52 protein-coding genes and 2 pseudogenes (1 of these 54 running past the window's edge) are annotated in these 55,978 nt (G+C 66.7%); 16 read left to right on the forward strand and 38 right to left on the reverse strand.

From position 1 onward, the window contains the following. Positions 1–236: 236 nt before the first annotated feature. From ACIP1U_RS26065 to ACIP1U_RS26075, 3 genes are read right to left on the reverse strand one after another with little or no spacing between them, the layout of a single operon-like run. On the reverse strand, positions 237–635 hold the full coding sequence (locus tag ACIP1U_RS26065; RefSeq protein WP_400321303.1) for a Zn-ribbon domain-containing OB-fold protein: 399 nt from the start codon (positions 633–635) through the stop codon (positions 237–239). Positions 636–659: 24 nt separating this feature from the next. Then, a complete protein-coding gene (locus tag ACIP1U_RS26070; protein WP_400321305.1) occupies positions 660–1,826 on the reverse strand; it encodes a thiolase domain-containing protein in 1,167 nt (388 codons plus the stop codon). Between the two features lie 38 nt (positions 1,827–1,864). Next, the gene (locus tag ACIP1U_RS26075) at positions 1,865–2,323 is read right to left on the reverse strand and encodes a MaoC family dehydratase (protein ID WP_400321308.1); all 459 of its coding nucleotides are present in this window, start codon (positions 2,321–2,323) and stop codon (positions 1,865–1,867) included. A 262-nt stretch (positions 2,324–2,585) separates the two neighbouring features. On the opposite strand from ACIP1U_RS26075, the gene ACIP1U_RS26080 reads away from it, so the two are divergent. Next, positions 2,586–3,509: a LysR family transcriptional regulator gene (locus ACIP1U_RS26080; RefSeq protein WP_400321310.1), complete on the forward strand. Its 924-nt coding sequence runs from the start codon at positions 2,586–2,588 to the stop codon at positions 3,507–3,509. Positions 3,510–3,520: 11 nt separating this feature from the next. Here the strand turns inward: ACIP1U_RS26080 and ACIP1U_RS26085 are convergent, their stop codons facing one another. Then, complete coding sequence (locus tag ACIP1U_RS26085; protein WP_116318818.1) at positions 3,521–4,039, reverse strand: Lrp/AsnC family transcriptional regulator; 519 nt, start codon at positions 4,037–4,039, stop codon at positions 3,521–3,523. A 172-nt stretch (positions 4,040–4,211) separates the two neighbouring features. On the opposite strand from ACIP1U_RS26085, the gene mdeB reads away from it, so the two are divergent. Further along, positions 4,212–6,914, forward strand: a complete 2,703-nt coding sequence (mdeB, locus tag ACIP1U_RS26090) for an alpha-ketoglutarate dehydrogenase (protein ID WP_400321312.1) — start codon at positions 4,212–4,214, stop codon at positions 6,912–6,914. A gap of 137 nt (positions 6,915–7,051) precedes the next feature. Here the strand turns inward: mdeB and ACIP1U_RS26095 are convergent, their stop codons facing one another. After that, on the reverse strand, positions 7,052–7,489 hold the full coding sequence (locus ACIP1U_RS26095) for a MerR family transcriptional regulator (protein ID WP_400321315.1): 438 nt from the start codon (positions 7,487–7,489) through the stop codon (positions 7,052–7,054). Between the two features lie 125 nt (positions 7,490–7,614). Between ACIP1U_RS26095 and ACIP1U_RS26100 the strand changes: the two genes are divergently transcribed. Then, entirely contained in the window at positions 7,615–7,821 is a 207-nt protein-coding gene (locus ACIP1U_RS26100; RefSeq protein WP_400321317.1) for a DUF2188 domain-containing protein, read from the forward strand. 111 nt (positions 7,822–7,932) lie between these two features. Here the strand turns inward: ACIP1U_RS26100 and ACIP1U_RS26105 are convergent, their stop codons facing one another. Both ACIP1U_RS26105 and ACIP1U_RS26110 read right to left on the reverse strand, forming a co-directional pair. After that, positions 7,933–9,189: an oligosaccharide flippase family protein gene (locus tag ACIP1U_RS26105; RefSeq protein WP_400321319.1), complete on the reverse strand. Its 1,257-nt coding sequence runs from the start codon at positions 9,187–9,189 to the stop codon at positions 7,933–7,935. 217 nt (positions 9,190–9,406) lie between these two features. Further along, complete coding sequence (locus tag ACIP1U_RS26110; protein ID WP_400321322.1) at positions 9,407–9,760, reverse strand: hypothetical protein; 354 nt, start codon at positions 9,758–9,760, stop codon at positions 9,407–9,409. A 363-nt stretch (positions 9,761–10,123) separates the two neighbouring features. On the opposite strand from ACIP1U_RS26110, the gene ACIP1U_RS26115 reads away from it, so the two are divergent. From ACIP1U_RS26115 to ACIP1U_RS26130, 4 genes are all read left to right on the forward strand, one after another. Then, positions 10,124–10,969, forward strand: coding sequence for a TauD/TfdA dioxygenase family protein (locus tag ACIP1U_RS26115; protein ID WP_400321325.1), 846 nt, complete (start codon positions 10,124–10,126; stop codon positions 10,967–10,969). A 32-nt stretch (positions 10,970–11,001) separates the two neighbouring features. Beyond that, the gene (locus ACIP1U_RS26120; protein ID WP_400321326.1) at positions 11,002–12,060 is read left to right on the forward strand and encodes a 3-keto-5-aminohexanoate cleavage protein; all 1,059 of its coding nucleotides are present in this window, start codon (positions 11,002–11,004) and stop codon (positions 12,058–12,060) included. A 65-nt stretch (positions 12,061–12,125) separates the two neighbouring features. Beyond that, positions 12,126–13,127, forward strand: coding sequence for a tripartite tricarboxylate transporter substrate binding protein (locus tag ACIP1U_RS26125; protein ID WP_400321329.1), 1,002 nt, complete (start codon positions 12,126–12,128; stop codon positions 13,125–13,127). Between the two features lie 13 nt (positions 13,128–13,140). Next, entirely contained in the window at positions 13,141–14,112 is a 972-nt protein-coding gene (locus ACIP1U_RS26130; RefSeq protein WP_400321332.1) for a zinc-binding alcohol dehydrogenase family protein, read from the forward strand. Here ACIP1U_RS26130 and ACIP1U_RS26135 read toward each other — a convergent pair. The 5 genes and pseudogenes from ACIP1U_RS26135 to ACIP1U_RS26155 all read right to left on the reverse strand — a co-directional run. Next, the gene (locus ACIP1U_RS26135) at positions 14,099–15,172 is read right to left on the reverse strand and encodes an AraC family transcriptional regulator (protein ID WP_400321335.1); all 1,074 of its coding nucleotides are present in this window, start codon (positions 15,170–15,172) and stop codon (positions 14,099–14,101) included. The two genes, ACIP1U_RS26130 and ACIP1U_RS26135, sit on opposite strands and share 14 nt — an antisense overlap. Positions 15,173–15,400: 228 nt before the next feature. Then, the gene (locus tag ACIP1U_RS26140; RefSeq protein WP_400321337.1) at positions 15,401–16,057 is read right to left on the reverse strand and encodes a DUF799 domain-containing protein; all 657 of its coding nucleotides are present in this window, start codon (positions 16,055–16,057) and stop codon (positions 15,401–15,403) included. Continuing rightward, positions 16,054–16,473 (reverse strand): DUF4810 domain-containing protein, encoded by a 420-nt coding sequence (locus ACIP1U_RS26145; RefSeq protein ID WP_400321448.1) that lies wholly within the window; start codon positions 16,471–16,473, stop codon positions 16,054–16,056. The genes ACIP1U_RS26140 and ACIP1U_RS26145 overlap by 4 nt, the downstream gene beginning before the upstream one ends. Positions 16,474–16,502: 29 nt before the next feature. Then, positions 16,503–17,180: a CsgG/HfaB family protein gene (locus ACIP1U_RS26150; RefSeq protein WP_400321451.1), complete on the reverse strand. Its 678-nt coding sequence runs from the start codon at positions 17,178–17,180 to the stop codon at positions 16,503–16,505. A gap of 150 nt (positions 17,181–17,330) precedes the next feature. Continuing rightward, a pseudogene (locus tag ACIP1U_RS26155) lies at positions 17,331–17,564 on the reverse strand (aldehyde dehydrogenase family protein); the annotation flags it as partial. Positions 17,565–17,964: 400 nt separating this feature from the next. On the opposite strand from ACIP1U_RS26155, the gene ACIP1U_RS26160 reads away from it, so the two are divergent. From ACIP1U_RS26160 to ACIP1U_RS26185, 6 genes and pseudogenes are all read left to right on the forward strand, one after another. After that, complete coding sequence (locus ACIP1U_RS26160; protein WP_400321340.1) at positions 17,965–18,957, forward strand: PstS family phosphate ABC transporter substrate-binding protein; 993 nt, start codon at positions 17,965–17,967, stop codon at positions 18,955–18,957. Positions 18,958–19,016: 59 nt separating this feature from the next. Beyond that, the gene (gene pstC, locus ACIP1U_RS26165; protein ID WP_400321343.1) at positions 19,017–19,970 is read left to right on the forward strand and encodes a phosphate ABC transporter permease subunit PstC; all 954 of its coding nucleotides are present in this window, start codon (positions 19,017–19,019) and stop codon (positions 19,968–19,970) included. A 10-nt stretch (positions 19,971–19,980) separates the two neighbouring features. Then, the gene (gene pstA, locus ACIP1U_RS26170) at positions 19,981–20,904 is read left to right on the forward strand and encodes a phosphate ABC transporter permease PstA (RefSeq protein ID WP_400321346.1); all 924 of its coding nucleotides are present in this window, start codon (positions 19,981–19,983) and stop codon (positions 20,902–20,904) included. 68 nt (positions 20,905–20,972) lie between these two features. Further along, complete coding sequence (pstB, locus tag ACIP1U_RS26175) at positions 20,973–21,758, forward strand: phosphate ABC transporter ATP-binding protein PstB (protein ID WP_400321454.1); 786 nt, start codon at positions 20,973–20,975, stop codon at positions 21,756–21,758. Between the two features lie 12 nt (positions 21,759–21,770). Further along, positions 21,771–22,463 (forward strand): phosphate signaling complex protein PhoU, encoded by a 693-nt coding sequence (phoU, locus tag ACIP1U_RS26180; protein WP_400321348.1) that lies wholly within the window; start codon positions 21,771–21,773, stop codon positions 22,461–22,463. A gap of 99 nt (positions 22,464–22,562) precedes the next feature. Further along, positions 22,563–22,884 (forward strand): annotated as a pseudogene (locus tag ACIP1U_RS26185) (NnrU family protein); the annotation flags it as partial. A gap of 169 nt (positions 22,885–23,053) precedes the next feature. On the opposite strand, the gene flgL reads toward ACIP1U_RS26185, so the two are convergent. The 11 genes from flgL to flgB all read right to left on the reverse strand — a co-directional run bounded on the left by flgL (position 23,054) and on the right by flgB (position 34,036). After that, entirely contained in the window at positions 23,054–24,280 is a 1,227-nt protein-coding gene (gene flgL / locus ACIP1U_RS26190) for a flagellar hook-associated protein FlgL (RefSeq protein WP_400321351.1), read from the reverse strand. 41 nt (positions 24,281–24,321) lie between these two features. Further along, the gene (gene flgK / locus ACIP1U_RS26195; protein WP_400321354.1) at positions 24,322–26,244 is read right to left on the reverse strand and encodes a flagellar hook-associated protein FlgK; all 1,923 of its coding nucleotides are present in this window, start codon (positions 26,242–26,244) and stop codon (positions 24,322–24,324) included. A 348-nt stretch (positions 26,245–26,592) separates the two neighbouring features. Next, complete coding sequence (gene flgJ, locus ACIP1U_RS26200) at positions 26,593–27,630, reverse strand: flagellar assembly peptidoglycan hydrolase FlgJ (RefSeq protein WP_400321356.1); 1,038 nt, start codon at positions 27,628–27,630, stop codon at positions 26,593–26,595. 2 nt (positions 27,631–27,632) lie between these two features. After that, positions 27,633–28,802 (reverse strand): flagellar basal body P-ring protein FlgI, encoded by a 1,170-nt coding sequence (locus tag ACIP1U_RS26205; RefSeq protein ID WP_400321358.1) that lies wholly within the window; start codon positions 28,800–28,802, stop codon positions 27,633–27,635. Beyond that, positions 28,786–29,484, reverse strand: coding sequence for a flagellar basal body L-ring protein FlgH (gene flgH, locus ACIP1U_RS26210; RefSeq protein WP_400321361.1), 699 nt, complete (start codon positions 29,482–29,484; stop codon positions 28,786–28,788). Before flgH ends, ACIP1U_RS26205 begins: the two co-directional genes overlap by 17 nt. Positions 29,485–29,495: 11 nt before the next feature. Next, a complete protein-coding gene (gene flgG, locus ACIP1U_RS26215) occupies positions 29,496–30,281 on the reverse strand; it encodes a flagellar basal-body rod protein FlgG (protein ID WP_400321363.1) in 786 nt (261 codons plus the stop codon). Between the two features lie 91 nt (positions 30,282–30,372). Next, positions 30,373–31,116 (reverse strand): flagellar basal-body rod protein FlgF, encoded by a 744-nt coding sequence (gene flgF / locus ACIP1U_RS26220; protein WP_400321365.1) that lies wholly within the window; start codon positions 31,114–31,116, stop codon positions 30,373–30,375. A gap of 26 nt (positions 31,117–31,142) precedes the next feature. Beyond that, on the reverse strand, positions 31,143–32,390 hold the full coding sequence (gene flgE / locus ACIP1U_RS26225; protein WP_400321368.1) for a flagellar hook protein FlgE: 1,248 nt from the start codon (positions 32,388–32,390) through the stop codon (positions 31,143–31,145). A 72-nt stretch (positions 32,391–32,462) separates the two neighbouring features. Then, positions 32,463–33,128 (reverse strand): flagellar hook assembly protein FlgD, encoded by a 666-nt coding sequence (gene flgD / locus ACIP1U_RS26230; protein ID WP_400321370.1) that lies wholly within the window; start codon positions 33,126–33,128, stop codon positions 32,463–32,465. Positions 33,129–33,186: 58 nt separating this feature from the next. Next, the gene (flgC, locus tag ACIP1U_RS26235; protein WP_029048751.1) at positions 33,187–33,594 is read right to left on the reverse strand and encodes a flagellar basal body rod protein FlgC; all 408 of its coding nucleotides are present in this window, start codon (positions 33,592–33,594) and stop codon (positions 33,187–33,189) included. A gap of 34 nt (positions 33,595–33,628) precedes the next feature. Next, positions 33,629–34,036 carry a flagellar basal body rod protein FlgB gene (gene flgB, locus ACIP1U_RS26240; RefSeq protein ID WP_400321373.1) on the reverse strand — a complete coding sequence of 136 codons (408 nt, stop codon included), beginning with the start codon at positions 34,034–34,036 and terminating at the stop codon, positions 33,629–33,631. A 229-nt stretch (positions 34,037–34,265) separates the two neighbouring features. Between flgB and flgA the strand changes: the two genes are divergently transcribed. The 3 genes from flgA (at position 34,266) to ACIP1U_RS26255 (ending at position 36,023) form a co-directional block, all read left to right on the forward strand. Then, positions 34,266–35,072 (forward strand): flagellar basal body P-ring formation chaperone FlgA, encoded by an 807-nt coding sequence (flgA, locus tag ACIP1U_RS26245; protein ID WP_400321375.1) that lies wholly within the window; start codon positions 34,266–34,268, stop codon positions 35,070–35,072. Positions 35,073–35,245: 173 nt separating this feature from the next. After that, a complete protein-coding gene (flgM, locus tag ACIP1U_RS26250) occupies positions 35,246–35,554 on the forward strand; it encodes a flagellar biosynthesis anti-sigma factor FlgM (protein ID WP_400321378.1) in 309 nt (102 codons plus the stop codon). Positions 35,555–35,561: 7 nt separating this feature from the next. After that, positions 35,562–36,023, forward strand: coding sequence for a flagellar protein FlgN (locus tag ACIP1U_RS26255; protein WP_400321381.1), 462 nt, complete (start codon positions 35,562–35,564; stop codon positions 36,021–36,023). Positions 36,024–36,171: 148 nt separating this feature from the next. Here ACIP1U_RS26255 and ACIP1U_RS26260 read toward each other — a convergent pair whose 3' ends face one another. From ACIP1U_RS26260 to tssH, 15 genes are all read right to left on the reverse strand, one after another. Further along, complete coding sequence (locus ACIP1U_RS26260; protein WP_400321384.1) at positions 36,172–37,335, reverse strand: hypothetical protein; 1,164 nt, start codon at positions 37,333–37,335, stop codon at positions 36,172–36,174. Between the two features lie 64 nt (positions 37,336–37,399). Then, entirely contained in the window at positions 37,400–38,479 is a 1,080-nt protein-coding gene (tssA, locus tag ACIP1U_RS26265) for a type VI secretion system protein TssA (protein ID WP_400321387.1), read from the reverse strand. An 8-nt stretch (positions 38,480–38,487) separates the two neighbouring features. Beyond that, positions 38,488–42,651 (reverse strand): type VI secretion protein IcmF/TssM N-terminal domain-containing protein, encoded by a 4,164-nt coding sequence (locus ACIP1U_RS26270; protein WP_400321390.1) that lies wholly within the window; start codon positions 42,649–42,651, stop codon positions 38,488–38,490. A gap of 37 nt (positions 42,652–42,688) precedes the next feature. Then, positions 42,689–43,453, reverse strand: coding sequence for a DotU family type IV/VI secretion system protein (locus ACIP1U_RS26275; protein WP_400321392.1), 765 nt, complete (start codon positions 43,451–43,453; stop codon positions 42,689–42,691). Between the two features lie 32 nt (positions 43,454–43,485). After that, positions 43,486–44,814: a type VI secretion system baseplate subunit TssK gene (tssK, locus tag ACIP1U_RS26280; protein WP_400321395.1), complete on the reverse strand. Its 1,329-nt coding sequence runs from the start codon at positions 44,812–44,814 to the stop codon at positions 43,486–43,488. 45 nt (positions 44,815–44,859) lie between these two features. Continuing rightward, entirely contained in the window at positions 44,860–45,351 is a 492-nt protein-coding gene (locus ACIP1U_RS26285; RefSeq protein WP_400321398.1) for a hypothetical protein, read from the reverse strand. 32 nt (positions 45,352–45,383) lie between these two features. After that, positions 45,384–46,853 carry a dicarboxylate/amino acid:cation symporter gene (locus ACIP1U_RS26290; RefSeq protein WP_400321400.1) on the reverse strand — a complete coding sequence of 490 codons (1,470 nt, stop codon included), beginning with the start codon at positions 46,851–46,853 and terminating at the stop codon, positions 45,384–45,386. After that, on the reverse strand, positions 46,850–47,551 hold the full coding sequence (locus ACIP1U_RS26295; RefSeq protein WP_400321457.1) for an aspartate/glutamate racemase family protein: 702 nt from the start codon (positions 47,549–47,551) through the stop codon (positions 46,850–46,852). The genes ACIP1U_RS26290 and ACIP1U_RS26295 overlap by 4 nt, the downstream gene beginning before the upstream one ends. A 30-nt stretch (positions 47,552–47,581) precedes the next feature. Further along, positions 47,582–48,862, reverse strand: a complete 1,281-nt coding sequence (locus ACIP1U_RS26300; RefSeq protein WP_400321460.1) for a dicarboxylate/amino acid:cation symporter — start codon at positions 48,860–48,862, stop codon at positions 47,582–47,584. Between the two features lie 50 nt (positions 48,863–48,912). After that, positions 48,913–49,875, reverse strand: coding sequence for a substrate-binding periplasmic protein (locus ACIP1U_RS26305; RefSeq protein WP_400321403.1), 963 nt, complete (start codon positions 49,873–49,875; stop codon positions 48,913–48,915). A gap of 20 nt (positions 49,876–49,895) precedes the next feature. Further along, positions 49,896–50,186 carry a hypothetical protein gene (locus ACIP1U_RS26310; protein ID WP_400321406.1) on the reverse strand — a complete coding sequence of 97 codons (291 nt, stop codon included), beginning with the start codon at positions 50,184–50,186 and terminating at the stop codon, positions 49,896–49,898. Positions 50,187–50,244: 58 nt separating this feature from the next. Next, the gene (locus tag ACIP1U_RS26315) at positions 50,245–50,631 is read right to left on the reverse strand and encodes a DUF4280 domain-containing protein (protein ID WP_400321408.1); all 387 of its coding nucleotides are present in this window, start codon (positions 50,629–50,631) and stop codon (positions 50,245–50,247) included. Between the two features lie 43 nt (positions 50,632–50,674). Continuing rightward, complete coding sequence (locus ACIP1U_RS26320; RefSeq protein WP_400321411.1) at positions 50,675–51,337, reverse strand: toxin-antitoxin system YwqK family antitoxin; 663 nt, start codon at positions 51,335–51,337, stop codon at positions 50,675–50,677. A gap of 58 nt (positions 51,338–51,395) precedes the next feature. Further along, positions 51,396–53,291: a type VI secretion system tip protein TssI/VgrG gene (tssI, locus tag ACIP1U_RS26325; protein ID WP_400321414.1), complete on the reverse strand. Its 1,896-nt coding sequence runs from the start codon at positions 53,289–53,291 to the stop codon at positions 51,396–51,398. Between the two features lie 3 nt (positions 53,292–53,294). Then, positions 53,295–55,978 carry the 3' portion of a type VI secretion system ATPase TssH gene (tssH, locus tag ACIP1U_RS26330; protein ID WP_400321416.1) on the reverse strand. It continues 79 nt past the right edge of the window, so 2,684 of the gene's 2,763 nt are visible here — the last part of the coding sequence; its start codon lies off the right edge, out of view — the gene reads right to left on this strand; the stop codon is at positions 53,295–53,297.

A 55,978-nucleotide genomic window follows, 5' to 3' on the forward strand; every position in this document is an offset into this window, starting at 1 on the left:
CGCTTGCGGGAGAGGGGAGCAAGCCGGCGCAGGCGAAGGCGTACGAGCTTGCCACTATCCCCCGCATACGCTCCCCTCGCCCGCTTGCGGGAGAGGGGAGCAAGCCGGCGCAGGCGAAGGCGTACGAGCTTGCCACTATCCCCCGCATACGCTCCCCTCGCCCGCTTGCGGGAGAGGGGTGGGGGAGAGGGCGGGAGCTTCCACGAAGTGAAGCGCGACCGCCCGTCCTGAACCGCTCAGGCCGGCGCGAACACCGGCACCGGCGCCCCGTCCACGCTGGGCGCGAACCTGACCTTCACCTTCTGCCCGATGCGAACCTCGTCGAGATCGCAATCGACGATATGCGTCATCATGGTCACGCCCTCGTCCAGCTTCACATAGGCAATGCAGTACGCCTGCGGGCCAGCCTTGCGCGTGACGCTGTAGGAGTAGATGGTGCCGCGGCCGCTGGCGGTCTTCCAGACCGTATCGCCCATGCAGAACGGGCACAGCGTGCGCGGATACCAGTGCGTCTTGCCGCACGACTGGCAGTGCTTGACCAGCAAGCGGCCTTCGCGCGCGGCCTGCCAGAATTCGATGTTGTCGGGCTGTTCGTCCGGGGCCTTGTAGGCCATGGGAGTGTGTGGGGTCGTCATGTCAGTTGCTCCGGCGATCGTTCATTATTCACGCTCGAGGATCAGGGTGGCGCTGCCGTGGCGCGAGCCCAGGTAGCCGCCGGTGCCTTGCGCCAGCGCCAGGTCGCAGTTCTTCACCTGCACCGCCGGATGCGCTTCGCCGCGCAGCTGGCGCACGGCTTCGATCACCTTGGTGATGCCGCCGCGGTTGGCCGGGTGGTTGTTGCACAGGCCGCCGCCATCGGTATTGAACGGCAGCTTGCCGACACCCGAGATCAGGTTGCCGTCGGCCACGAACTTGCCGCCTTCGCCCTTCTTGCAGAAGCCCAGGTCTTCCAGCTGCATCAGCACGGTGATGGTGAAGCTGTCGTAGATCGAGGCGTACTTGATGTCGGCCGGGGTCACGCCCGCTTCCGCGAACGCGGCCGCGCCGGAAAATTTCGCGCCCGACCAGCTCAGGTCGACCTCGCCGCCCAGCTGGCCCTTGACGTATTCGCCGGCGCCGACGATCTTCACCTTCGGACGCTTGAGCGTGGCCGCGATCTCGGGCCGCGCCACGATCAGCGCGCCGCCGCCGTCGGACACCACGCAGCAATCGAGCTTGTGCAGCGGGTCGGCGATCAACGGCGAGTTCAGCACCTCTTCCACCGTGACCACGTTGCGCAGCATTGCGTGCGGGTTGTGCTGCGCGTGGTGCGACGCGGCGACCTTGACCCATGCCAGCTGCTCGGGCGTGGTGCCGTATTCGTACATATGGCGCATCGCCACCATCGCATACAGGTTGACGGTGACGGGACTGAACGGCGCCTCGAACGGGGCGTCCGGCAGGTTCGCGCCCCAGTTGCGCGCCTGCGTGCCGGTCGAGCCTTCCGAGCGCGGCCGGCCCGCCAGCGTGATCAGCGCCACGTTGCACTTGCCGGCGGCAATGGCCTGCGCGGCGTGCGAGACATGCACCAGGTAGGCGGAGCCGCCGGTATCGGTGGAGTCCACATGGCGCACCTTCAGGCCCAGGTAGTCGATCATGTTGGTGGCGCCCAGCCCCGGCGCATCGCCGGCGCAGAAATAGCCATCCACGTCCGCCAGGGTCAGGCCGGCATCGGCCAGCGCGCCGCGCGCGGATTCCGCGTGCAGCTGCGCCACCGACTTGTCCGGCGCCTTGCGGGTCGGGTGCTCGTAGGCCCCGACGATATATGCCTTGCCTTTGATGCTCATGGGAGTCTCGTCTTGCTTGGGATTGATATTGGGTAAGTTCAGAAGCGCATCTGCACCAGCCAGATCGCCACCATGGCCGGCCGCTCGCTGCCTTCGACCTGCATCTCCACCTTCCAGTGACAGCGCACTTCGCCGGGGCGGACCTCGTCGAGCTGCTGCAGCGTGAACGCGCCGCGCACGCGCGCGCCGGCCGGCACCGGGCCGGTGAAGCGCAGCCGGTCGAAGCCATAGTTCAGCGCCAGCTTGCGGCCCGGGAAGGCAAAGCACTGCGCGAACGCCGCCGACACCATCGACAGGATCAGGAAGGCGTGCGCCACCGTGCAGCCGTAAGGCGAATCCGCCGCGGCGCGCTCGGGGTCCACGTAGATCCACTGCCGGTCATGGGTCAGCTCGGCAAAGGTATCGATGGCGCCCTGCCCGATGGAAAAATACTCGCTCACCACGGCTGGCGCGGCGCAAAGGGCGCGCAGGTCGTCGAGCGATGCAATGCTGTGCATGGGGCTCCTGTCGGTCCAGGACTCGGCGGGCGCGATCGCGCGTGATCGGGCCCGGCGGGCGGCTGTCTCCGTTTCGTTCTTTGATACTGAATCCTGGTGCTGTCCGCAGCTTGCGGTCGAGTGTAGCGACGCCGCCGAAGCAGCGTCCAATATCGTTTGCCGCGCGATTGATAAACAGCGTTTATCGACCCACCCGGCGCGCGCGGTTGCTCAGGGGGCGCGCCGCACACTAAGATGTGGCTCCCGCAACCCCGCTGACCCCATGGAACTGCGCCGCATCCGGCACTTCGTCGTGCTGGCCGAGACCCTCAATTTCCGCCGCGCGGCGGAGCGCCTGCATATCGCCCAGCCCGCGCTGACGGTCTCGATCCAGAAGCTCGAATCGGAACTCGACGCCACGCTGTTCGTGCGCGAGCCGCGCGGGGTTACGCTGACCGAGACCGGCCGCGCCGCGCTGGCCGAAGCCCGGCGCATCCTGTTCCATGCCGGCCAGTTCAGCGAGCTGGTGCAATCGGCCAGCAGCGGCATGGCCGGCACCTTGCGGGTGGGCTTTGTCGGCACCACCACGTCGCACCTGCTGCCGCGGCTGGTGACGCGCTTCCGCAATGAATACCCCGGTGTCGAACTGGTGCTGCGCGAAGCCACTTCGACCCGCATCATGCAGTGGCTGGAAGACGAGGCGCTGGACGTGGGCCTGGTGCGCACGCCCCTGCTGACGCCGGGCAATACCGCGCTGGCGCTGCTGGAGCGCGACCGCTTTGTCGCCGCCCTGCCGCGCAGCCATCCGCTGGCGGGCAAGCCGTCGCTGACGCTTGCCGACCTGGCGCAGGAGCGCTTTGTCATGTACGAGCAGAGCGAAGCCTCTGGCCTGCGCAGCGCCGCGCTGTCGGCATGCCAGATGGCCGGCTTCCAGCCGCGCGTCACGCAAGAGGCCACGCAGGTGCAGACCGTGCTGGCGCTGGTGGAGAGCGGGCTGGGCGTGGCGCTGGTGCCGTCGATCATGCAGCGCTTTGCAAACGACCGGATGGTGATCCGCGACCTGGCGGGCTATCCGGACAGTGCCGGTATCGGCCTGGCGCTCACCTGGCTGCCGGCGCACGACAGCCCAGTGGTGCGGCATTTCCGCGAAGTGGCGTTGTCGGAATTCGCGGTGGATGGCGGCAACGAGGAGCGTGGCGCGCCCTAGCCTGCGGAAGGCTATTCGCCCTCCTCTTCCGCCACGCTCAATGTCAATCCTCCGGCAGGCAGCGGCAGCGCCGTTCGGTACCGCACCTGCTTGAGCGCGAAGCTCGACCGGATATTGGACACGCCCGGAATCTTGGTCAGCTGCTCCAGGATAAAGCGCTCCAGGCTCTGCATGCTGGGCACGACCACGCGCAGCAGGTAATCCGCGTCGCCGGTCATCAGGTAGCACTCCATCACTTCGGGCCGCTTGTCGATGGCCGCCTCGAAGCGGCGCAGCGCATCTTCCACCTGCTTTTCCAGGCTGACCTGGATAAACACGTTGATGCGCAGGCCAAGTGCCTCCGCATTCAGCAGCGTGACCTGCTGCTTGATCAGCCCCATTTTCTCCAGCGCCTTGACACGGTTGAAGCAAGGCGTCGGCGACAGGTTCACGGCGCGCGCCAGCTCGGCATTGGTGATGCGGGCGTTCTGCTGCAACTGGTTGAGGATGGCGATATCGATGCGATCGAGCCTGAGCGAGGTTTCGTTCATGATGTAACAATTCCGGATTTCGACGTTTATTGAGAATTTTTATACTGCGATACCCGGTTCAGGCAAGGTAATTCAGACACATTCTCTGCGGTTCCAGGCGTAACCTTGTTGGCATCGGCGGGCTTTGACGGGCATGCCGCCACAGACAAGCAATACGGACAGGAGCGGTGCCATGACTAACCTGGCAAACGGTGTGCAATCGATGCTCGCGCTGCCTTCGGCCAACGAGGACAGCGATCCCCAGGAAACGCGCGAATGGCTGGACGCGCTGGAAGGCGTGCTGGCGCATGCCGGCAGCGCGCGCGCCAGCTTCCTGCTGCGGCGCCTGGCCGCGCACGCCGCGACACAGGGGTTACCGCCGCCCGGTGCCGGCCCGAGCGCCTATGTGAATACGATCCCGGTGCAGGCGCAGCCGCCCTATCCCGGCGAGCTGGAAATCGAAGCCCGGCTGGGCGCGGCGCTGCGCTGGAACGCGCTGGCCATGGTGGTGCGCGCCAACCGCGCCTATGGCGAACTGGGCGGCCACATCGCCAGCTATGCCTCGGCGGCCGATCTGTTCGAAGTCGGATTCCACCACTTCTTCCACGCCGACAGCGCCGAACAGGGCGGCGACCTCGTCTATTTCCAGCCGCACTCGGCGCCCGGCGTCTACGCCCGCGCCTACCTGGAAGGCTTCCTCGACGAAACCCACCTGCAGCACTACCGGCGCGAGATCGGCGGCCCTGGCCTGTGCTCCTACCCGCATCCCTGGCTGATGCCGGACTTCTGGCAGTTTCCTACCGGCTCGATGGGTATCGGCCCCATCAATTCGATCTACCAGGCGCGCTTCATGCGCTACCTGCAAAACCGCGGGCTGCAGCCGGCGTCGTCGCGCAAGGTCTGGGGCTTCTTCGGCGATGGCGAGATGGACGAGCCCGAATCGATCGGTGCCCTGTCGCTGGCCGCGCGCGAGCAGCTCGACAACCTGGTGTTCGTCATCAACTGCAACCTGCAGCGGCTCGACGGGCCCGTGCGCGGCAACGGCCGCATTGTCGATGAGCTCGAAGCGCTGTTCACCGGCGCCGGCTGGAACGTGATCAAGGTGCTGTGGGGCTCGGACTGGGACGAACTCTTCGCGCGCGACCGCTCCGGCGCGCTGGTGCGAGCCTTTGCGCAGACCGTCGATGGCCAGTTCCAGACCTTCTCCGCCAACGACGGCGCCTATAACCGCGAGCACTTCTTCCAGCAGAACCCCGGGCTCGCCGCACTCGCCGCGCACCTCAGCAACGACGACATCGACCGCCTGCGCCGCGGCGGCCATGACCTGCGCAAGCTGCACGCCGCCTACGCGCGCGCCATGGACCACCGCGGCCAACCCACCGTGATCCTGGCCAAGACCATGAAGGGCTTCGGCATGGGCGCGGTGGGCCAGGGGCGCATGACCACGCACCAGCAGAAGAAGCTGGAGCTGGAAGACCTGAAGGCCTTCCGCGACCGCTTCCAGCTGCCGCTGTCGGACGACGACGTCGCCAACCTGCGCTTCTACAAACCCGCCGACGACAGCCCGGAAATGCGCTACCTGCACGCACGCCGGGCCGCGCTCGGCGGCTACCTGCCGCGGCGCCGGCAAGCCGCCACCACCGCGCTTACGGTGCCGCCGTCCGGCCAGTGGGCCAGCTTCGCGCTGGCCGCGGAAGGCAAGGAGATGTCGACCACCATGGCCGTGGTGCGCATGCTCGGCAGCCTGCTCAAGGACGCCGCGCTGGGACCGCGCATCGTGCCGGTGGTCGCTGACGAGGCGCGCACCTTCGGCATGGCCAACCTGTTCCGGCAGGTCGGCATCTATTCGCCGCTGGGCCAGCGCTATGAGCCGGAAGATCTGGGTTCGATGCTGTACTACCGCGAATCCACCGGCGGGCAGATCCTGGAAGAAGGCATCTCGGAAGCCGGCGCGATCTCCTCATGGATCGCCGCGGCCACCGCGTACAGCGTGCACAACCTGCCGATGCTGCCGTTCTACATCTACTACTCGATGTTCGGCTTCCAGCGCATCGGCGACCTGATCTGGGCCGCAGCCGACCAACGCGCCCGCGGCTTCCTGATCGGCGCCACCTCAGGCAAGACCACGCTCGGCGGCGAAGGGCTGCAGCACCAGGACGGCACCAGCCACCTGGCCGCGTCGACCATCCCCAACTGTCGCGCATGGGATCCCGCTTTTGCCTATGAAGTGGCAGTGATCGTGGAGCACGGCATGCGCGAGATGGGCGAGCAGCAGCGCGATGTCTTCTACTACGTCACCGTCGGCAACGAAAACTATGCGCAGCCGTCAATGCCGCAGCCGGCCGATGCCGTGCGCGACGGCATCCTGAAGGGCATGTATTCGCTGATGCCGCAGCGGCGCGATGCCAGCCAGGTCAACCTGCTCGGCGCGGGTGCCATCCTGCCCGAGGTAATCGCCGCCGCGCGCCTGCTTGAAGATGACTGGGGCGTGGTGGCACAAGTATGGAGCGTGACCAGCTTCACCGAGCTGCAGCGTGACGCGATCGCCGTAGAACGCAGCAACCGCTTGAGCGACCAGCATGCCCGCTCGTATGTCGAAACGGCGTTGGCCGGGTCGAACGGCCCGGTGATCGCCGCCACCGACTATGTGCGCGCGGTGCCGGAGCTGATCCGGGCGTGCGTGCCGGGGCGCTACGTGACGCTGGGCACCGATGGCTTCGGGCGCAGCGATACGCGGCAGGCACTGCGCGCATTCTTCGAGGTGGACCGGTATTCCGTCGTGGTGGCGGCGCTGCGGGCGCTGGCGGATGACGGCAAGTTGCCGGCCGACGTGGTGCGCGCAGCGCGCGAGCGCTATGGCAAGTCGGCGGACAAGGCCGCGGCATGGCAGGTCTGACGCATCGCATGCCCGCGATTACCCGCGGTCGTTACGCCGTCATTGCCAGCGCCAGTTCGCCGTACTGGCAAGAACCGGGGCGGGCGCTGTAGCGCCGCCGTGGAACCCGGCTGACTTTCTCAGGCCGCTGACTTCCGTCACCGACACTGCAATGCCGCTGCACGCCCGTGATCCGACCCGCAGTTCGCGGCCAGCGAGTCGATCAAAGGGCAGCATTCCTCGGTGCCATTGGCGTGGCATTGTCCGATCAGGCGCTTCAGTTCCGCGCGCATCCGCTGCAAGTCCCTCAGTCTGTCCTCCACCAGGCTGAGCTTTCGCTCGGCCAGTGCGCGGGCCGTGCCGCACTGGCCATGGTCCTGCTGCAGCAGGACTCGGACTTCATCCAGCGTGAACCCGAGCGACTGAGCCTGGCGGATGAAATGCAGCCGCTGCAGGCTCTGCTGCGAATACTGGCGACTGGCGCCATGGGCCCGCTCCGGGACCGGCAGCAGCCCGCATCGATGGTAGTAACGTACCGTCTCCACGCCAACGCCAGCCGCCTTGGCCAGCTTCCCGATCGTCAGTGTGCGCTCCATCGCTTGACTCCGTACCTTGGTACGGACCTAGCCTATGCCAAAGCTGCGCCTAAGGGAAGGGATTGCATTGCGACCGCAGAATGACGGCGGCCGCCATACGTAGCGGTATCTCTTGAAAGGCCATCATGCCATCGCGCATCATTCGTGTTCTGCCCGCGGAGCCTGGTTGGACTTTGGAGTTCAGCGGCCTCGATATCAAGCCTCAAAGGTTTCCGACCATGGAAGCGGCAATCGCGGCCGGTTGGAACGCGGCCAGGCGGCAGAACGCCGAACTGCACATCCATCGTCATGACGGGGATGTGCATCTGCGCAGCGCCTGCGGCGACAAGTAACAGGAGCAGTAGCGGTGATGCCGCCCAACGGCGGCCTGTCAGGGCGTGCAAAGGGAGAATGGCTTCGCGACGGCAAGTCCATGGAACGCCGGCTTGACGTTCCGCCGACTGTCACACAGCTTGCTGCGCTGCCGGCATCGGTTCGCGCGATCGGACAAAAAAGCCGACGCCAGCCATCACCGCCACCGCATTGCCCGCGACATAGCCATAGACGGCGCCACGTGCCCCAAACATCGGGATCGCGATGAGGTCCACCACGATCATGGTGGACAGCACCAGAAACCATTTCTCCACCAGCCAGCCTGGTCTGCGCAGATAGACCACCAGCAGCGTCAGTGCGGCATCCAGGAACACCAACCCGGATGCCATCGCCGACAGCCTCAGCAGGTCAGCTGCGGCCTCATAGTGGTCACCGTAGATCAGCGCAATGATCCAGGGTGCGCAGACTGCGAGCATCGCACCCCCGACGATGCCAGCCGCCAGCATGCCGGCCGCGACGTACAGCACATTGCGGCGTACCTGCGCAAAAGTCGGCTGGGCATAGATCATCAGCGGTGCAACGGAGCTTGCCACGATGGAGCCGAGCAGCATGAAGTTGTCCAGCACCTGCATGGAGGCGGCATAACCGCCCAGCTCGAACAGGCTGATGTGCGGCTTGAGCAGCAGTTGATCGATACGCTTCGCCAGCAGCATCAACATCAGGCTGACCCAGAATACCGCCCCGTCCCGCAACAGCCTCCTGGCCAGACGGACATCGATGCTCACCGCCACGCGAGGGCTGCGCTTGCGGTAGTGGCGGGCAAGCAGCGACGCGCATATCAGGGCCTCGCCGGCGAATACCCATGCAAAGGTCGGCGCCGCGTGGGAACCCGCCAGGTAGAGTGCCCCGATTGCCGCCACCCGGAAAGCCAGGCCGATCATGCCGAACACAACAGCGGGCCGGCTGTCGGTGCGCGCCTGTAGCCACGCCCGGATGGTCCCGAAGGGTTCGTTGAACAGGATGGGTATGCCAATGATGATGGCGGTCAGGACGATGACCTCGTCCTTCTCTGTCAGCGCCACGACCGCCATCACGATCAGATAGCCCGCGATGGCCGCAGCTTCGCGCAGGGCAAGCACATGGACAAGCAACCTGTGCTGGGCGGCGGGAGCCCGGTCGGCAACCAGTCGCGGAACCACCACTTCGGCCCCACAGATCAGTGCAACCGATGAAGCAATCAGCACCAGCGACTGTGCGTACTGGAACTCGGCAAAGCCTTCCGGCCCGAGGGCGCGCGCAATCATGCCGATACTGGCGATTCCGAACAAAACCTGCAGACCGCGCTCCAGCACCAGCCAGAGGACGTTCCGTGCCATCTGCATACGCATTGCTATGCTCTCCCGGTCAACATCCACAACAATTGGATAGCCGGCGCGACCACAGGGTGCAGGATGCAAGGCCATATCACTAGCCCGCGCCGGTAAGCGAGCCTTTCGCACAGGTCATATGAGGAAAGGCCGATCGACTGTGTCGCGCACGGCAATGCGCCGGGATCGCTGCGTCAGTTGCGCGCCGCTTAACGCGCAACTGGATGCCGTCCCGCCGTCACCGGACCGGACGCGGGGGCGGATGCGGGAGGTGGAAGTAGGGATCCGGGAGCGTGGAAGCAAGGAATAGCGGATCCGTCTGGCTATGCGTGGAAGCGGGCGGCTCCAGTACGTCTGGCAACGCCGCGCTCAAGCTTGTGCCGTAGTCAAAATCCAGTTGATGCGCAAGCGATTCGCCGCCGCCACCCTGGTGGATGGTCCCGTCTTCGTCATGGTGATGCAGGACATGCTGTGCATGTTCCACCATATGCTCGAGCATATGATCCGGGGCGTGCGTGAGGTGCCCCCACGCTGCAGAAAGCACCTGCAAGGGCAAGATCAGCACGAGAAGGAAGGCCACAATGCGGGACATGGGGAGAATTCTAGCCAGGCGCCGGCCGGTGCTTCGGCGCGTTTTGAGCGTTAACGCACCAACAGGGCGCTGCGAGGATCTATCCGTTTTCGGCACCCTGCGTCTGCGTGCCAATGCAAATCAGCGGGCTGAGCACCTTCAGCGCCACGACCGAGGGGGCTTCCAGGGGCAGCGGCGCGGGGTCCCCGGACATCCCTGGCAGTGACGGTGAGGAGCGCAGCCAGGCGAGGCATGCTCCGCATGTCCCAAATTGACAAACAAATGTCCCCGTAAAGCAAGCGAGCTCGCTTCGATCGCCCGATACTCCATCTCCAAGCAGGCCTTGACCTGCATGCGGATCCACCAACTGCTGGAGACATGGAAATGGAGATCAGGCAGATCACCCCGGCCATCGGCGCCGAAATCACAGGCATCCATCTCGGCGACGCGGCGCGTGACCCGGCGCTCTTCGCCGACATCAGGGCAGCGCTGCTCAGGCACCGCGTGCTCTTCTTCCGCAAGCAGGACATCACGCGTGCCGAGCACGTCGCGTTCGCCAGCGCCTTCGGCAACCTGGAAGACCATCCCGTGGCCGGCAGCGACCCGGAGCATCCGGGGCTGGTGCGCGTCTACCGCAGCGACAACCCGCACAGCTACGAGAACAACTACCACTGCGACGGCCTCTGGCGCCCGAACCCTGCCATGGGCGCGGTACTGCGCTGCATCGAATGCCCCGAGATCGGCGGCGACACCATCTGGGTCAACATGGTGAAGGCCTACGAGGAACTGCCGGACGACATCAAGGTGAAGGTCGATGGGCTGCGTGCCCGCGCCAGCATCGAACAGAGTTTCGGTGCAGTCATGACGCCCGAAGCGCGCGCCAAGCTCGCGCAGGACCATCCGCCGGTTGAGCATCCGGTCGTGCGCACGCATCCGGAAACCGGCGAAAAGGTGTTGTTCGTCGGTGCCGGCTTCTCGACCTACTTCACCAACTACAGCACGCCGGCCAACGTGCGGCACGGCATCGACAAGGCGCCCGGCGCGGCACTGCTGCTCAACTACCTGATCAGCCGCGCCACCATTCCCGAATACCAGGTGCGCTGGTCGTGGCAGCGGGGTGACGTCGCCGTGTGGGACAACCGCTGCACGCAGCACTACGCGCTCAACGACTACTGGCCCGCGCCGCGCAAGATGGAGCGCGCGGCCATCGTCGGCGATATCCCCTACTGAACCGAAGCCGCCCCCCGACCCGGAGACTCCCCATGAACTTCCTCGATGGCCACCTCTTTCCCGAAAACCAGCAGCCGCTGATCATTACGGCCGCACCCTATGCCCCCGGCTGGCTGCCTTCCGATTTCCCGGAAGACATACCGGTCACCATGGACGCGCAGATCCAGAAGGCCGTGGACTGCTACAACGCCGGCGCCACCGTGCTGCACCTGCATGTGCGGGAGCTGGACGGCAAGGGCTCCAAGCGCCTGTCCAAGTTCAACGAACTGATTTCCGGCGTGCGCGCCGCGGTGCCCGACATGATCATCCAGGTGGGCGGCTCGATCTCCTTTGCCCCCGAGGACGACGGACAGGCGGCCAAGTGGCTGTCGGACGATACCCGCCACATGCTCGCCGACCTGGATCCCACGCCGGACCAGGTCACGGTGACGGTCAATACCTCGCAGATGAACGTCACCGATCATGCGGAAGACGCTGACTTCCGGGGCACCTCGCGCGAAGACATGGCGCTCTTCGACGCGTACAAGAACATGACGGTGCCCGCCAATCCCGGCTGGGTGGAAGAGCATGTGCGCCGGCTGACAGCCGCCGGCATCCAGAGCGAATTCCAGTGCTACAACATCAATAGCCTGGAGTCGGTGGAGCGGCTGATGCGGCGCGGCTTCTACAAGGGCCCGCTGAACCTCAACTGGGTGGCGATCGGCGGCGGCATGGACACCCCCAGCGTCTACAGCCTGGCCAACTTCATGCGCGCCGTGCCGGATGGCGCGGTGGTGACGGTCGAGAGCAATGTGCGCAACGTGCTGCCGGTCAATACGATGGGCATTGCCATGGGCCTGCACGTGCGCTGCGGCACCGAGGACGTGCTGTGGAACCCGCGGCGCACGGCAAAGCAGGGGACCGTGGACCAGATCGAGCAGTTGGTGCGCATCTCCCGCGAGCTGGGCCGTGACATCGCCACCGCCAGGGAAGCCCGCGAGATCTGCAGGATCGGCGTCTTCTACGACACGGTGGAAGAGTCGCTGCGGGCCAACGGCTTCGCGCCCAACCGCAACGGCGGCACCCAGGGTTTCCTGCGCAAGACCCAGTAAGCCGCACTCCCCCGTTGACACGGCCCGCCAACAGGGCCGAGGGGACACAAGACAAGGAGACAGCAATGAAGCGCTTCCCCCAGATCAGCCGCCGCGCGGTAGTGTTCACGCTTGCCCTCGGCGCACTGCTGCCCGCCGCCCAGGCGGTGCGCGCCGCCCCGGCCACCGAGTGGCCGGCCAAGCCGGTACGGATACTCGTCGGCGCGCCTCCCGGCGGCACCGCGGACATCCTCGCACGGCTTTTTGCACATGAGCTGCAACGGCCACTCGGACAGCCCGTGGTCGTCGACTACAAATCCGGCGCGGCAGGAACGATTGCCGTGCACAGCATGCTGTCCGCGCCGCGGGACGGATATACCTTGCTGCTGATCCAGAAGGGCATCGCCTCGGAGGTGCCGCAAGCCATCAAGGTGTCCTACGACCCGTTCAAGGACATCGTGCCGCTGGTCCAGCTCACGCGCCAGGGCCTGGTCCTGGTCGGCAACCCCGGCCTTCCCGCGAAGAACCTCGCCGAGCTGGTCACGTACGTCAAGGCGAACCCGGGCAAGGTCGACATCGCGAATTTCGGCATTGGCCTGCGCGGCCATACCATCGGCGTCCAGTTCAACCGGCTGGCGGGGCTGGACACGGGCGCGGTGAGCTACAAGGGTTCTCCGCCTGCCTTGCAGGACATCATGGGCGGCCAGGTTCCGCTGATGTTCGACGGGCCGGCGACGTCCATGCCGTTCATCAAGGCGGGCAAGCTGCGAGCGTTCGCGGTGGCCTTCCCGCAGCGGATCGCCGCGCTGCCCAACGTTCCCACATTTGCGGAACTGGGGTATCCGGACCTCAGCGAGGTGGGCTGGATGGGATTGTGGGCAGCGCCCGGCTTGCCGCCGGCCGTGGTGAGCAAACTGCGCGAGGCAACGCTCGCTGCCATGCAATCGCCCTCGCTGCGCCGCAAGATCGAAGAGCTGGGCATGGAGATCGGCACGCCGGCCACGCCGGAAGAGCTGGCCAAAGACGTGCGCGAGTCCTACGAACGCCAGGGCAAGCTGCTGCGCTCGATTCAGTTCAAGCCGGAATGACACAGGAGACAGCATGAAAGCAGTACGAGTACTACCGGCCGCGGAGGGTGGCCAGCTGGCCGTGCAGGATATCCCCACGCCGCAGCCCGGCCCCGGCGAGGTGCTGGTGCGGGTGCGCGCATCGGGCATCAACTATGGCGAGCTCAAGTACATGCGGGAACACCGCACCGGTGCGCCGATGACGGCCGGCGTGGAGTTCGCCGGCGAGGTCGCCAGCGTCGGCGAGCAGGTCAGCGGCTGGCGCGAAGGCGACCGGGTGATGGGCCATGGACGCGGGTGTCATGCGCAATATGTCGTCGCCGCGCCGCTGGCGCTGATGCCGGTGCCAGCTGAGGTGCCGTGGGCCGACGCGGCCGCGTTCCCCAATGTGTTCATCACCGCCCATGACGCGCTGGTCAGCAACGGCGAACTCAAGGCCGGCGAGACGGTGTTCATCAACGGCGCCTCGGGCGGGGTCGGCATGGCCGCGGTGATGGCCGCCTCCGCGCTCGGCGCGAGGGTGATCGCTTCCTCGCGCTCGGCCGCCAAGCTGGAGCGGCTGGCAGGCTATGGCGTCGATGTCGGCGTCAATGCGTCGTGCGAATCGCAGGTCGAGGCCATCATGGCAGCTACCGACGGGCGTGGTGTGGACGTCATCATCGATACCATCGGCGGGACGGTCTTCGAAGACCACATCAAGAGCCTGGCGGTCAAGGGCCGCCTGGTAAACCTGGCGCGGCTGGGCGGCGCCAGCACTGCCCAGCTCGATCTCAACCTGCTGTGGCATAACCGGCTGAAGCTGATCGGCGCTACATTCCGCACGCGCACCGAAGCGGAACGCCTCGCATGCGTGCAGGACTGCGCGCGCGACCTGATGCCGTTCTTCCGCGAAGGCAAGCTGCGCCTGCCGATCGACCGCACCTTCTCCATGGATGCGATCGGCGAGGCCTATGCCTACATCGAACGCAGCCAGCATATGGGCAAGATCGTGCTTATTGCCGACTGACGGCAGATCCTGTGCGTCGGCGCCCCGGGCCGGCGCGTTCCGCTGCTGCCTGATCGGCCGTCTGCAAACGCCATTGTGTGACGCTGCAGCCAAAGCTCGCGCGGAACCAGTGGCTGAAACTGCTCTGGGTCGAGAAACCCAGCAGCCCCGCGACCTCGCCGAGCGGCAGGTCGCTCTCCTGCAGGTGCCGTTTGACCAGCTCGGTACGAACCTCGTCGAGCAAGGCCGAGAAGGTCAGCCCATCGACGATGAGATGGCGATGCAGCGTACGACGGTCCACGCGAAGGTGCCGCGCCACCTGCTGGGCGGTACAGCGCCCGCCGGGCAGCAACGCCATGATCAGCTCGCGGCACGCCTCGCGCATGCCCTCGCCGCGTTGCCGCAGCGATGCCTCCAGGTAGTCCCGTGCCAACTGGATGGCCCCGGACTCATCGGGCGTGCGCGGCTTGTCCAGGTCGGCCGCCGCGCAGACCATGCCATTGAATGGCTGGTTGAACATCGGGTTGCGGCCGAAGAATGCACGATGCGCCGCCATGTCCGCTGGCGGCCGGTGCGTGAAGCAGACCTGCTGCGGCCGCCACTGCGGCCCGATCAGCTCGCGCAGGATCCGGAACATCATGGCCACGCTCAACTCCATCGCCTGCCGCGTTGCCCCGCCCGGCCCCGGCAGCAGGTCTTCACGGATGACCACGGTCTGGCCGGTCTCTTCGATACGCATGACCAGCGAGGTGCTGATCAGCTTCAGGTAGCGGCACAAGGTATCGAGCGCCTGCCTCGGCGAAGGCTCCTCCTTCAGCACCAGGCTGATCGGCCCCAGGTTGGAAAACGTGCGGCGCGCCGCCAGCCGCAGCGCAAAATCCTCCGTGCCCGTGGCGCTGGCGGTGAGTTCCAGCAACTCGCGCAGTGCCTGGCTGGGAATCAGCGCCTGCGGGTCCCTGAGCAGCCGCGCGGACAGCCCGGCCTTGCGCAGCAAGGCCCCGGAATCGTGCCCGAGCGACTCCGTCAGCTCGATGAAGCCGCTCAGGCTGGCGCTGCGGACAAGTCTTCCGACGTTTTGCATGGCGAGGGCCCGGCGCGCGCGGGGACTGCGCCGGGGCGATCGTGTGAGGCAGTTGGGGGTGCTGCGGGACGGAGGTCGCGCACGCGCGTGCGTGCAGTATGCCTCAAACGGAGGCTTGGGATCCGCGAGCGGAGAGCATTGGCGCGATCAGGAACCGCGCTCAAGACACGCGATCGAGACAGATCGCATGGCCGGACCGGCACATGGCACCGGTCCGATACGCTGGGTTCAGTCAGACTGGTACTTGGGCGAGCGCGGCCCATAGAGAATGCCGGCAGGCTGTCCAGCCGACAGCAGCCGGTAGCTGGCTGTGCCCGCCACGCTGTAGCTCGCATCGAAGGTGTGGTTCATGACCTGCGTCACAGCCGCATTGATGAGCATGCCGATCAGCCCGCCGCCACTGCTGGAACTGTCGGTGGCTGACACGGCCGTACCACTCCACAGGACATCGCCGGTCTTGAGATCGACCAGCTTGGCGTTGGCGGCCACGCGGGTCACGCTGCTGATGATCTGGTATTTCGAACCATACTCGGTCACGGTCACGTACAGCGCGGAATCGGCCCCAAAGATTTCGCGCAGCTTGGCCACCGGCACGGCATGGATGTCAGCCGGCACCGTCAGGCCGTTCTGCCGGAACGTTTCTTCAACCAGTGCGACGGGCAACACGTAGTAGCCCGATTCCGCCAGCGGAACCGTTGCTTGCGAGAGCATGGCATAGGTGGCCTTGACGTCCGGCGACTCGTTCAGCGGCGGCAGCACCACGATCGACCGGGGACGGCTGGCCTTGAACGCGGAGTAGTCCACCTGCTTGTTCTGCACGGCACAACCGGCGAACAGCAACACCACACCCAGGCTGGCGATACAGGTCAGAAGCCGGCGCATCATTTGGTGCTCCCTGCCGCGGGCGCGGCCTTGCTGGCGTCCGCCTTGATTTCAGTGCGGCTGTCGCTCTTGACGTTCCGCAGCAGGAAATCCATGTACGGCGTGGCCTCGGGGAAGAGGGTTTTCTCGGTCTGGAATTCGCTGACCATCTGGTCCGGCTTGCCAAGGTTGAGGTACAGCATGCCAAGCTGGGCATGGTAGCCCGGGGGCACTGCGCCACCCTTGGCCTGGATCTTCTGCAAACCCGCTTCCAGCGCGGTGACCTGCGCCTCCCTGGACTCGCCCTTGAAGTACTCATAGACCTGGGCCTGGTACCCCTCCCACTGATACATGGGTTGTGGACCCGCGCAGCCGGCAAGCAGGACACTGCCGGCGGCTGACAATAGCGCTGCCCTGCGCAGCGTGACCGTTTGCATCATCATTGTTTTCATTTTGGTGAAGGAATGGGTTATTTCTGACCCGGGTTCCACGCCCCGCTCTCGATGGCGGCCACAAGGTGGTTGATGGCCTCGCGCATTGCCAGGTCCATGACCTTTCCGTTCAGCGTCGAATCATAGCTGGCGGTGCCGCCAAAGCCGATCACTTCGCGGTTCGACAGCGTGTATTCACCCGCTCCCTGAGTCGAGTAAACCACTTCCGACGTCGAGATGTTGATGATGTTCAGGTTGACCTTGGCATACGCCACCTGGGACTTGCCCCGGCCAAGGATGCCGAAGAGCTGTGCGTCGCCGACTTCCTTGCGGCCAAACTCGGTAATGTCACCGGTGACGACAAAGTCCGCCCCCTTCAGGCGCTGGGCCTGGTTCTTGATCGTTGCCTCGCGCTTGATCTCGTCCAGGTTTTCACGCTCCAGCACGTTGAAGCGGTTGGTCTGCTGCAGGTGGGTGACCAGGCTGGTCTTGGCCTGGCCGCTCAGGCGATCAATGCCGTCCGAGAAAACGCCGCGCATGTAATTCGAGCGGTTGTCGAACTTGCCTACCGCGATGGGCGTGCGCACGCCGTTGTACGGGCGGCTGGCGCTTTCCACCTTCTGGACCGGCAGCGCGGTCGAGGACTCGGTGGCGCAACCGGCCAGGCCAAGCGCGGCAACGATGGCGAGCAGGCAGCATGTCTTGGTTTGTTTCACTGATTTCTCCTGGTTTGCAGTGGGGACGCGGCGGCTATTATGGCGTGGCGGCGCTTGGGCGGCGACTGGCAGCACCGCCGGCGGCGTCATTCCGGATGGAACAAGGAGAAATGTGGTATCCGACCGGCTACAGCCCTTGGCCACAGCAATGGCAGCCAACGGGCCAAAGGTCTCTTCATCGAACGCCGCCATTCCGGGCCGCATATTGCCCAAGACAGTCGACTCGTAGAAATTTCCAGCACCCTCGATAGCCTTGCCGCCTGCAAGCAGAACCGCGCCGGCGTCCAAGGAGCGGCGGACCTGCTGGTCCAACGCATCACGCAGATCCGGACGCGCAAGGGGATCCATCTGCGTTGCCGTGCCCTTCGGGTTGCCGACTATCAGCGCCTTCGCGCCTCAGTGGTACGAGTGCTCGATGATTCGAAGTGATCGACACGCTCCGGACATCCGTCAGTGCGATCGCGTGCTCCGAAGATCGTCTACGCCGTCTGACCTGCGGCAGCCGTTGCCACGTGTGCTCCAAGACTCGCTTGCGCATGCGTCGCTCTCCGTTGCTGCAAGTGCCGCCAGCGCCGCAACGGGGTTCACTTTTCATTGCTCAAACTGTTGAGGCGTTCACGCCATCCGCGCAAGCCTGCGAGGGACGTTTCACGCACTTGTCGTGGACCTTCAGTTCACTGTCATCGTTTAGTCGCAATGCCTTCATAGAACTAGATTTGCAGAATTGCAGAATTGCAGTTTCTATTCTGGCTTTGTCCACCCATCGACACGAAGGGGGTTCAAGATGCGCTTCACTCCTCCATCTGCACTGGCGATAGCTGCGTTGGCGATCAGCACTCAGGCCGCGCACGGCCAGGCCATTATCAAGATCGACGGCTCCAGTACCGTCTATCCGGTCACCGAGGCCGTAGCGGAAGATTTCCAAAAGGCCAGAAAAGGGGCGACCAAAGTCACAGTGGGCATCTCCGGCACTGGCGGTGGCTTCAAGAAATTCTGCCGCGGCGAGACGGATATCTCGAACGCCTCGCGACCTATCTTGAAGCAGGAAATGGAAGCCTGCGCGCAGACAGGCGTCAAATACTACGAACTTCCTATCGCCTTCGACGCCCTGACTATCGTCGTCAATCCGAAGAACACTTTCGTCAAGCAACTGACTGTCGAGCAGCTCAAGAAGATGTGGGAGCCGGCGGCACAAGGCAAGATCACGAACTGGAAGCAAGTCGACTCTTCATTCCCAGATGCACCCCTTAAGCTGTTCGGCGCAGGCTCGGATTCGGGGACCTTTGACTATTTCACGGAAGCCATTGTCGGCAAGGCCAAGTCTTCGCGCGGCGACTACACCGCCTCCGAAGACGACAATGTCCTGGTGCAGGGGGTCTCGCGCGATGTGAACGGCCTCGGGTACTTTGGCTACGCCTATTTTGAAGAGAACAAGGGCAAACTGAGGGCCGTCCCCATCGTCAACAAGAGCGGCAAGGCCGTGGCGCCGGGCGCCGGCGCCGTCCTGGATGGTTCATACAATCCGCTTTCGCGACCGATCTTCATCTACGTCAATGAGAAGTCGCTCGACAAGCCCGAGGTCAAGGACTTTGTCGCCTACTATCTCCAGCACGGGGCGCGCCTGGCTTCCGAGGTGAAGTATGTTCCCCTCCCAGCCAGGGCCTATACGATTGCAGCGGAGCACCTGGCGAAGAAGAAGCTCGGCACGGTGTTTGGCGGAGAACCCGACGTGGCCGCCACCATCGATTCCCTGCTGGCTCGCGAAGCAAAGCTGTAGCCGATGTCTGGCGCGGGCCGCCGTCCGCGCCAGACCAGAACGCTCGCGTGAAGGCTGCCATGCCAGAATCCACTACCGCAACCGCTCCCACCGCTATCGCCCCGCATGTGGTCAGCGAGCGGCTCGCCAGGAAGCCCTTCCGGAATACAAAGGAACGCGTGATCGAGGGCATGCTCTTCCTTGCTGCCTCGGTTTCCGTTATCGCGACCCTGGGCATCGTGTGGGTCCTGGTCAGCGAGTCGGCGCACTTCTTCGGCAACATTCCCGTCCGGCAATTCTTCACGGATACGCTGTGGACGCCGCTGTTCGCAGAACCCCGCTACGGCATCCTGCCGCTACTTCTGGGCACATTGACAACATCACTGGTCGCGCTGGCCGTCGCCATACCACTCGGCACCGTGATTGCCATCTATCTCTCGGAGTTCGCCAATCCCTCGCTCCGGGAAGTCATCAAGCCGTTCCTTGAATTGCTTGGCGGCATTCCTACCATCGTTTACGGCTACTTTGCCCTCACGGTCGTCACGCCGCTGCTGCAGGCGCTGATCCCTTCGCTGCCTGGATTCAATATGCTTTCGGCCGGGCTGGTGATGGGCATCGCCATCATCCCCTACGTCAGTTCGCTGGCCGAAGACGCGATGCGGGCGGTGCCGATGAGCATACGCGAAGGATCCTATGCCATGGGCGGCACCCGCTTCCAGACGTCGGTGCGGGTCGTCGTGCCGGCAGCGTTGTCCGGAATCCTGTCCGCCTACATCCTGGGGATCTCCCGTGCCGTGGGGGAAACCATGATCGTAGCGGTGGCCGCCGGCATGCAGCCCAGCTTCACCATGAATCCCATGGAGCCTGCCCAGACCATCTCCGCCTACATCGTGCAGGTGGCGCTGGGCGACCTCCCGCATGGATCCATTGGCTACCAGTCCATATTCGCCGCGGGGTTGACGCTGATGCTGATGACGCTGCTCTTCAATATTCTTGGGCACATCATTCGCCGCCGCTATCGCGAGGCCTACTGAAGGGGCCACCATGCAACAGCCGCCACTCGACGCGATGCGCGTCGTCATCAAGTCCAACAAGCGTTGGGACCTCTTCTTCGCCATTGCAGGTTTTATCGCCCTGCTTGTCGGCATCCTGGCTTTTGTTGCGCTGTTCGTCCAGATGGCCTATACGGGCTGGGAACGCCTCACACCGGAGTTCTTCGCCAACTTCCCGTCCAGGCGCGCTTCGCAGGCCGGCATACTTTCCGCCTGGGTCGGCTCCTTGCTTGTGATGCTGGTGACGGCCATCGCCGCCGTTCCGTTGGGGATTGCCGCCGGCACGTACCTGGAAGAATACGCACCCAAGAACCTGATCACGGACCTGATCGAGATCAACGTCACTAACCTGGCTGGCGTGCCCTCCATCGTCTATGGCCTGCTCGCACTGGGGATCTTCGTCTATGCCTTTGGCCTGGGCCAGAGCATCCTCTCCGCTGGCCTGACTCTCGCACTGCTCATCCTTCCGGTCGTTATCGTGGCCACGCGCGAGGCGATTCGCGCCATCCCGCAGGATATTCGGGAAGGCGCGTACGCGGTGGGCGCCACCCGATGGCAGGTAACCAGCGATCACATCGTGCCATATGCCATGCCCGGCATCATGACCGGCGTCATCATTGGCATGTCGCGCGCCATCGGGGAGACTGCCCCCATCATTACCATCGGCGCACTCACCTTTATCGCATTCCTGCCCCCGTCGCCCTTCGAGCCAGGATTCCCCTGGATCAATTTTGATTGGCTCTGGTCAGGTTTCACCGTGATGCCGATCCAGATGTTCAACTGGACATCCCGCCCTGAGGAAGCCTTCCAGCAGAACGCCGCTGCAGCCGGGTTCATCCTGGTCCTGATGACACTTTCGATGAACGGACTTGCCATCTGGATTCGCTACCGCCTGAGGAGGGAAATCAAGTGGTAAGCAACACGATACCTGTGTCAGAGCGGGACGCTTACCCCGCTTCGGCACACAACGCCTTCGCGCAGGAACTGAAGACGCATGCCCTGGATCCGACTCCCGTGAAGGCGGCTGCGATCAATTTCAGCTTCTACTATGGAACCTTCCAGGCGCTCAAGGACGTCAACCTGCCCATCCAGGAGAAGCGTGTCACTGCCCTGATCGGCCCCTCCGGCTGCGGCAAATCGACGTTGTTGCGTTCCTTTAACCGCATGCATGACCTCTACCGGGGCAACCGGTACGAGGGTGACATCCGGCTCTATCCCGACGACACCAACATCCTCGATCCCAGAGTCGACCCCATAGAAGTGCGCATGCGCATCGGCATGGTCTTCCAGAAGCCAAATCCCTTCCCCAAGTCGATCTACGAAAATGTCGCCTATGGGTTGCGCCTGCGGGGGGCGAAGAGTCGCTCCATGCTCGACGAACGCGTCGAGGCGGCTCTGCGCGATGCTGCGCTCTGGGACGAGGTCAAAGACCGTCTTCAGGCCCAGGCTACGACCTTGTCCGGCGGACAGCAGCAACGCCTTTGCATCGCACGATGCCTGGCGACCGATCCCGAGATCTTGCTGTTCGATGAGCCAACCTCGGCACTGGATCCGATTGCCACGGGCAGTATCGAAGAACTCATCAGCCAGCTGCGGGCACGCGTCACCATCCTTATCGTGACCCATAACATGCAGCAAGCGGCGCGGGTTTCCGACTACACCGCCTATATGTACCTCGGCGAACTGATCGAACATGGCCAGACCAACCAGATCTTCCTCAAGCCAACTCAGCAGACAACGGAAGACTACATCACCGGACGTTTCGGCTGAACGGGGCACCCCATGACCGAGAAGCACTTGTCCAGCCAGTACGATGCCGACCTCTCCGATATCACCACGGAAGTCTTGCGGATGGGCGGGCTGGTAGAGGCACAAGTTCAGTCGGCAATCCGTGCGTTGGAGACCTTCGATGTCAGCCTTGCGGAGAACGTCATCGCGACGGAGGCGCGTGTCAACCGGCAGGAAGTCGAAATTGACGCGCATTGCAGCGACATCATCGCCCGGCGGCAGCCTACGGCTCGCGACCTGAGACTGCTGATGGCAATCTCGAAGACCATCACGAACCTGGAGCGCGCAGGAGATGAGGCTTACCACATTGCGAAGCGCTCGAAGCACATCATCTGCGAAGTGTCACGCCCGACCATCGATTTTTCCGAGCTCCGCGTCTCCGCTGCATTCGCTGTCGAAATGCTCCGTAAGGCCCTGGATGCCTTTGCCAGGCTTGACGTCATGGCCGCGGCAACGATCGTGCAGGAGGATCGCGGCCTCGATGAAGAATTCCGCGGCTTCGTGCGCAAGCTCATGAGCTACATGATGGAGAACCCGAAGCTGATCTCCGTGTCGCTTGACTATCTCTTCATCGCCAAGGCGATCGAACGCATCGGAGACCACTCCACGAACATCGCCGAATTCACGATCTACATCGTCAAGGGCACCGATGTCCGGCATATCGGACAGGAAGCAAACAAACAATGAGCAGTCTTGGCGCTATCCGGCCAACGCATGCGGCGCTTCGGCATTGTCGACTCGCCCACCGGATGGCGACTCCCTGTGGCGTTCGAATCGGGTCGCAGCATGACGGTATTGGTATTGGGATTGTTCATTTTCCTGGGTGTGCACTCGTTGCGCATGGTTGCCGACCCATGGCGTACCGCGCAGATTGCCAAGCTCGGCCTACGTGGCTGGCTTATACACCCTGGTTTCGATTGCCGGCCTGGCGCTGGTTGTCTGGGGCTACGGCCTGGCCAGCGCGCATCACGTGGTGGTCTGGACGCCGCCAGTGTGGGGGCGGCACGTTGCAGCATTAGTCACGATCCCGGCCTTCGTGCTGATTGCGGCGGCATATGTGCCTGGTAACCGCATCAAGGCAGCGCTCGGTCATCCGATGCTGGCAGGCCACGCCGAAGGGGTCGATCCGAACACCCTCCGCGACGAGGCGAAAGGTTGAGAAGCCCTTATGCGGCGCGGCTTTCCGGGCGATTTACCCTCGCTTCTCAACCTTTAAAGTGCGAGCTTCTCAGGCTTTAATCTACTCGCACAACAGCCTTTTCCCGCCCAGCCCGCCATCACAGATACTTGAACAGATTCATCCCCTGAATCTGCATGAACGATTGCTGCGCACCCTGCAGCGCCGTCTGACGCTGGTAGTACTCGGTAATCGCCGCCGCATAGTCCAGGTCCTGCAGTCCAGACAGCGTCTGCGAATACGTCAGGTCGCGGTTGGTGCCCACATCGTCCAGCGCATCCAGTTCCTGCATCCGCGAACCCACCGAGGCGCGCACCGTCAGCACGTTATCCAGCGAATTGGAGAACTGGCGCGTTGCCGTGGACAGCACGTTGCTCAGGTAAGCCTGGTCGCTGGCGGCGCTGGTGGGCTGGCGCAGCGCGTCGATCACGTTCTGCAGGTTGGCGAACATGTCGGTGCCGGCCTCTTTGGCAGGCTCCATGGTCAGCGTATCGCCGTCCTTGGGCTCGCCGGTGACGTTGAAGGTGACGCCACCGAGCTCGATGCGAGCCGGCGAATTGTAGGCGGTCGGGCCTGACAGCACCGGTGCGGGCGCCGGGGCGTCCATGTCGGTGATGCTGTATTCCATCTGGCCGCTGGCGTTGGCCTGAAACGTGACCTGCAGCGATTTGCCGTATAGCGGGTCGCTGGGATCGGTGATCGAGACCGTGCCGAAGGTGGCGCTGCCAGTGTTCGCGCTGTTGCCCTTGATCACATAGCCCGCGCCGCCGGTGACGCTCATGAACACGTCGCGGCCGTTGTCGCCGGCGGGCATCTGGCGCGCGACGTCGACCTGCAGCAGTTGCTGGCCGGTGTCGCCGACGTAGTTGCCGGCCCCGCTGGCTTGCGTGAACGGCGCCGTGCCGGAGCGGTTGCCGCCGAACAGGTACTGGCCGTTGCCATCATCGGAGTTGGCCAGGCCGACCAGCTGGTTGTACAGCCCTTCCAGCGCGGTGGCGAGCGAGCCGCGGTCGGCGTCGCTCATGGTGCCGTTGCCGGACTGCACCAGCAGCGTCTGGATGTTCTGCGTGACCGTGGTCACGGACTGCAGCGCGTTTTCTTCCGCCGCCAGCGCGATGTTGGCCTGGCTGCGCGATGTCGCGTACTGGCCATTGACCGCCTGGGCCTGGCTGACGCCGAGGGCGCGGGTGGCGGCGACCGGGTCATCGGACGGCGTGAGAACGCGGCGGCCAGTGCCGAGCTGTTGCTGGATGTGCAGCAGCGAGCCCTGCTGGAGGTTCATCGACGCCAGGCCTTGCTGGTACAGGGTGGAGCTTGCAACGCGCATGTTGGATAGCCTATTCGGATTCGTTGACGTGCCGGCGGTGCTTACCCGCCGATGCCGATGATGGTGTCGAACAGCGAGGTAGCCGTCTGGATGACGCGGGCGTTAGCCTGGTACAGCTGCTGGAAGCGCAGCATCGACACGGTTTCCTCGTCCATGTTGACGCCCGACACCGACTGCTGGGCCGTCTTGATCTGCGTGGTGATGCTGTCTTGCGACGCCGAGGCGATCTTGACTGACTTGGCACGCGTGCCGACATCGTTGACCAGTTGCGCGTAGGCGTCGCTGAAGCTGGACACGCCGCCGACGGTCTTGGCGTTTTGCAGCTTGGCCAGGTCCAGCATGTTGCCGTTGTCCTTGACGCCGCCGGCGTTGCCGCCGAGCGTGAAGGAATCGCCCACCGAAGGCGTGCCGCCGAAGCTGAAGGTCAGGCCGCCGATGTCGTAGTCGGTATTGCTGCCATTGGCCACGCCCGTGGGCTGCGGCGCGAGGTCCGTGCCCGCCGCATCCTTGAACACGTAGCCGGTCGCGGTATAGACGGCGGTGATCTTGCCCGCCATCGGCGTAAAGCCCGGCGCGACGTTGCCCAGGCTGGCGGTGGCGCTGCCCTTGTTGGTGGCGGCCGCATCGGCCCGTGCCGGCGAGGCCGCGGCGATCCTGGCGGGATCGCTGATCGCCATGTCGAAGCCGGTCGCGGCATTGCGCGTCGGCTGGATCGTGAACGAGTCGGTGGCGCCCATCGCGGCGTTGATCGAGACGCTGAAGCCTTCGGCGCTAAAGGTCAGCGGATAGCTGGCGGACGCTGCCGGCACCGGTGCGATGACCTGCTGGTTGTCTGACAGGCGCGTCAGCGTGTAGTTGGTGCCGTCGAACTGCAGCTTGTAGTCGCTGGTGGTCAGCGCCGAGGCGTCATCGATGGTGGCGGTGGCAACCGTGGTGTTGGCGGTGTTGTTGGCGTTGGGCAGCACGGTGGCGGTGCCCAGCTTGAACATGTCGGTGCCGATGGCGCCGTTCAGATCCATGCCGAGCTTGTGCTGTTCGTTGAAGCTCTGGCCAATCGCCAGCGACAGGCGGCCAATCGCGCTTTGCGCCGCGTCGAGGGTCTCGGTGCGGAACTGCAGCAGGCCGCCCAGCGAGCCGCCGGTGATCGCGCCGGCCTCGCTCTCGTACACACTGCCGTTGGGCAGGGTGTAGGCAACCACGGTGCGGTTGGGGTCGGCGGCGGAGGCGACTGCCTTCAGGTCGTAGGAATCGTTGCCCATCACCAGCGGCTGGCCGTTGCCGACGAAGACGTTGTAGGTCCCACTGTCCTGCACCACCACCTTGGCGCCGACCAGCTTGGTCAGCTCCGCCACGGCCTGGTCGCGCTGGTCGAGCAGGTCATTGGGCGGCTGGCCGCCGGAAGCGGCCTTCATGCGCGTGATTTCCTCGTTCAGGTTGGCGATCTGCTTCGTGTACGCGTTGACTTGCGTGACTGCCGTGCCGACCTGTTCGTTGACGCCGGACTGCAGTTGCTTGAAGTAGTTGCTGGCGGAGCGGACCTGGCCGACCAGCGCCTCGCCGGCTGACAGCATGCCCTGGCGCGCGGCGGGGTCGGCCGGTGTGTCGGCCACGGCCTGCACCGCCGCGAAGAATTTCTGCATCAGCGGCGCCAGGCCGCCCTTCTGGTCGGCGAGCAGATTGTCGATCTGGGCGATCTGGTCGGAGTAGGCCGCCAGCGAGGCGCTGGCCGAGGTGGCGCCGCGCAGCTGACCGGTCAGGAACTCGTCATAAACGCGGATGACGGTGGTGGCGTTGGCGCCGTAGCCGTAAAAACCCTGGCTGGTGTACTGGCCGCCGGCCGATGCCACGATGGTGTTCTGGCGCGAATAGCCTTCGGTCGCCGAATTGGCGAAGTTGTGGCTGGTCGTCGTCAGCGCGTTCTGCGCGGTGTTCAGGCCGGAAAGACCAATACTGAAGAGAGACATTGTGCTCTGACCCCGGATTCGTTGGACTGCCCGCGGCTTGGCGCGGCGGTGGTGGATGTGGGAGTTATCGGCTGGCTGGGGGCGGGACTTTAGGTTGACGTGCGGTCGATGGCGCACGCTGCGCGATAGCCGATAGCCGTAGCCACATGCAGTTCCACTTGCGGCGGTTTGCTCCCCTCTCCCGCTTGCGGGAGAGGGGCCGGGGGAGAGGGCCAGCGTCTCGCAGTACCGTTGCGCTGCACTTCGTGGACGCTCCGGCCCTCTCCCCCACCCCTCTCCCACTTCGCGGGAGAGGGGAGCCATGTTCATGCGGTGTCGCTTTGGCGCGCCCCGCGATCCGCATCCGCGTTAAACCGCCACTTTCTTCATGATCTTCACCAGCTTGTGCCCGTACGACGGATCCGTGGCATAGCCCGCGCGCTGGAGTCCGTGCGCGGCGTCTTCGGCCGACCCTGCGCTCACCACGCCCGCGTAGCGCGGATTGCTGGTCAGCAGCCGCGCATAGTCCGCGCAAGCTTCGTCATACGATCCATACGCGCGGAACTTTGCCTTTACCTTCTGCGGCTGGCCGTCAACGTACTCGGTGGTGGTGATTTCCGCCACGCGGCCCTTCCAGCCCGATCCGGCCTTGATGCCGAACACGTTGAACGTGGTCGAGCCATCGGCATGCAGGATCTCGCGCTGGCCCCAGCCCGACTCGAGCGCCGCCTGGCCAACGATCAGCCGTGCCGGCACGCCCGAGGCGCGGGACGCGGCTTCGGCCGGCGCCGCCATGCGCGCGACGAAAGCGCTGACGTGAGCCGGCGCATCGGCGGGCAGCGGGCCAAGCGCCTCGCCGCCGTGGCCACCCTCGCCGTAGAACTGCGACTGGTATTGGCGCAAGCCCGCGGTGGGATTCCAGTTCTGTCCCGGCACCACCGTGCCGACGGCAGGCAGCTCGGCAAGTTCGTTGCCGTCGGCAGCCGCGGCGCCGCGGCTGTCGAGCAACCGCGCCATCTGGGCGTCGGCGGCACTGCCGGACTCGGCCGGCGTCATCGCATTCATGCCCGCGGGCATCGGCGTGCCCGCGGCACGCGCCAGCTGGCGCACCATCACTTCGGCCAGGCCGATGCCGCGCGACGACATCTGCTGCGCAAGCTGCTGGTCCATCATCGACATGTAGAGCTTGCTCTGCTCATTGTCGAAGAGTCCGTCCTGCGGCGTGGCATTGCGCATGCTCTTGAGCACCATCTGCGTGAACACCGCCTCGAACTGCCTGGCGGCCGCCTGCAAGGTGGCCGCGTCGGCACCGTTGCGCGCGCTGTGCTTGAGCGCCTCGAAACCCTGCGTGTCGAGCGCGAAGCGCTGCGTCAGGTCCGCGGCCTGCGGTGGCATGGACGCGCTCATGATCAGATCACTTCCAGTTCCGCACGCAGCGCACCGGCGGCGCGCATGGCTTCCAGGATGGTCTGCAGGTCGGCCGGGGTCGCGCCCAGCGCGTTCAGCCCCTTGGCCACGGCAGCCAGCGAAGCGCCCGCCTTGACCACCTGCAGCGAGCCGGCCTGCTGCCTCATGTCGATCTGCGATACCGGCGCGACCACGGTCTGCCCGCCGCTGAACGGCGCGGGCTGGCTGATCACCGGCTGCGTATTGATGACTACCGACAGGTTGCCGTGCGCGACCGCGCAGTCTTCCACGGTCACCGCCTGGTTCATCACGATCGAACCGGTGCGGGCGTTCAGGATCACCTTGGCCGCGGCCTTGGCGGGGGTCACGTCAATACTTTCGATGCGGGCCAGGAAGCCCACGCGCGCGCTCGGCGCGGCGGGTGCGCGCACTTGCACCGTGCGGCCGTCCAGCGCCGCGGCGACGCCCCCGCCCATCGAGCGGTTGATGGCCTCCACCACGCGCTCGGCGGTGCCGAAATCGGTTTCCTTCAGCTCCAGGTTGAGCACGCCGCCGTCCGGCTGGAACGCCGCGACCGCGCGCTCGACGATGGCGCCATTAGCGATACGGCCCACCGCGAGCTGGTTGACCTGCACCTTGCTGCCGTTGGCCGACGCGCCCGCGCCGCCCACCAGCATATTGCCCTGCGCGATGGCGTAGACCTGCCCGTCGGCGCCCTTGAGCGGCGTCATCAGCAGCGTGCCGCCGCGCAGGCTCTTGGCATTGCCCATCGACGACACCACCACGTCAAGCTGGCTGCCGGGCTGCGCAAACGCAGGCAGCGTGGCCGTAACCATCACCGCGGCCACGTTCTTGAGCTGCATGTTCTTGCCCGCCGGCAACGTGATCCCCAGTTGCGAGAGCATGTTGGTCAGGCTCTGCGTGGTGAACGGCGTCTGCATGGTCTGGTCGCCGGTGTTGTCCAGCCCGACCACCAGGCCGTAGCCGACCAGCGGGTTGTCGCGCACGCCCTGGAAGGTGGCCAGGTTTTTCAGGCGCTCGGCCTTGGCGACGGTGGCGAAGGCGCCGAAGGCCACGCCCAGCGCCAGGCTGATCACGCTCACGCGCAGCAGGCGTGACAGGAAATAGGCGAGCATGGAAGCGGACATGGCGCGGTCAGAACGGTAAGACATTGAGGAAGAAGCGCTGCAGCCAGCCCATGTTCTGCGCTTCGTCGATCACGCCCTTGGCGGTGTATTCGATGCGCGCATCGGCCACCTGCGTGGACAGCACGGCGTTGTCGCCGGTGACGGTGCGCGGATTGACCACGCCCGAGAAGCGGATGAACTCGGCGCCCTGGTTGATGGCCATCTGCTTTTCGCCGGAGACCACCAGGTTGCCGTTCTGCAAGACTTCCAGCACGGTGACGGTGATGGTGCCGTTGAAAGTGTTGGCCGCACTGGCGCCGCCGCTGGCCTTCATGCTGTTGGCGCCGTTGATGTCGGCGTTCTGGCTGGTGCCGAACAGGCCGCCCAGCGCGCGCGGCACGGCGTCGAATGTCAGCGTGGTGCTGCCGGTACGGCTGGTATTGGTGCCGGAGTTTTTGCTGGCGTTGACGTTTTCGGTGATGACGATGGTCAGGATATCGCCCACGTTGCGCGGGCGGCGGTCCTCGAACAACGGATTGCCGGCATACGACGACTGGTAGATCGATCCGGAAGCCGGACCGATCGGGCGCGGCTCCGCGCGCGCCGTGGTGGGCAGTTGCACCAGCGGCTCGCGCGGCACCAGCGCGCAGCCGCTGGTGGCCAGCATTGCCACGCCGGCCAGGCAGTACAGCGCACGCGCGCCCAGGCGGGAAAGCAAGGTGGCCATGTCCACAACCTTCAACCCATCTGCGCCAGGCGCTGCAGCATCTGGTCGGACGTCTGCACTGCCTTGCTGTTGATCTCGTACGCGCGCTGGGTCTGGATCATGCTGACCAGCTCTTCCACTACGTTGACGTTGGACGCTTCCACGTAGTTCTGCTGCAGCACGCCGGCGCCGTTCAGGCCCGGCACGGTGGTATTGGGCGCGCCCGACGCATCGGTCTGCACGTACAGGTTCTCGCCCATGCTTTCCAGGCCGGCCGGGTTCATGAAGGTGGCGAGCTGCAGCTGGCCGACCTGCACGTTGGCGCTCGAGCCCGGCTGCGTCACCGACACGGTGCCGTCGCGCGCCACCGTCAGCGACAGCGTGTTGGCCGGGATGGTGATGGCGGGCTGGATCACGAAGCCGCTGGAAGTCACCAGCTGGCCGTTCTGGTCCACCTGGAACGAGCCGTCGCGGGTATAGGCGGTGGTGCCGTCGGGCAGCGCCACCTGGAAGAAGCCCTGGCCGATGACGGCGACGTCCTTGTTGTTGCCGGTCTGCTGCGGATTGCCCTGGGTGTGGATGCGTTCGGTCGCAACCGGGCGCACGCCGGTGCCCAGCTGCATGCCGGAGGGCAGCGTGGTCTGGTCCGACGACAGCGCGCCGGGCTGGCGGATGGTCTGGTACATCAGTTCCTCGAACACCGCGCGGCCGCGCTTGAAGCCGTTGGTCGACACGTTGGCCAGGTTGTTCGAGATCACGTCCATCTGCGTCTGCTGCGCATCGAGGCCGGTCTTGGCAATCCAGAGAGAGCGGATCATGGTGGTCCTTGCTGGGAATCTTGTAGCTGGTAGCTGGAGCGGAGGGCGTGCCCGCAATCGGCGCGCCGCGCTTCGGTTCAGTGTTGCCGCGTCAGTTGGTCGACAGCAGCTGGTTGGCGCGCTGCTCGTTGCCGTCCGCGCCCTGGATCATCTTCATCTGCATCTCGAAACGGCGCGCATTGGCGATCATGTCGACCATGGCTTCGGTCGGGTTGACGTTGCTGCCTTCGAGCGCGCCGGAAATGACGCGCACGGTGGGGTCGGCCTCCAGCGGCTGCGCGCCGGCGCGCAGGCGGAACAGGCCGTCGTCACCGCGCGCGATGGCGTCGTTGGGCGGGTTGACCACGCGCAGCCGGCCCACCTGGGCCAGGCCGGCGGAAGCTTCACCCGGGCCGCGCGCGGTGATGGTGCCGTCCGTGCCGATCGTGACCTGCGAGCCCGGCGGCACCGCCAGCGGACCGCCGTCGCCCATCACCGGCAGGCCGGACAGGGTCTGCACCTGGCCGTCCTGCGCCACCTGCAGCGCGCCGGCACGGGTATAGGCCTCGGTGCCGTCAGGCGCCTGCACCACCAGCCAGCCATTGCCCTGCAGCGCCACATCGAGCGCGCGGCCGGTGTAGGTCAGCGGGCCAGCGCGCATGTCGGCGCCCGGCGTGGACGCCAGCGTGAACGCACGCGTGCCGGGCTCGGCGCCGACCACCGGCACCGCGCGATACAGGTTGACCTGCGCGCGGAAACCCGGCGTCGAGACATTGGCCAGGTTGTTCGATACCGCCGCTTGCTGGTCGAGTATCTGCTTGGCGCCCGACAGGGCGGTGTAGATCATGCGGTCCATGGCGGCGGCTCAGCTCAGCTTGGCGATCACAGGTTGACCAGGGTCTGCATGACCGTGTCCTGCGCCTTGATGGTCTGCGCGTTGGCCTGGTAGTTGCGCTGCGCGACGATCAGGTTCACCAGCTGGCCCGACAGGTCGACGTTGGACGCCTCTACCGCGTTCGAGCGCAGCGTGCCCATGCTGCCGCCGGCTGCGCCCAGCAGGGCCTCGCCGGAAGCGCCGGTGGCAGACCACACGTTGTCGCCTTCCGGCTTCAGGCCCTCGACGTTGCCGAACGCGGCCATCACGATCTGGCCCAGCGGCTTGGTCTGTTCGTTGGAGTAGCTGCCGGTGATGGTGCCGTCCGAGTTCACCGTGTAGCCCAGCAGGCTGCCCGAGGTGTAGCCGTTCTGGCTCAGCTGCTTGACGTCGTTGTCGGCGCCGAACTGGGTGGTGCCGGTCAGGTCCAGCGCCATGTTCAGTGCCTGCGCGCCGTTGGCGGCGGGCTGCGTCAGCGAGATCGCGCCGGCCGCGGGCGACTGCATGGCGCCGGCGTTGTCGAACGCCAGCGTGACCGGCGCGCCGCCGACCATGTTGCCGTCGACGTCGGTGACGTACATTTGCCAGTCGGTGCCGCCCGCGACGGTCGGCGGCGTGGTGGCCGGCGGGGCGGCATCCGCCACCTTGGCGAAGTACGCCATCATCTGCTGCTTGTTGCCCAGCGAGTCATAGACGTTGATCGCCGTGCTGTAGTTGAACATGTCGCTGGTCGGCGGGTTGCCGGCCGTGCTGGCGAAGGCGGTGCCCGGCACGGTGGCGCGCGAATCCAGCTGGAACTTGGCGGTGATGCGGCTGGTAGCCTGGGGCTCCATCTGCGCATTGCTGATCGTCAGCGGCTGCGGCTGCACGCCCGCGCCGCCGGCCACGCCCGGCGGATAGCCCGTCACCTGCAAGCCCTGCATGTTGGTAAGGCGGCCGTCTTCCTGGCGCTGGAACTGGCCGTTGCGCGAGTAGTAGACCGCGCCATCCGGACTGGTCATGCGGAAGAAGCCGTTGCCGTTGGTGATGGCCACGTCAAGCGAACGCCCCGAGGCCTCGATATTGCCCTGGTTGAACGACTGCACCACAGAGTTCACGCGCACGCCCAGGCCGATCTTGGTGCCGGCGTAGATGTCGGCGAACTGCGCCGCGGACTGCTTGTAGCCAACCGTGTTGGCATTGGCGATGTTGTTGCCAATCACATCGAGATTGGACGCGGCGGCATTCAGGCCGCTTACCCCTTGACCGAAACCCATGGTTATCTTCCTTTGCTTTAGCTGTCGTTGAAGCCCGCCGCCGCATTGCGCGCGTGCAGCGGGCGCCTGCGATTAGAGGATGCGCCGCACGTCGTCGACGTTGGCGGTCTGCCCGTTGCCAAGGTCGACCAGCACGCCGGTCGAGTCGCCGCTGATGCTCTGGACCTTGCCGTAGTTCAGCGCCACCGGCTGCACCGAGGTGCCGTTGGCGGTGGCCGTGACCTTGAAGGTGTAGTCGCCGTTCGGCACCAGGTTGCCGGCGTCGTTCTTGCCGTCCCAGGCGATGTCATGCACGCCGGCGGTCTGCCCCTTCATGTCGATGGTGCGGACCACGTTGCCGTCCTTGTCGAGCACGTCGACCGTCACCGCGTCGGCGGTCGACGGCAGGTCCACGCCGATCTTGCCCGCCACGCCATCCGTCACCGACACCTGCGCGCCCGGCACCATCACGGTGCGGCCGATCAGCGCCGCCGAATCCATCGCGCGGCTGGCGCTGACCTGCGACAGCAGCTGCGTCAGCGTCGCGTTCATGGTCTGCATGCTGCTGACCGTGCTGATCTGCGCCAGCTGCGAGGTCAGCTGCGAGTTGTCCATCGGGTTGAGCGGATCCTGGTTGTTCATCTGCGTGACGAGCATCGTCAGGAAGTTGCTCTGGAGCTCGGAAGCGCTGGCGCTGCCGCTTTTGAGGGCGTCGTTGATGCCCTGGGTGCTGCTGTTGACCGAGGTAGTGGATGTCATGTCGGCGTCCGGCGTTGCGTTCAGGTTTGAGATCGGTGGCGGTGCTCGCTGGCCGGCCTTACTGGCCGATCGTGAGCGTCTTGAGCATCATGTTCTTGGCGGAGTTGAGCACCTCGACATTGGCCTGGTACGAGCGCGACGCCGAGATCATGTTGACCATCTCTTCCACCGGGTTGACGTTGGGCATGACCACGTAGCCCTGCGCGTTCGCCATCGGATGCGTGGGGTTGTGGACCATGCGCGGCGGCGACGGGTCTTCGCTGATGCCGGCCACCTGCACGCCGCCAACGTCGCTCTGGCCGGGCGTGGGGGCCATGCCGAACACGACTTGCTTGGCACGGTAGGCCTGCCCGTCGGGGCTGACCACGCTGTCGGCGTTGGCCAGGTTGGACGCGGTCACGTTCATGCGCTGCGACTGCGCCGCCATGGCCGAGCCCGCGACGTCGAAGATGTTCATTGCCGGCATGCGCTCTCTCCTTGCTGCTGGATCTGTTGCTCGCTTACTGCTGGATCGCCGCCAGCATGGTCTTGATCTTCGAGTTCATCACCGTCAGGCCCGACTCGAAATGCACCGCGTTGTCGGCGAAGGCCACGCGCTCGGCATCCATTTCAACGGTGTTGCCGTCGACGCTGGACTGCAGCGGGATGCGGTAGGCCAGGTCGAACGCCTCGCTGGTCGGCGCCTGCGCGGGCAGGTGGCGCACCTGGGTGGTCGACAGCGACATGCCTTCGTTGCGATGGCCGCGTTCCACGGACTGCGCCAGCGTGCTGGCGAAATCGAAGTCGCGGGCCTTGTAGCCCGGGGTATCGGCGTGCGCGATGTTGGAGGCAATCACCGATTGCCGCTGGTTGCGCAAGCTCAGCGCTTCCTGCTGGAAGCGTAGCGACGCGTCGAGTCTGTCGATCATGCTGGCATCTCCCTGGACGACCTTCTTCAGGGTTGCCATCTTAGGCGGGGGCCTGTCACGCCAATCGGATGAATAAGGACGGGAAATCCTCGCATTTCGGCACGCCCTCGCGCGAGGCGCTGCCTACAATCGGAACCCGATGACTGATGTAGACGGGGCGCGCCGCCGGTCACGGGGCAGCGCGCCAGGCATGCCAGCGCAGGCCCCGCCGTCCTTGCCGGGAAGACAGATGAACCCCAATCGCCGCACTCTCCGACGCACCCCCTGCCGCCATTCCCGCCGCAACGGCCCGCGCAAGGCGCAGGCCCTGCTGGCGGCATGCCTGCTGTGCCTTGCCGGGGCCACTGGCGCCGCGCCGGCGCAGGTCACGCCGGTTGCCATGCAAGCACTGGCCGGCCAGCACGCAGCCACGGCGAACCCCTTCACTGAAGATCCCGCACGCGTTGCCGTGGAGCGCTTCCTGCTGCAGCAGGCCGTCGGCTTGCCGGGCAAGGTCAGCGTGCAGGTGGCGCCGCCGTCGGGCGGCCGCGCGCCGGAATGCGTGTCGCCCGATCCGTTCCTGCCCGCCGGCGCCTCGCCCTGGGGCCGGGTCTCGGTCGGCGTGCGCTGCGGCGGCGAGCGGCCGTGGGTGCGCTATATGCAAGCGCGCGTGTCGGTGCTGACCGACTATTACGTTGCCTCGCGGGCCCTGGGTCCGGGCGAACCGGTCAGCCAGGCCGATATCGAAGTGCGCCAGGGTGACCTTGCCACCTTGCCGCGCGCAGTCATCACCGATCCGGCACAGCTTGCCGGCGCCGTCGCCGCCAACCGCATCGCCGCCGGCTCGCCCATGCGCAGCGACCTGCTGCGCAAGGCCATCGCGGTGCGCCAGGGGCAGACCGTCACCGTGTCGGTCGAGGGTGAAGCCTTCCAGATCACCAGCGAAGGCAAGGTGCTGGCCGACGCCGCCACTGGCAATACCGTGCAGGTACGGCTGCGCAACGGCCAGGTGGTCAACGGCCTGGTGCGCAGCGGCGACACGGTCGTGCTGCAATAAGCACTTTCACCCTGCTGATCATGGGTTGGCAGCCGGATTCAGATGGCGCCGTGGCATGCGAAAATGCCGCCGGTCCGGCCGTTTGGGCGAAATGGGGCACCCTGCGGGGCACGTCCCCCTAAAGATTTCCCCGCCACGGCCGTAATGCCATAGGAAACCAGCAAGGAACGCCCGTGAAGATCAACCATTCCACCTCGTCCCGGCCCGCCGACGCGCCCGCAGGCGACGCCGCCGCGCGGCCCCAGGCCGCACCGGCCAGCGCCGCCACGCCGTCTTCCGGGCTGAGCGTCAGCCCGCTGGCCGCGCAGGTGCGCGAGATCAGCAGCCGCCTGACGCAGGAAACCGACGACGATATCGATACCGCCAAGGTTGAAGAAATCCGCCAGGCTATTGCCGAAGGCCGGATCAAGATCGACCCGGGCAAAATTGCCGATGGCCTGCTCGCCAGCTTGCGCGAGCTAGGCCAGGCCGACCCTCAATAGCCAAATCATGAGCCAAAGCCTGATCCAGTCCCTGCAGCGTGAAACCGAAGGTGTCGAGACCTTCGGACAACTTCTTGTGGAAGAGCGCGATGCCATCAAGCGCGGGGATTTCACTGCGCTCAGCGAGTTGCTGACGCGCAAGGTGGAAGTGGGTCAGGGGCTGTCGCGGCAGGTCCGGGCGCGCGAGGCGCAGATGCAGGCGCTTGGCCTGCGTGCCGGCGCGGATGGGCAATTGCTCGGCCGGCAGATCGATGCCGGCGTGGCGGACGCCTGGCGCAAGCTGATCTTTGCTGCGCGGGTGACGCGCGATGGCAATGCGCTGAATGGCGCGGTCATCAAGGCGCATCTCGATTTCACGCAGGAGGCCATTCAGGCGCTGCGGCAGCATAGCGGCGGGGATGCCGGGTTGTATGGGAAGGATGGGAAGGCGGCGGCTGGGGCGGGGGGTGTTAGCCTGGCGGCTGGGTGATCTAGCACCGGAACCCTGCAAGCAAGAAGGCCAGTGCCTCGGCGCTGGCCTTTTGTCATTCGTCGCGCCGCAGCCGATGAATGGCTTCGCGCAGGATCCGCATCCGGGCCGGTTCCTCGCCGAACTGACCCTCGCGTAGATCGGGGAATCAGGAGGTGGTCGCGCGCCAGCGGCCACCGGCTATGCGCATCGGCCGTCCATTGGGGTCCCTCAGGAATTCGTTCGCGGTGTAGCGGTGCTCCTGCTTTTCGCCCATGACGAAGACATAAAGATTGACGGCCGCCCAATTGCAGGCAAGGCCTTCACTGGCGAGCACACTGAGGCAGTTGTGCAGGTTTTCGCGCGTGGGCTTGTAGTGGCCACTGTTGTTGTCGATGACGCGCAGAGAGCCATTCCTGATGGTCAGCGTACCCGCGCAAATGACGTCATTGCCCGCGTTGAACGACGAGTGGTTGAAAAACATGGCGTCACCCAGCGGATCCGCGTCCTTGATGAACAAGGAGCCGTACTTGTCCATCGCATAGGCCGTCACCTTGACAGCATGCGTCGTGATGGGCTGCTCGTTGACGTCATAGAGGAGTCCGCCGTCGCCGACGATCGCCATATATCGCATGCGTTCGTTCTTGCTCAGGTAGTTGACGTCGCCAGTAACCAGATTCGCCCGGCCGATGGCATCGAGCAACTGGAAATCCTCCAGCGTCAGCGTCTGCACATCCTTCCTGGCAATCGCCTCGGCATTCGCGCGCCGTTGCGGGTCGGCCGGCATCATCTGCGTGAGATTCCTGTGGGTCAGGTGGACACCGCTACCTGAGATTGCCTGAAGCTTGCCCGATTGCAGATACGACAGACGTTCATTCTGATAGTCGGCGCCCATCGGCCTGAGTTCGCGCACATAGGGCGAGCGCACGCCCTGATTGGCACCAGAGCCAAGCACCGAGAGCTTGCGCCGGTCGAAGCTTAGCCGCCCGCGCAGGTCCGGGGTCAGCACGTTCAGCTGGGTCAGGCGTGCATGAAGTTCCTGAAGCGCCTCAGTACCCAGGTTCGCGATCGCGCGGCGGCGCGTGACAAACAGAGGACTGATCTCTGCCTGGGGGCCTTCCGCCTTGCCGCGCTTGAGCTTTAGCCAGCTGATGCAGGCCGTCACGATTGCGTGCAGGCAAGCGATCTCCCTGCCTGCATTCCGTGTGCCGTTCATCTCTTGCCAATAGCTTTCCAGCGCAAGATCGATCACGCGGATATTGCTGCCGCGCGCCAGGAACCACCAGTCCTTGGCCGTGGCGGCGATGAATGCCTGGTATTGGGTGTTCAGCATGTTCCAGGTTCCCCCCGTCTGTTCTTTGATGTCAGATGATGTTTGCTCTCCGGCCTCGCGCCGGCTAGTTCTCCAACAACGAAAAATACCGCCCGATATCCCCATCCTCACGCAAGATGTCCTGCATCAGGTCCGCCAGCGGCATCTGCCCCCAGCGCACTGCGCGCCGCAGCAGGTAAGGCGTCGGGCTGTGCGGCTCGTGGCGCGCCAGGTAGTCGGCCACGTCCCGGATCAGCTGGTAGGCATGGGCGCGGTCCTCGACACGCCCGCCTGCCGGCGGGCCGGAATGCGCCTGCGGTGCGGGCGGCAAGATCTCCATCGACCCTGCCTGGTCCTCGGCGTCATCGCTGCCAACTGCCGCTGCCGTGCCGGCTGCGGCGCTATGCGCAGTGCCGATGCTGGCACCATCTCCGCGCAGCGCAGACACGGCACGCACCAGCCGCGTCAGCGTCTCCGTCACGCGCGCCACGCTAGGCGCCTGCGCCCCCAGCAGCGCATCGATGCGCCGGTCAAAGGCAGCCCATTCGGCACTGGCGTCATGCAGGTCGCGCAACATCACGTCGAGCCGGCTGCGGTCGGGCGCCTGTTCCGCACGCTGCAGCAGCGCCTCGCGGCTCAGGCTATCCTCGTCATCGCCCGGATTGAGGCTGCGCTCCCAGAGTTCAAGCGTGATCCCTGCCGGCTTGTCGTCAGCCAGCCAAAGCAGCGGGACATGCAGCGCCAGCACCGCCGGCAAGATCTCGTTGAGCCATGCGATCGGTGCGCAGCGCGCGTCCGTATCGCCGTCGTCGATGCGCGGCCAGGCCGTGTCCCAGTATTGGTCCGCCAGCGCGCGGAGCAGGCGCACCCCGGCGCGAAAACCGGATGCGCCGTGCAGATGCGTCCACGCCTCGCACAGCCACGCCGCCAGCTGGAAATCCTTGCTGCGCGTCGCAAGCGCATCGCTGGCAAGCGCGGCCACGCGCTTCCAGTCGGCCTTGACCAGCGGGCGCTCCCACTCCCCCATCGGCAATGACTCATCGTCGTGCTGGCGGGCTTCGGCGATGGCGCGAAAGACGGGGTCGTAGCGCAGCGAAGCACCGGCCGCATCGTCACCCGGCACGGGCGCGAGCAACGCCTCCACGTCCACGCCTGCGCGTTGCATTGGCATCATCATAGGTTGGTCCATTCGGGAGCCCGGGTCGGGAAGCTTGGCGGCCACGGCAGCGGCAGTTTCTTGCCCGTGGCAGTCAGCACCAGGCGCAGGAACACGCGGCCGCGCGCGGGCCTGGACGCCGGTGTGAGATCGGGGGCAGTGCTGGCCAAGGGGAAGTCGAAACGCAGCAGTTGCGCCGTCTGGTCGGCACGCCCGCCCGGCTCCGCGATGCGGTGGCGTGCGATGAACGACAGCAGCGACCACGGATCGGCAAAGCGCCAGGTCATGGTCTTGCCGTCGGTGGACAGCGTGCGCTGCTCGGCGTCAGGCAGTGCGAGCATCGGTGAATCCTTGGCAAAGCGCAGCGTCAGCGTCACGGGGCTGCCGTAATCCCAGTGCAGCGCGCGCGGCGCGTCGCGCATCGTCAGGCTCTGTGCGCCGATCGCCAGCGTCCAGTCGATAATCTGGTTGCCGGCCAGTTCCGCGCCGCGGTTGACACGGAATTCCGCGCTCACGTCATAGCCCGCCGCCGCACCCTCTTCGGCCGGATACAGGGGCGCAAGCAGCGTCCTGACCTGGTCGAAGCTGTCGATGAACTGGTGCACCGGCACGCCCGATGCAATGTTCCTGAGCGGCCCGTCGCCGCGCGAGGCCCGGTATGTCGCCGAGAGCGGCTCGTAGCGCTTGAGCACGCGTCCAAGCTCGGCATAGTCCGCCGTACGCACGTCACTGGCGTTGGCGGTGCCGCCCTGCGCGGCGCCGCCAAACGGCGCGCGCCCCGCCAGCCGTTCATTGAAGGTGGCCGAGAACCCGTCCCACTGCCGCTGCAGGTCGGCGAAATAGCCTTGCACGCAACGCGCGAGCAGACCGTCGTACAGGCGCACATGCAGCGCGGCAAAGTAGTCGTCCCCGCCGGCAGGCCGCGCCGCAAAGCGCGACAGGCAGACGCCCTGGCCGGCATCCGCCGCCGCGGCCCGCACGAACTGCTCCAGCATCAGCAGCCGGCTGTTCGGGTTGCGGAGCCGATAGCGCTCGAGGTCCCGGTTCAGGGCCTGCCAGCGCAACGCCAGTCCGGAGCCGGAATCGGCAGGGGACAGCGCGGCAAGATACACCGCGGCCTCGCGGCCCAGGGCCTGCGCGCGCGCCGATTGCTGGTCGAGGTACGGTCCCAGCGCCGCCGCATCGCTCAGGCCGAACGCGGTCAGCACCGATGACCGTGAGGCGCGAGCGCCGTCCCCCGCGCCGCCCTGCCGGATCGCGTACAGCTCTGACTGCTGCAGCATGTCGTCCACCGCGCGCAATCGCGCCAGCGCATCGCGCGAGACCAGCGCATCGAGATCATCCGCGCGCGACATCGCATGCATGTCGCCCAGCAAGGTCTTGATGCGCGCGATGCGTCCCAGCGCGGCCTCAAACCCGGCGCTGCCCCCGTCGGCCGGCAGCGGTGCAGGGATTGCCGCGGTCGCGACCTGGTCCATCATCAGGCGCGCAAACTGTTGGTCCACATTCTGCGCAATCGCGTCGCGCCATGGGCCAGGCAGGCCCGCGAGCCCTTCATCCAGAAAGCGCTTGCGCATCTCGCCCAGCGCGATGGCCTGGTCAAGCTGCTGGCGATCCCACAGCACCGCCGATCCTGTCGGCAGGGCCGGCAGCGCCAGGTCGCGCGGGGGCGCCATGAACGGCTGGTTCAGCAGCGCGGCAAGGCGGTCGCGCAAGGCCAGCCGTTCCGGCGTGACGGCAAAGCGCCCGTCCTTGTCCTGCCACGCAATGCCGCTGTCGGGCCCGCTGAAGCGCTGCGCCAGCTCGCCGGTGAAGGCCTGGAACCCGCTCTCCGAACGCGCACGCGCCCGCGCCACCAGGTCCTCGCCGAGCAGGCGGTTCTGCGCGGCCAGCGCAAGCGTGCGCTCGTAGACGGTGCCCGCCGCGAACTGCGGCTGCTTGATCCAGCCGCCCTTGCCGGACGCCAGCAATTCCTGCTGCGTGCCGATCGCTCCGACGATGCCGCGATAGTCGGCCAGGATCCGGCTGAAACCGCTGCCGGTATTGAGGCCGGTATTGAGGCCGCCCGTCAGGGAGTCGAGGCCGGATCTGACGGCACGCTCGGCTACCAGCAGCGGATTGTTGTTGAAGAGCCGGTCGTCGAGCTGGCGCGCCCCCTTGTCGAAGGTGCAACGCAGCGGCGGTACCAGCGCGGTCAGCGCCCTGCCGCCGGTGGCAAGGCTCGCGGCGCCGCGCCCCGTGCCAGGCTCGCGCTGGAAAAATGGCAGGCTTGCCGACACATCCCCCTGCAACTCGGCCCCCAGCGCGTAGCGCACCACCAGCCGCAGCGCATCGGCGTTGCCAGGCTGCGGCGTCTCCAGCCGGCGCAGCGCCTGCAGCGCCGCGTCGAACTGGTCGACCGACGCCACATACTGCTGCAGCGCACGCATCTCCGGCATGTCTTCCAGCGCCAGGCTGCGCGGTGGCAAGGCGTCGCCCCTCGCGCCCGGCGGGGCCAGGCAGCTGTCGCCGATGACCAGCTGGCCGGTGCTCGGATCGCGCCCCACACCGGTCAGCAGGTCGACGCGCGCCAGCAGTTCGCGATCGATGGTATCGAGCGCGATCTCGCCGAAGGCGCGCTGGAAGCGGTCATGCACGCGCCCGTCCAGGTCGTCGATCAACGCCCAGGAGCCCGGCATGAACCACGACGAAACCGACTGCGCGCTCAGGCGCTGATTCATCGCGATCAGCGCCAGCGCCTGGCGCCGGTACCAGTCTGGCGGCAGGTCCTGGCCGCGCTGCGCGGCCAGCGCGCGCTGCTGCGCGCCCGCGCGCAGCTCGCTGAGCGCGGCGAGCAGTTCGCCATTGCGGTGGCTCATCTGCCATGTCGCCACCATCAGGCCCCCGCTCCACACGCACAGCACCGCCATGCCACCCCAGCGCAGCGCGCGGTGCACCACCGGCCGTGCCAGCTGCTGCGAACGCGACGGGCGTGTCAGCCCGTACTCCAGGAAGATCTTCTTCTCGAACAGGTCGCGCAGGAACGCCGGCTGCCGCATCAGCTCGTTGAGCAGGTCGGCAGGCGAGCCGGTACTGCCAGGCAGCGCCGTCGCCGGCGCGCGCTCGTCCGCTTGCGCCGCGGGGTCAGACGCAGACTCGGCCTCAGCCTCAGCCGCGCGCAGCCGCGGCGCGGCGAAGGCCGGCGCGTGCGCCGCCAGCTCGCCGCTGTCGCCGGTCAGGTAGACCCCGCGCAGGTAGAAGGGCTCGTGATAGGCGCTGGGCCGCAGCAGCTCGTCGACATAGCGCGTAAGCTGGCCGCGCATGGCATCGATGCGCGCCGGCAGCAGCAGCGACTGGCACGCATCCACCTCCTGCGCCCCCAGCGCCAGCAGTTCGGCCACGCTGTCCGACACCGCGCGCACGACGCCGGACATGGCCGTATCGATCCAGCCCGACTGGTAGGTGGCCGACAGGTCGTACGGCGACGACCAGCCAAGCATGCTGGCGCGCATCGGCTCAGGCAGCGCGCGGGCAAAGTGCGCGAAGCCCGGCAGCGACTCACAGCCCGTCACCACCACATAGACCGCGAATCGCACCGCAAAGCGGTTCTGCGCCAGCCACAGCCGCCGGTGCGCCAGCTTGGCCCGGCGCACCAGCTCCAGCTGCGCATCGGTGTCGTCTGCCAGCAGCATCGCCGCCGGCACCGTCACCACCACGCTGTCGAACGGCCGTTGCGGGCGATAGCCGCGGCACAGGCCGAGGAACTCGTCCCAGGGCTTTTCATCGGTGTCGTCGTCGGGCGAGCCAAGATAGGCCGCGTTAATGTCGATGACGACGCCGCGGTCAAAGAAGTGCCAGGAGATGCCCTGCGTTGCCGCCGCATTGGCGGCGTCGGAACTCAGCACGCTGGCCACGCCGGACTGCGCGATGGGCAGCGGCCGCGCATCCTCGCCCTCGTTCAGCACCAGGATCCAGGGAATGTTGTAGCGCTCGGCGCGCGAGGCGATATTGCCCTCGACCAGTTCAATCGCCTGGCGGAACGCGGTACGCAAGGAATCGGTGCGCAAGCGCACGATCTTGCGCTCGGCCGCCGGCCTGGCGCGGGCCCGCTGCGCGGCGAAGTACAGCACCGCGCCCAGCACGGCGAGCGCCACCAGCGTGAGCACGCCGATCGAGATCAGGAACAGGTTGCTGGTCAGCATGCGCTCGCCTCCCGGGCCGGGCCGGCCTGCCGGTGCGTCATGGCGTGCCCCCCGCCACGGTGTCGGCCCGCAGCGCTTCGCGCACCGGCCAGGATTGCCACAGCCAGGTCACCTCGGACAGCGCCAGCAGGGTGGCCAGGCCGAGCAGGAACACCACGGACCAGCGCGTCAGCGTGGGCAGCTTGCGCGGCGCGATATGCGAGAGCGTGTGGGCATAGGCCGGCTCGCTGATCACGCGTTCGCGCCCGCCCAGGTCCGGGCGGCGCTGGTAGATGAACTCATACAACTCCTCGCGCAGGCTGCGCAGCCTGGGATCGGTATCAGCACCGGCATCGGCGCCGCGAAAACGCCCCTGGAAGCCCAGCCCGAGCGTGAACAGGTACAACCGCGCCAGGTTGCGCCGCGACGGCTCGCGGTCGAGCAGCAGCTGTTCGATGCGGCGAAACACCTGGTCGCCGGCCACATTGGTGCGAAACAGCGTGGATTCGAGCAGGTGCGCGTGCCACTCGGCACGGCCGGCCCAGTCGGCGTTCAGCAGGATTTCATCGGCAAGCACCGCCTTCAGGTAGCGGGCATCGGCCACATCTTCCATCTCGAAGCGGGAACTGTCGCGCCGCGATTGCAGTGTCTGCACCTCCAGCAGATTCAGCAGGTGGCGATTCATGCCTTGCGCGGCCATCTCGCCGCTGAGATCGGGAAGTTCGGAGAACCGCGCCTGCATCGTGACGAGTTCATCCAGGAATGCCCGGAACTGCCCGGTGGCCAGATCGTCTTCCTCGGTTTCCGGTCGGTAGCGCGCCATAGTCTGTTTGCCTTGATGGGAAGAGTCCGTGGTCAGCCCTTGACGAACAGCAGCATTTCCTGCGGCCGCTGCACGCTCGCGCCTTCATTGGGGTTGCCGATCACCATGGCCTCGCTGGCATGGATCAGCGCCGGATCCGCCTCGATCTCGAACAACAGGTAACCCGAGCCGGAGCGCACGCCAAGGTCTTCGGCATGCTCGACGACACGGCGCGCCGCCCCCAGCACGCGGCGCGTGCGCAGCGACGGGTAGACCGACTGCGATCCCACCACCGCGCCCGACATCCAGGCCAGCAGGTCGCGCTCTGACTGCCCGCGCAGGCCCACCACCAGACGCTCGCCGATCCAGTCCGGCAGCAGCACGATGTCGAACGCGCCGTGGCGGAACTCGAACTTGTGCTCGCGGTACTCCTCGCTGACCTCCGCCAGCGTCTCGCGCAGCGCGCGCAGCAGGGGCGTAAAGACGGCCATGGGGTCGGCGTGGTCGTAGTCGTCCGGCACCGGCGGCAGCCCTCCCGGCTTGAGCAGGCTGAGCGACCCGAGCACCGAGGCCAGCGCCAGATAGAGCGCAAGCGGATGCAGGTGCGGCGTGCGCAATACCGCTTCCAGCAGCGGCAGCGCGCTGACGAGGCTGCGCAGGCGGTCCTTCAGCTCCAGCTGGGTCAGGCGGTCGTCCGCGCGGGACGAAGGAATCGCGGTCTGCCTGGCCACGAACGCCGCCTTGCCGCGCAACTGGGCGACCAGCGAAGCCACCGCGGTCCACAACGCGCTGCCGCGTGCCACCTCCAGCAACGGCGGCAGGCGGTCGCCAAGCCGCACGATCTCGTTGTCCTTGTAGACCGCGCCGAGGCATAGCGACACATGGAGCGGCGATGGCCGGGCGCCGGCATCGAGCGCCAGGCCCGGCAGCAGGCGCGGGATATCGGCGGGCGGCGCGTCGGATACCTCGTCCTCCACCAACGGGCCCGTCACAGACCGGAACCGCCTGACCTGCCCGTCCTTGCGGTTCGCTGCCGCCACGGGCAGCGTGAGATGGAGATCGAGCATGCCGGCGGCCAGGGCCTCGGCGAACGGTTCGAGCGCCAGCTCCAGCGGGGGCTGGCGGGCATCGTCACGGGCGTACGACACGGCGGTGCCATCCGGCATGATGGCTTCCAGCCGCAGCACGCGCACCACGCCCGCCGGCAGCAGGCCCGCGTCGAACTCCAGCCGGCGCACGCCCCAGCCAAACGGCGCCGCCGCCAGCGTCTGCCAGGCCACCAGCGAGTCCAGGCGCCCGGCCAGAAGCTGCAGATGCTGGGGCGCCAGCAGCATGCCCTCGTGCCATTCGACGCGATCGACCGGCAGTGCGCCCTCAGTCATGGGTGGCTCCCTGGCCGTGAGCCGCCGTGGAAGGGAAAGTCAGGTTCATTTGGTGACCAGTACGGTGAAGGCGGCGCTGTCGAGCTGCACGGCAAGCGTGCCGTTGAATTGCTCGATGCGGGCGCGGTGCGCGCCCGGCGCCTGGTAATTGGCGAACACATAGGCCGCGGCAACCCGCGGCCCCTCCAGGTCTTCAGCCGCGACATCCAGCCGCTGGCCGGGCACGAGCTCCCAGCTGCGGTAGCGCAGCCCGCTCGGGTAGGTGCTGCCGAGATCGGCGCGCCCGGCAAACCACTTGGCCGCGGGCAGGTCAGCCAGCCGGGCCTGCAGGGCCTCGTCGCTGACCAGCACTACGTCCACGGCCACCGGGCTGTTGCCGTTGGCATCCGCCGCCGCCGTCAGCGTGACTTGCTTCCACTTGACCTTGTCGCCCTTGAAGGCGGCGCAGCCCCCGAGCAGGCCAGCGCACGCCGCCGTCAGCAGCAGCATGCGGACGCAGCGCAGGGGCGCGCAAGGCGCGTGAGCGGGCGTCGTCATCTTCGGCCTCCTTGTTGGTTGCGGATGCGGTGTCATTTCGCGCCCACCCCGATACCCATCAGCACGATCAGCAGCGCCGCCAGCAGCGCGCAAGCGCTGGCCAGTGCCAGCTGCGCGCGCGTCAGCACCAGCTGCACGGCCGCCGCCTGCGCCGCCGGCAAACGGGCGCCCGGCAGGCCAATCCGCGCCGGCCCGTCCTGCAGCGGCTGCGTCGCGGCACGCTCCATCGGCAGGCCCACCGAAACCAGTGCAATCACCACGCAGGTGCACACCAGGCTCAGGGCGTTGCGCGGGCCATCGCAGATCGGGTCGATCGCCAGCAGCAGCACCGCCGCAGCCTCCGCCGGCAACTGCAGCACCGACAGCGCCACGCCCGCATACGCCACCGTCCCCATGCCGCCCTGCCCCGCCGAGAGCCAGGCCGCCATGGTTGCCGCCATCGAAATCCAGGCCACGTCGCCCGCGCCCACGGGGCGCCCGTACAGGTTGGCGACAAACACGGTGACCAGCGCGAAGTACAGCGCCGCGCCCCCGCGCACGAACACCGCGCCCAGTGGCACCACCAGCTCCACCAGCCCGCGCGGAAAGCCCAGCCGCGCGCTCATGGCTTCGATCGTGTGCGGGATCGGCGCGGTGGCGCTGCCCGAGGCCAGGCCGACCAGCATCGAGCCATTCAGCTCGGTCACCACCTGCGCGAACGAGAGCCGGCCGCAGGCTGCAATCGCTGCGGCGGCGACGCCGCTGAGCAGCAGGCAGAGCATCAGGAACGTGACCAGCACCCCGGCCATCGCGCCCATGGCGGCGCGGTCGGCGTGCATCGAGAGATGGGCCGCCAGCCCGAAGGCCAGTACCGGGATCAGCAGGTTGGCGTGGGCAATGATCTGCTCGAAGGTGCGATAGATGCCCTCGAACACATTGCTCAGCATGCCGGTCTGCTCGCGCGACAGCGCGGCGAACGCCAGCCCGAACAGCAGCGTTCCGGCCAGCACGCCCAGCGCCTGGCCATGCGCGAGCGCGCGGTAGAAGTTGTCGGGAATGATCTCCCCGAGCGCGTGCGACCCCTTGGCCTCCTTGTCCGCATCGGCCCCTGCCGCTACGCTGCCATGCAGGTCCACGCGCACTTCGCCGCCGTCCGCCACGCCGCTGAGGATCAGCGTGCCAAGCTTTTCGCTGGCCTGCGCCGACAGGTCTGCGCCCGGTGCGGCCGCCACGCCCGCCAGCGCGCCGGCCAGCGCGCACGCGCCCACCACGCCGGCAGCCGTGCCGATGATGGCGCCGAAGCGCGCCCCGGCGCGTGGCAGCGCCAGCACCTGGCGCAGGCCGAAGAAGGTGGCCACCACCAGCAGCGGCACCGCGGCCATGTTCACCACCGACAGGTAGAGCTGTCCGAGCAGCCATGCGAAGCGCCCAAGCGGCCCCGCCACCGTACCGGCGAGCGCGCCCGCCACCAGGCACAACAGCAGTCCGGGCACGCTGTGCGAGAGCCAGTGCAGCGCCTTCATGCGGCCTTGTTCCAGCCGCGCGCCAGCGCGAACGCCACCGTTGCCCGCGCCAGCTCGGTGGTGCTGTCGACCAGCCTGACCGGCGGCGCGGCAAGGCCGCGCGCCGCCACCGGGATTTCCGTGCAGCCCATGATCGCGGTGCCGACACCGAGCGCCGCGATCCGCGCCAGCGCGCTGGCGAGCGCCTCCCCGGCCTCGTCCAGCGCGCCGGCCTTGACGGCCCGGATGCATGCGTCGACCTGCGCTTGCACCGGTTCCGGCGGCACCACTGCCCCGATCCCGCGCGCGTCCAGTGCTGCCTGGTAGATGCCCGAGGCCAGCGCACCGCGCGTGGCCAGGATTGCCACGCGCCCGGCATCGCCAGGCAGCGCCGCCACGCAGGTCCGCGCGATATGCAGGATCGGGGCGGCGCTGTGCGCGCTCAGTTGCGCATACCAGTGGTGCGAGGTATTGCACGGGATCACCACCAGCCCGACCTGGTTGCGGTTGAGCAGTTCAATGCCGCGCAGCAGGTAGGGCAGCGGCAGGGCGTCGCCGGCCAGGATCGAGCGCGAGCGGTCAGGGGTCTGCGGCAGATGCGCCACCACCATCGGCAGGTGGTCCTGGTCACGCGCGGCATCGGTGAGCCGCACCACGCGATCGAGGAAATCCACCGTCGCCAGCGGCCCCATGCCGCCCAGCACCCCGATCATGGTCACATCCGTACTTCCGTTGTTCATGATGACTGCCTAGAGCTGCAGCGGCCGCGGGCTGATCACCGACACCGCTGCCGTATTGCCGATCACCAGGATCAGCGTGCGCAGCATGTCGCAGACCGGGTCGACGGCAAGAAAGAGGATGAATGCGGCCTCGAACGGCAGGCCGAGGTAGGCGCAGGTCATGCCGACCAGCGAAACGATCACCAGGCCCGTCATGCCGGCCGAGGCAAAGCCTGCCAGCACCGACGCCAGCAGCACGGTGGCGATATCGATCAGGCCCAGCGGATGGCCGTAGAGCTGCGCGATGAACAGCGTGGCGCAGACGTAATAGACCATTGGCCCCACGCGCAGCAGCGAGATCGCAAGCGGCACCAGCAGTTCCACGCGCACCCGGGCGAAGCCCAGCCGGTCGACCAGGCATTCGATCATGCTGGGCATGCAGGCCGCGCTGTTGCGCGTGGCCAGCGCCAGCGCAAACGGCGAGCGCAGTGCATCCAGCGTGGCGCCCAGGCTCTGGTTGGAGCGCTTCCAGATGATCACGACCGCCAGCGCCAGCAGCAGCACCGACGCGATAAAGAACGCCAGCACGAACTGCATCATTGCCTGCAGCGGCTCCAGCCCGGACTTGCCCAGCTGCGCCGCGCTCATGCAGAACAGGATCACGGGCAAGGGATAGCTGAGCCAGTGCATCAGCTTCTGGCAGGCGTGGTAGACCGTTTCCAGCGACAGGCTCAGCCCGATGGAGATGCGCTCGGGCACGCGCCCCACGGCCAGGCCGAACATCAGCGCGAACACCAGTGCCTTGAGCGCGTCGCCATTGGCCAGTGCCGCGAAGATGTTGGTCGGGATCAGGCTGGTCAGGACGTCGGACAGGCTGAGCGACTTTTCCTGGATATCCGCGCCGTAGAGGTTCATCACCGTGTCGCCCGACCTGGCATCGTTGCCCACCATCGCCCCGAAGGTCTGCATGGTGGCGCTCGACAGATCGCTGCCCGGGCGCATCACGACCAGCACCAGTGCCGACACCACCGCCACCAGCAGCGACGCGCCGACGAACACGGTCACCACGCGGATCATCAGCCGCGAGGCACCGCCGTCGCGGAACAGCCGCTGCAGGCTGAAGATCACTGCCGACACCATGAACGGCAGCGTGGTCATCTTGAGCAGGTCGACATAGACATCGCCCACCACCCCGAGATGCCGCGCCAGCGCGGGCCAGAGCAGCCCGGTGGCACCGCCCAGCGCCAGGCTGCCGATCACCACCCACGGATTGAGGGCGATGGCGTAGAGCTTGCGGGCATCCAGCTTCATGGACGCGGCGTGTTGTGCCTGGGCCGTGCCCGGCTTCATGGCGGGCGCGCTCATTGGGTGGCCGCCTGCAGCACGTCCGCGACCTCGAGCCGCCTGGGGCGCTCGGCAAGGAACTGGTTGACAAAGCCCAGCAGCGCCGGCGCCGAGACATTGACGGCGATGCCCAGGGTATCTTCAAGATCCTGCAGCGTCACCACGCGCAGCCTGAGCGCCGCGGTCGGATCCGACTTGAGTACGCGCTTGACCTCGAACTCGTCGCGGTACACCGCCGCGACACGGCCGTCGTTCAGCGCCTTCAGGGCATCGTTCCAGGTGGGATAAGCGGTTACATAGGCCTTGGGAAAGTTGTTCACCACATACTCCGAGTACGAAGAGTTGCCAACCACGCCGATCGAGCTGTCGTAGGCGCGAATCACCTCCGGCACGGGCCGGCCGCGCGCCAACTGCGCGAACTTGACGCGATTGAGCAGCAGCGCGCGGTTCAGCCGCAGGTATGGCGTGCTGAAGCTGATGATCTGCATGCGCGGCAGCGTGCGCGACAGCTTGCTGATGGCTACGTCGGCCTGACCCTGCGCCAGCAGCCTGACCACCCCGTCGAAGGTGGTGGCGTCGCGGTTGAAGCGCACGCGCACGTTGAGCTTCTGCGCAAGCTCGCGCGCAAGGTCGATGTCCAGCCCGCTCAGTTCGCCGTTGCGCTCCTGGAAGAACGGGGGCTGGTCCACCTTCAGCACCGCGACCACCAGTTCCCCCCGGCTGGCAATGCGGGCGAACTCGGGCGCCATCAGGCGTCCGTCCGGCATCAGCTCCAGTCCGGTCGGCGTGGAGACGGGCGCGGTAGCAGGCGGGCCATCCGGCACGCCGCTCTGCATGGCGAAAGATGCCGTGGGCGCGTGGGTGGGCTGCGCGTGGCCAGTAGCCGGCAGGGCGAGCGCGACGCCAGCGAGCGCAAGCGCCAGCCGGCGCCACACGCATGCGCCGGCACGGCGGAGATCAAGGGTAGGGGTCAACGACATGGGTTCGGTCGGTTCATGCTTCAGGGAGTCGAGGGCGCAGCCGGGGCCGCGGTCATGCCCGCTGTCATACCCACGGTGATGGCGGGCTGCGCAGTGCCCGGCTGGGGCGTCGTTGCCACTGGGGCAATGGCGGGCTGCACGGCAGTGGCCGCGGGCGCCATGGCCAGCGGCGCCGCGCCCTGGGGTCCACCCGGCCGCGCCAGGCGGGCGCCGATCTCCACGCCCATCAGGAACAGCAGCGCGCACAGCAGCACTGCGCAGGTCACGGCGATGGTCACCATGCGCGAGCTCATGGAAAAGACGTAGGTCATGGTTGCCTCAGGTTGCATCGGGTTGCATCGGGTTGCATCGGGTTGCATTCGGCGGACATCAGGGCGTCATCACGGTGGCTTGTGCCGGCGCAACGATCTGGATCACGCCGCCCCACGCGCACATCAGTTTCGAGGTGTGCTGCAGTGCCGGCGCGCCGCCGATCTGCACGGTCGGAGCGCCCGGGAGCCACGGCGCCGTGGTCATCGGCACGCAGGGCATCGGCGTCAGCACGCCCAGCGCCGCCGCCGTGGCCGCGGCGACCTGCGGGTTGCCCAGGCAGTTGCACAGCCCGAAGGGCGGGATATTGACCATCGGCATGTGGTCCATCACGCTGGCCGCACCGGTGCCGGCCAGCACGCGCGCAAGCGGCAGCACAACGAGGCTGGACGGCGCCAGCCCGAAGCTGCACTGCATCGTCGCGCCAGTGGTTACCTGCAAAGCCATGCCTGACTCCCTTCACCCCTTCACCCCTTCACTCCTTCACCCCTTAACCCCTCAGCCAGCGCTCGAGACGCTGTGCGAAGCCCGCGGGCGCCGCCCCGCCATCGTCGCCATCGCCGGGCGCCATCGCCTGCCAGTCGCCCCGGGGCTTGCCGTCGGCGTAGCTGCGCACGGCAATGACCTCGCCCTCCGGGCCGAAGCGCCGCACGCTGCCGTGCAGCAGGTCGTTGCGGTACGGCAGCGATTGCACCAGCGTACCGCCGGCACCGTACTCGCGCGTTTCGCCATCCAGCTTGCCGGCACGGTAGCGGCTGCGGCGCACCACCACGCCTTCGTGCGCGTAGACGGACTCTTCCTCCAGACAGCCCTGCCGGTAGACGCTGCGCGCGGTAACCTCCCCGGACGGCGCGTAGCACACGCTCTCGCCCGCGGGCTGGCCGCCTGCGTAGTGCTGGCGCGACTCCAGCCGTCCGTTGCGGTAGGTCGCGCTGACGCCGTGCAGCTGGCCGCCGGCATAGTGCGCTTCGTATTCGAGACTGCCGTCGGCGGCATAGGCGCGCAGCAGCCCCGACAGCTCGCCGTGCTCGTATTCCGCGTCCAGGCGCAGCGACCCATCCGGACGGAAGCACTCGAACCTGCCGTGCGGGCGGCCATCGACCAGTGGCACGCGCGACTCCAGGCGGCCTTCGCGGTCATGGGTCTCGGCCATGACGGCTCCTGGATCGGGTGATGGGGTGGCAACGGGTGGCATGGATCTGTTTCGTGGCTCAGTTCAGTTTCACCAGGGCGCCCTTGAGCTCGAGCATGCCGCCGCTTTCCATCGTCTGCGCTGCCGACGCCTTCTGCCTGACCATCATGGCCTCGTTGCTCAGGGTGGTGCCGGCCTTGCTGCTCAGCGTGGTGCCGGCCTCGCACTGCAGCGAGGTCCCCGCCTTGAAGGAGATCGATCCGCCGGCCTCGATCACCAGGTTGCCTTTCACGGTGAGCTTGTAGTTGCCGCCGACATCGTGCGCAAACGCCGCGCCGCTGGCGTGGGTCTCGTCGCCCTGGGTCTCGACCTTGCGCGTGCCGCTCACCTTGTGCGTTTCATTGCCGGACCGTATCTCCAGGGCCAGGTCGCCGGCCGTGACCAGATGCGTTTCGCCACCCGCTTCCACGGTGGTGGACAGCGTGTCGGCCACCGAGACCGTCATGGCGCGCTGGGCGCGCAGGTACAGTTCCTCGGCACCGGCCTTGTCTTCCATGCGCAATTCGTTGCCGGCCGATCCACCCTTCGATGACCGCGAGCGGATCACGCTCTGTGTCTGCATGGCCGGCAGCGGCACCGGCACGCCTGACTGGCCGTTATAGACGCTGCCGGTCACCAGCGGCCGGTCCGGGTCGCCGTCGACATAGCTGACCACCACCTCCTGCCCCACGCGCGGCAGGAACAGCTGGCCCCAGCCGGCGCCCACCCAGGCCTGCGCCACGCGGACCCAGCACGAGCTGTCCTGGTTGGCGCCGGGCGCGCGGTCCCAGTGGAACTTCAGCTTGATGCGGCCATGCGCATCGGTCCAGATCTCTTCGCCCTCGGAACCTGCCACGATGGCGGTGTGCGTGCCCGTGACAAGCGGGCGGGGCGTGCTGAGCGGCGCGCGGAACGGCACCGACAGCGGCAATACCGACACCGTGTTGCGATAGGCATCACCACCCCAGGCATGCTCCACCACGCGCACCACGTAGGCGATATCCAGCGCGGGGTTGACGTGGCCACGCAGCGTGAAGCGGGCGCCCGCGGCCAGGTGATGGCACTGGCTCTCGCCCACGCCCGTCTGCGCCTCGGCCTGCTGGGCGCCAACCCGGATGGCCGCCTTGCGTTTGGCGTCGTCGGCATCCTTATGCCTGCCGGGAAACACATACTGCTGCGCCACGGGCGCCGCGCCGGCTTCCGCGGTGCCCTGCGAAGTACGGGCCTGCAGGTAGTCGTAATCGGCCAGCACCTGCGTCGCGGCGCCAAGCTGGCGCGCCATGCCGAATGCCAGCATCAGCGCAGCGCTTGCCGGTGGGCGCTGCACGTCGTGCATGGCGATGTCGGCGCAGTGCGCGCCGGGCTTATGGGCGGACGGGCTGTCGGCCAGCACCATGGTGTGCGCGCCATCCGCGAACGTGAAGAAGTAGAAGATGCCTTCCTCTTCCATCAGCCGCGAGATGAAATCGAACGGACTCTCGTCGTACTGCACGCAGTACTCGCGCACCGGATAGCGCGCCTCCGTGATGCGGGCCTCGAACGCGACGTCGAAGGACTGCAGCACGCGGCGGATGATCTGCGCTGCGGACAGGCTCTGGTAGATCACGCGGTCGCGCCCGAGGGTCAGCAGCCACAGGCGTGGCGCGAGTTCCGCCGTGTAGAAGCCATGGTTGTGGTCCGCCCCGGTTTGCGCAAAGCGCGTGACGATCCCGTTCAGGTGACGCGGCGCGCCACCCGGATGCTGCAGCGTGACCGTGAGGCGCTGGCCCACGATGCGGCTCGGGTCGAGCCCCTTGTCCGCCGAGCGCATGCGCAGGCTGAACCGGAACAGCTCGGACAATGCCTCGCGCCCGGCAAGGCCGTCCAGCAGCAGGCTGCCAAACGGCGTGGCAAGTGTCGCGAAGCTGCCGGCCTGGGTGGCCTCTTTCGGGATCATGCGTCAGCGCCCCTCTTGCGGCAGAAAGCGGAACGCCACGCCGCCGCTGGCGTCGAGCGAGAGATGCACGCCGCCGAACGGTTCGGAGACCGACAGTTGCTCAAGCACGCGGCGCGCCAGCTCCGGCAGCACCGACTGGGTCAGGATGTGGTCGACATTGCGCGCGCCGCTGTCGACCTCGGTGCAGCGCTGCGTGATCGCCTGTGCCAGGGCATCGTCCCAGCTCAGGCGCGCGCCGTGGTTGCGCGCGAAGCGTTGCGCCAGCCGCTCAAGCTTGAGGTCGACGATATCGCGGATCTGGGCGTCGCCCAGGTGGTAGTACGGCACCAGCACCAGGCGCGCCAGGAATGCCGGGCTGAACTGCCTGAGCAGCGCCGGGCGCAGTTTTTCGACCAGTTCCTGCGGCGGCGGGCGCCGCGCGCCGCGCGATGCTTCGCTGATCACATCCTGCGCCGCGTTCGATGTCAGCAGGATCACCGTGTTGCGGAAATCGATCGGCACGCCCTCGCCATCTTCCATCACGCCCTTGTCGAACACCTGGAAAAACAGCTCCAGCACGTCGGGGTGCGCCTTCTCCATCTCGTCGAGCAGCACCACGCTGTACGGGCGGCGGCGCACGGCCTCGGTCAGCACGCCGCCGCGGCCGTAGCCCACGTAGCCCGGCGGCGCGCCCTTCAGGCCCGATACGCTGTGGGCTTCCTGGAACTCCGACATGTTGACCGTGATCATGTTGCGCTCGCCGCCGTAGAGCAGGTCGGCCAGCGCGTGCGCGGTCTCGGTCTTGCCCACGCCGCTCGGGCCGACCAGCAGGAACACGCCCACGGGCTTGCCGGGGTCATCGAGGTCGGCGCGGAACGTGCGGATGCGGCGCGCGATCGCGTCGAGGGCCTCGCCCTGGCCCACCACGCGTTCAGCCAGCTTGTCTTGCAGGTACAGCACCGTATGCAGCTCATCGGCGAGCATGCGGCCCACCGGAACACCGGTCCAGCCGGAAATGACCTGCGCGACCGCAGCGGAATCCACGCATACGGGCACCATCGGCTCGTCGTTCTGGACGGCCTCCAGGCCCTTCTCCAGGCGCGCCAGGCTGGCGCCCAGCGATTCGGCGCTGTCGGCATTCTCGTCGTCCTCATCCCCGGCGGCGTCTACGGCGTCTACGGCGTCTCCGGCGGCATCCCCGATGGCATGCGCAGCACCAGCGTCGGCCTGGCTCTGCTTCTCGAGGAACGCCGCGATCCTGCGGCGCCATGCCAGGATCTCCCCGACGGCGTGCTTCTCCGTGGCCAGCTTGTCGCTGAGGCGCGCGTGCTGCGCCCGGGCCTCGTCGCGCTGGCGCGTTGCCGCGGCGATCTCATCGGCGCGGTCCGTGCCGGTGGCGGCCTCATGGCGCAGGATGCGCAACTGGTTGTCGGCGCTTTCGATGGCGCGCCCAAGCGCCTCGATCGCCTCCGGCACGCCGTTCTGCGCAACCGCGACGCGGGCGCATGCGGTGTCGAGCACGCTGATGGCCTTGTCGGGCAGCTGCCGGCCCGAGACGTAGCGGTGCGACAGCTTGACCGCATCGCGCACGGCGTCGTCGAGGATCTCCACGCCGTGGTGCGCTTCAAGCTTGCGCACCATGCCCCGCAGCATGTCCACGGCCGCGGCCTCGCCAGGCTCGTCCACCTTGACGATCTGGAAGCGGCGCGCGAGCGCGGGGTCGCGCTCGATGTACTTCTTGTACTCGGCCCAGGTGGTCGCGGCGATGGTGCGCAGCTCGCCGCGCGCGAGCGCGGGCTTGAGCAGGTTGGCGGCATCGCCCTGCCCTTCGCTGCCGCCCGCCCCGATCAGCTGGTGGGCCTCGTCGATGAACAGGATCACCGGCACCGGTGAGGCCGCCACCTCGGCAATCGCCGACTTGAGCCGGTTCTCGAACTCGCCCTTCACGCCGGCACCCGCCTGCAGCAGCGCCAGGTCCAGCGAGCGCACCGACACATTGCGCAGCGCCGGCGGCACGTCGCCGGCAACGATGCGCTGCGCGAAGCCTTCGACCACCGCGGTCTTGCCCACGCCGGCCTCGCCGGTCAGGATCGGGTTGTTCTGGCGCCGACGCAGCAGCACATCGACCAGTTGCCGGATCTCAAGGTCGCGCCCGCGTACCGGGTCGATCGCACCGGCTCGCGCCAGCGCGGTCAGGTCCACCGTGAACTGCGCCAGCGCCGATGGTTGCCCCGTGCCCTGCGCGCGTTGCGGCATGCCGAATGCTGCCGCGCCATCGGGCGCCGGCATCGCCCCGTTTCTGGGCTCGCCACCCTCGGCCGATGCCCCCAGCAACGCAGGCAAGGCCTCGCGCAGCGCTGCACGCGGGATCCTGAGCAAGGCTGGCGCCGAATCCAGCAGCATGCCGCGCAGGCTTTCCACTTCAAGCAGCGCCAGCATCAGCGTGCCCGCCCGCACCTGCTGCTCGCCGAGCAGCATCGAGCTGAGCAGCCAGGCTTCCTGGAACAGCGGAGAAAAATTGGGTGACAGCGCGGGGGTGCGGCCGTTGCCGCGCTTGAAGCCGTCGATCGCCTTCTGCAGCTGCGACGCCACCTGCTCGGGCGCGAGGTCGAAGTGCGCGAGGATGTCCTGCAGGTCCGTGGCGCCGCCCTCCAGCAACTGCAGCAGCAGGTGCTCGACGTCGACGCTGTAATGCGTCTGCCGGACGC

The organism is Cupriavidus sp. NPDC089707, from assembly GCF_044748965.1.
Taxonomy (GTDB): Bacteria; Pseudomonadota; Gammaproteobacteria; order Burkholderiales; family Burkholderiaceae; genus Cupriavidus.

Coding starts and splice junctions, on each gene's coding strand:
- flgK (WP_400321354.1), bottom strand. CDS start 26,244: ATGTCTCTCTTCAGTATTGGTCTTTCCGGCCTGAACACCGCGCAGAAC.
- ACIP1U_RS26285 (WP_400321398.1), bottom strand. CDS start 45,351: ATGACGACGCCCGCTCACGCGCCTTGCGCGCCCCTGCGCTGCGTCCGC.
- ACIP1U_RS26115 (WP_400321325.1), top strand. CDS start 10,124: ATGGAGATCAGGCAGATCACCCCGGCCATCGGCGCCGAAATCACAGGC.
- ACIP1U_RS26320 (WP_400321411.1), bottom strand. CDS start 51,337: ATGGCCGAGACCCATGACCGCGAAGGCCGCCTGGAGTCGCGCGTGCCA.
- pstC (WP_400321343.1), top strand. CDS start 19,017: ATGCCAGAATCCACTACCGCAACCGCTCCCACCGCTATCGCCCCGCAT.
- flgC (WP_029048751.1), bottom strand. CDS start 33,594: ATGCCGGCAATGAACATCTTCGACGTCGCGGGCTCGGCCATGGCGGCG.
- ACIP1U_RS26120 (WP_400321326.1), top strand. CDS start 11,002: ATGAACTTCCTCGATGGCCACCTCTTTCCCGAAAACCAGCAGCCGCTG.
- phoU (WP_400321348.1), top strand. CDS start 21,771: ATGACCGAGAAGCACTTGTCCAGCCAGTACGATGCCGACCTCTCCGAT.
- flgF (WP_400321365.1), bottom strand. CDS start 31,116: ATGGACCGCATGATCTACACCGCCCTGTCGGGCGCCAAGCAGATACTC.
- tssA (WP_400321387.1), bottom strand. CDS start 38,479: ATGCAACGCGCAGGCGTGGACGTGGAGGCGTTGCTCGCGCCCGTGCCG.
- ACIP1U_RS26135 (WP_400321335.1), bottom strand. CDS start 15,172: ATGCAAAACGTCGGAAGACTTGTCCGCAGCGCCAGCCTGAGCGGCTTC.
- flgJ (WP_400321356.1), bottom strand. CDS start 27,630: ATGAGCGCGTCCATGCCACCGCAGGCCGCGGACCTGACGCAGCGCTTC.
- ACIP1U_RS26080 (WP_400321310.1), top strand. CDS start 2,586: ATGGAACTGCGCCGCATCCGGCACTTCGTCGTGCTGGCCGAGACCCTC.
- ACIP1U_RS26205 (WP_400321358.1), bottom strand. CDS start 28,802: ATGTCTTACCGTTCTGACCGCGCCATGTCCGCTTCCATGCTCGCCTAT.
- pstA (WP_400321346.1), top strand. CDS start 19,981: ATGCAACAGCCGCCACTCGACGCGATGCGCGTCGTCATCAAGTCCAAC.
- ACIP1U_RS26310 (WP_400321406.1), bottom strand. CDS start 50,186: ATGACCTACGTCTTTTCCATGAGCTCGCGCATGGTGACCATCGCCGTG.
- flgE (WP_400321368.1), bottom strand. CDS start 32,390: ATGGGTTTCGGTCAAGGGGTAAGCGGCCTGAATGCCGCCGCGTCCAAT.
- tssI (WP_400321414.1), bottom strand. CDS start 53,291: ATGATCCCGAAAGAGGCCACCCAGGCCGGCAGCTTCGCGACACTTGCC.
- ACIP1U_RS26085 (WP_116318818.1), bottom strand. CDS start 4,039: ATGAACGAAACCTCGCTCAGGCTCGATCGCATCGATATCGCCATCCTC.
- ACIP1U_RS26065 (WP_400321303.1), bottom strand. CDS start 635: ATGACGACCCCACACACTCCCATGGCCTACAAGGCCCCGGACGAACAG.
- ACIP1U_RS26105 (WP_400321319.1), bottom strand. CDS start 9,189: ATGCGTATGCAGATGGCACGGAACGTCCTCTGGCTGGTGCTGGAGCGC.
- mdeB (WP_400321312.1), top strand. CDS start 4,212: ATGACTAACCTGGCAAACGGTGTGCAATCGATGCTCGCGCTGCCTTCG.
- tssK (WP_400321395.1), bottom strand. CDS start 44,814: ATGACTGAGGGCGCACTGCCGGTCGATCGCGTCGAATGGCACGAGGGC.
- ACIP1U_RS26095 (WP_400321315.1), bottom strand. CDS start 7,489: ATGGAGCGCACACTGACGATCGGGAAGCTGGCCAAGGCGGCTGGCGTT.
- ACIP1U_RS26305 (WP_400321403.1), bottom strand. CDS start 49,875: ATGTCGTTGACCCCTACCCTTGATCTCCGCCGTGCCGGCGCATGCGTG.
- ACIP1U_RS26145 (WP_400321448.1), bottom strand. CDS start 16,473: ATGATGCAAACGGTCACGCTGCGCAGGGCAGCGCTATTGTCAGCCGCC.
- ACIP1U_RS26290 (WP_400321400.1), bottom strand. CDS start 46,853: ATGAAGGCGCTGCACTGGCTCTCGCACAGCGTGCCCGGACTGCTGTTG.
- ACIP1U_RS26275 (WP_400321392.1), bottom strand. CDS start 43,453: ATGGCGCGCTACCGACCGGAAACCGAGGAAGACGATCTGGCCACCGGG.
- flgG (WP_400321363.1), bottom strand. CDS start 30,281: ATGATCCGCTCTCTCTGGATTGCCAAGACCGGCCTCGATGCGCAGCAG.
- ACIP1U_RS26100 (WP_400321317.1), top strand. CDS start 7,615: ATGCCATCGCGCATCATTCGTGTTCTGCCCGCGGAGCCTGGTTGGACT.
- flgB (WP_400321373.1), bottom strand. CDS start 34,036: ATGATCGACAGACTCGACGCGTCGCTACGCTTCCAGCAGGAAGCGCTG.
- ACIP1U_RS26110 (WP_400321322.1), bottom strand. CDS start 9,760: ATGTCCCGCATTGTGGCCTTCCTTCTCGTGCTGATCTTGCCCTTGCAG.
- ACIP1U_RS26125 (WP_400321329.1), top strand. CDS start 12,126: ATGAAGCGCTTCCCCCAGATCAGCCGCCGCGCGGTAGTGTTCACGCTT.
- ACIP1U_RS26300 (WP_400321460.1), bottom strand. CDS start 48,862: ATGAAGCTGGATGCCCGCAAGCTCTACGCCATCGCCCTCAATCCGTGG.
- flgH (WP_400321361.1), bottom strand. CDS start 29,484: ATGGCCACCTTGCTTTCCCGCCTGGGCGCGCGTGCGCTGTACTGCCTG.
- ACIP1U_RS26160 (WP_400321340.1), top strand. CDS start 17,965: ATGCGCTTCACTCCTCCATCTGCACTGGCGATAGCTGCGTTGGCGATC.
- ACIP1U_RS26255 (WP_400321381.1), top strand. CDS start 35,562: ATGAGCCAAAGCCTGATCCAGTCCCTGCAGCGTGAAACCGAAGGTGTC.
- flgL (WP_400321351.1), bottom strand. CDS start 24,280: ATGCGCGTTGCAAGCTCCACCCTGTACCAGCAAGGCCTGGCGTCGATG.
- ACIP1U_RS26075 (WP_400321308.1), bottom strand. CDS start 2,323: ATGCACAGCATTGCATCGCTCGACGACCTGCGCGCCCTTTGCGCCGCG.
- ACIP1U_RS26260 (WP_400321384.1), bottom strand. CDS start 37,335: ATGCTGAACACCCAATACCAGGCATTCATCGCCGCCACGGCCAAGGAC.
- ACIP1U_RS26315 (WP_400321408.1), bottom strand. CDS start 50,631: ATGGCTTTGCAGGTAACCACTGGCGCGACGATGCAGTGCAGCTTCGGG.
- ACIP1U_RS26070 (WP_400321305.1), bottom strand. CDS start 1,826: ATGAGCATCAAAGGCAAGGCATATATCGTCGGGGCCTACGAGCACCCG.
- flgD (WP_400321370.1), bottom strand. CDS start 33,128: ATGACATCCACTACCTCGGTCAACAGCAGCACCCAGGGCATCAACGAC.
- flgA (WP_400321375.1), top strand. CDS start 34,266: ATGAACCCCAATCGCCGCACTCTCCGACGCACCCCCTGCCGCCATTCC.
- ACIP1U_RS26130 (WP_400321332.1), top strand. CDS start 13,141: ATGAAAGCAGTACGAGTACTACCGGCCGCGGAGGGTGGCCAGCTGGCC.
- ACIP1U_RS26270 (WP_400321390.1), bottom strand. CDS start 42,651: ATGCTGACCAGCAACCTGTTCCTGATCTCGATCGGCGTGCTCACGCTG.
- ACIP1U_RS26140 (WP_400321337.1), bottom strand. CDS start 16,057: ATGATGCGCCGGCTTCTGACCTGTATCGCCAGCCTGGGTGTGGTGTTG.